Source organism: Maricaulis maris, assembly GCF_036322705.1.
Lineage (GTDB): Bacteria > Pseudomonadota > Alphaproteobacteria > Caulobacterales > Maricaulaceae > Maricaulis > Maricaulis maris_B.
In genome coordinates, this window is sequence record NZ_AP027270.1 from 2,981,917 (window position 1) to 3,038,034 (window position 56,118).

56 protein-coding genes and 1 tRNA gene (2 of these 57 cut by a window edge) are annotated in these 56,118 nt (G+C 63.1%); 35 read left to right on the top strand and 22 right to left on the bottom strand.

The window, feature by feature from the left end:
• The 6 genes from AAA969_RS14245 to AAA969_RS14270 form a co-directional block, all read left to right on the top strand.
• Nucleotides 1-1,174, top strand: the 3' portion of a protein-coding gene (locus tag AAA969_RS14245; RefSeq protein ID WP_338246882.1) for an RsmB/NOP family class I SAM-dependent RNA methyltransferase. 128 nt of this gene lie to the left of the window's left edge; only the last 1,174 of its 1,302 coding nucleotides appear in the window; its start codon lies off the left edge, out of view; its stop codon occupies nt 1,172-1,174.
• A gap of 66 nt (nt 1,175-1,240) precedes the next feature.
• Nucleotides 1,241-1,900: a ribulose-phosphate 3-epimerase gene (rpe, locus tag AAA969_RS14250; protein WP_338246884.1), complete on the top strand. Its 660-nt coding sequence runs from the start codon at nt 1,241-1,243 to the stop codon at nt 1,898-1,900.
• Nucleotides 1,901-1,915: 15 nt separating this feature from the next.
• Entirely contained in the window at nt 1,916-3,751 is a 1,836-nt protein-coding gene (locus tag AAA969_RS14255) for a heparinase II/III family protein (protein WP_338246886.1), read from the top strand.
• Nucleotides 3,748-5,649 carry an SDR family NAD(P)-dependent oxidoreductase gene (locus AAA969_RS14260; protein ID WP_338246888.1) on the top strand — a complete coding sequence of 634 codons (1,902 nt, stop codon included), beginning with the start codon at nt 3,748-3,750 and terminating at the stop codon, nt 5,647-5,649. Before AAA969_RS14255 ends, AAA969_RS14260 begins: the two co-directional genes overlap by 4 nt.
• Before the next feature lie 62 nt (nt 5,650-5,711).
• A complete protein-coding gene (purH, locus tag AAA969_RS14265; protein WP_338246890.1) occupies nt 5,712-7,307 on the top strand; it encodes a bifunctional phosphoribosylaminoimidazolecarboxamide formyltransferase/IMP cyclohydrolase in 1,596 nt (531 codons plus the stop codon).
• Nucleotides 7,308-7,395: 88 nt separating this feature from the next.
• Nucleotides 7,396-8,253: a dienelactone hydrolase family protein gene (locus tag AAA969_RS14270; protein WP_338246892.1), complete on the top strand. Its 858-nt coding sequence runs from the start codon at nt 7,396-7,398 to the stop codon at nt 8,251-8,253.
• On the opposite strand, the gene AAA969_RS14275 is transcribed toward AAA969_RS14270, so the two are convergent.
• From AAA969_RS14275 to AAA969_RS14290, 4 genes are all read right to left on the bottom strand, one after another.
• Entirely contained in the window at nt 8,244-13,169 is a 4,926-nt protein-coding gene (locus AAA969_RS14275) for an NAD-glutamate dehydrogenase (RefSeq protein ID WP_338246894.1), read from the bottom strand. The two genes, AAA969_RS14270 and AAA969_RS14275, sit on opposite strands and share 10 nt — an antisense overlap.
• Before the next feature lie 430 nt (nt 13,170-13,599).
• Entirely contained in the window at nt 13,600-14,142 is a 543-nt protein-coding gene (locus AAA969_RS14280; RefSeq protein WP_338246896.1) for a cysteine hydrolase, read from the bottom strand.
• Nucleotides 14,139-14,747, bottom strand: coding sequence for a GNAT family N-acetyltransferase (locus tag AAA969_RS14285; RefSeq protein ID WP_338246898.1), 609 nt, complete (start codon nt 14,745-14,747; stop codon nt 14,139-14,141). Before AAA969_RS14285 ends, AAA969_RS14280 begins: the two co-directional genes overlap by 4 nt.
• A complete protein-coding gene (locus AAA969_RS14290) occupies nt 14,744-15,298 on the bottom strand; it encodes a hypothetical protein (RefSeq protein ID WP_338246900.1) in 555 nt (184 codons plus the stop codon). Before AAA969_RS14290 ends, AAA969_RS14285 begins: the two co-directional genes overlap by 4 nt.
• Before the next feature lie 173 nt (nt 15,299-15,471).
• Between AAA969_RS14290 and AAA969_RS14295 the strand changes: the two genes are divergently transcribed.
• The 3 genes from AAA969_RS14295 to AAA969_RS14305 all read left to right on the top strand — a co-directional run bounded on the left by AAA969_RS14295 (nt 15,472) and on the right by AAA969_RS14305 (nt 17,208).
• On the top strand, nt 15,472-16,443 hold the full coding sequence (locus AAA969_RS14295; RefSeq protein ID WP_338246902.1) for a LysR family transcriptional regulator: 972 nt from the start codon (nt 15,472-15,474) through the stop codon (nt 16,441-16,443).
• Nucleotides 16,444-16,451: 8 nt separating this feature from the next.
• Nucleotides 16,452-16,838 (top strand): helix-turn-helix domain-containing protein, encoded by a 387-nt coding sequence (locus AAA969_RS14300; RefSeq protein WP_338246904.1) that lies wholly within the window; start codon nt 16,452-16,454, stop codon nt 16,836-16,838.
• Nucleotides 16,839-17,046: 208 nt separating this feature from the next.
• Complete coding sequence (locus tag AAA969_RS14305; RefSeq protein WP_338246907.1) at nt 17,047-17,208, top strand: hypothetical protein; 162 nt, start codon at nt 17,047-17,049, stop codon at nt 17,206-17,208.
• 82 nt (nt 17,209-17,290) lie between these two features.
• Here AAA969_RS14305 and AAA969_RS14310 read toward each other — a convergent pair.
• Nucleotides 17,291-17,365, bottom strand: a tRNA-Gly gene (locus AAA969_RS14310).
• A 120-nt stretch (nt 17,366-17,485) separates the two neighbouring features.
• Between AAA969_RS14310 and AAA969_RS14315 the strand changes: the two genes are divergently transcribed.
• The 5 genes from AAA969_RS14315 to AAA969_RS14335 all read left to right on the top strand — a co-directional run bounded on the left by AAA969_RS14315 (nt 17,486) and on the right by AAA969_RS14335 (nt 20,134).
• Nucleotides 17,486-18,007, top strand: coding sequence for a prolyl-tRNA synthetase associated domain-containing protein (locus tag AAA969_RS14315; protein ID WP_338246909.1), 522 nt, complete (start codon nt 17,486-17,488; stop codon nt 18,005-18,007).
• A 76-nt stretch (nt 18,008-18,083) separates the two neighbouring features.
• Nucleotides 18,084-19,001, top strand: coding sequence for a thioredoxin (gene trxA / locus AAA969_RS14320; RefSeq protein WP_338246911.1), 918 nt, complete (start codon nt 18,084-18,086; stop codon nt 18,999-19,001).
• A gap of 11 nt (nt 19,002-19,012) precedes the next feature.
• A complete protein-coding gene (locus AAA969_RS14325) occupies nt 19,013-19,204 on the top strand; it encodes a Trm112 family protein (protein WP_338246912.1) in 192 nt (63 codons plus the stop codon).
• Between the two features lie 2 nt (nt 19,205-19,206).
• Nucleotides 19,207-19,509, top strand: coding sequence for a DUF971 domain-containing protein (locus AAA969_RS14330; RefSeq protein WP_338246914.1), 303 nt, complete (start codon nt 19,207-19,209; stop codon nt 19,507-19,509).
• Nucleotides 19,510-19,594: 85 nt separating this feature from the next.
• Nucleotides 19,595-20,134, top strand: a complete 540-nt coding sequence (locus tag AAA969_RS14335) for a DsrE family protein (protein WP_338246916.1) — start codon at nt 19,595-19,597, stop codon at nt 20,132-20,134.
• Between the two features lie 19 nt (nt 20,135-20,153).
• Here the strand turns inward: AAA969_RS14335 and AAA969_RS14340 are convergent, their stop codons facing one another.
• Nucleotides 20,154-21,428: a UbiH/UbiF/VisC/COQ6 family ubiquinone biosynthesis hydroxylase gene (locus AAA969_RS14340; protein ID WP_338246918.1), complete on the bottom strand. Its 1,275-nt coding sequence runs from the start codon at nt 21,426-21,428 to the stop codon at nt 20,154-20,156.
• Nucleotides 21,429-21,535: 107 nt separating this feature from the next.
• Here AAA969_RS14340 and AAA969_RS14345 point away from each other — a divergent pair, with 107 nt between their 5' ends.
• The 4 genes from AAA969_RS14345 to xth all read left to right on the top strand — a co-directional run bounded on the left by AAA969_RS14345 (nt 21,536) and on the right by xth (nt 26,495).
• Nucleotides 21,536-23,962 carry a DNA translocase FtsK gene (locus AAA969_RS14345; RefSeq protein WP_338246920.1) on the top strand — a complete coding sequence of 809 codons (2,427 nt, stop codon included), beginning with the start codon at nt 21,536-21,538 and terminating at the stop codon, nt 23,960-23,962.
• A gap of 94 nt (nt 23,963-24,056) precedes the next feature.
• Entirely contained in the window at nt 24,057-24,722 is a 666-nt protein-coding gene (locus AAA969_RS14350) for a LolA family protein (protein WP_338246922.1), read from the top strand.
• A 323-nt stretch (nt 24,723-25,045) separates the two neighbouring features.
• Nucleotides 25,046-25,654: a hypothetical protein gene (locus AAA969_RS14355; protein WP_338246924.1), complete on the top strand. Its 609-nt coding sequence runs from the start codon at nt 25,046-25,048 to the stop codon at nt 25,652-25,654.
• 28 nt (nt 25,655-25,682) lie between these two features.
• Entirely contained in the window at nt 25,683-26,495 is an 813-nt protein-coding gene (gene xth / locus AAA969_RS14360; protein ID WP_338246926.1) for an exodeoxyribonuclease III, read from the top strand.
• 23 nt (nt 26,496-26,518) lie between these two features.
• Here the strand turns inward: xth and AAA969_RS14365 are convergent, their stop codons facing one another.
• Nucleotides 26,519-27,205: a response regulator transcription factor gene (locus tag AAA969_RS14365; protein ID WP_338246928.1), complete on the bottom strand. Its 687-nt coding sequence runs from the start codon at nt 27,203-27,205 to the stop codon at nt 26,519-26,521.
• A 252-nt stretch (nt 27,206-27,457) separates the two neighbouring features.
• On the opposite strand from AAA969_RS14365, the gene AAA969_RS14370 reads away from it, so the two are divergent.
• On the top strand, nt 27,458-27,958 hold the full coding sequence (locus tag AAA969_RS14370; protein WP_338246929.1) for a L,D-transpeptidase family protein: 501 nt from the start codon (nt 27,458-27,460) through the stop codon (nt 27,956-27,958).
• On the opposite strand, the gene AAA969_RS14375 is transcribed toward AAA969_RS14370, so the two are convergent.
• Nucleotides 27,955-28,632: a YggS family pyridoxal phosphate-dependent enzyme gene (locus tag AAA969_RS14375; RefSeq protein ID WP_338246931.1), complete on the bottom strand. Its 678-nt coding sequence runs from the start codon at nt 28,630-28,632 to the stop codon at nt 27,955-27,957. The two genes, AAA969_RS14370 and AAA969_RS14375, sit on opposite strands and share 4 nt — an antisense overlap.
• On the opposite strand from AAA969_RS14375, the gene AAA969_RS14380 reads away from it, so the two are divergent.
• The gene (locus tag AAA969_RS14380) at nt 28,631-29,281 is read left to right on the top strand and encodes a thiamine phosphate synthase (protein WP_338246933.1); all 651 of its coding nucleotides are present in this window, start codon (nt 28,631-28,633) and stop codon (nt 29,279-29,281) included. The two genes, AAA969_RS14375 and AAA969_RS14380, sit on opposite strands and share 2 nt — an antisense overlap.
• Here the strand turns inward: AAA969_RS14380 and AAA969_RS14385 are convergent.
• Both AAA969_RS14385 and AAA969_RS14390 read right to left on the bottom strand, forming a co-directional pair.
• A complete protein-coding gene (locus AAA969_RS14385; protein WP_338246935.1) occupies nt 29,253-29,636 on the bottom strand; it encodes an NtrZ family periplasmic regulatory protein in 384 nt (127 codons plus the stop codon). The genes AAA969_RS14380 and AAA969_RS14385 overlap by 29 nt on opposite strands.
• Nucleotides 29,637-29,788: 152 nt before the next feature.
• The gene (locus AAA969_RS14390; RefSeq protein ID WP_338246937.1) at nt 29,789-31,075 is read right to left on the bottom strand and encodes a hypothetical protein; all 1,287 of its coding nucleotides are present in this window, start codon (nt 31,073-31,075) and stop codon (nt 29,789-29,791) included.
• Nucleotides 31,076-31,174: 99 nt separating this feature from the next.
• Here AAA969_RS14390 and AAA969_RS14395 point away from each other — a divergent pair, with 99 nt between their 5' ends.
• The 4 genes from AAA969_RS14395 to holA are packed head-to-tail and all read left to right on the top strand — an operon-like array spanning nt 31,175 to nt 36,045.
• A complete protein-coding gene (locus AAA969_RS14395; RefSeq protein WP_338246939.1) occupies nt 31,175-31,834 on the top strand; it encodes a DUF3576 domain-containing protein in 660 nt (219 codons plus the stop codon).
• Between the two features lie 55 nt (nt 31,835-31,889).
• Nucleotides 31,890-34,487: a leucine--tRNA ligase gene (leuS, locus tag AAA969_RS14400; RefSeq protein ID WP_338246941.1), complete on the top strand. Its 2,598-nt coding sequence runs from the start codon at nt 31,890-31,892 to the stop codon at nt 34,485-34,487.
• A 5-nt stretch (nt 34,488-34,492) separates the two neighbouring features.
• Nucleotides 34,493-34,996 (top strand): LPS assembly lipoprotein LptE, encoded by a 504-nt coding sequence (gene lptE, locus AAA969_RS14405; RefSeq protein ID WP_338246943.1) that lies wholly within the window; start codon nt 34,493-34,495, stop codon nt 34,994-34,996.
• Nucleotides 34,993-36,045 carry a DNA polymerase III subunit delta gene (gene holA, locus AAA969_RS14410; RefSeq protein ID WP_338246946.1) on the top strand — a complete coding sequence of 351 codons (1,053 nt, stop codon included), beginning with the start codon at nt 34,993-34,995 and terminating at the stop codon, nt 36,043-36,045. The genes lptE and holA overlap by 4 nt, the downstream gene beginning before the upstream one ends.
• 4 nt (nt 36,046-36,049) lie before the next feature.
• On the opposite strand, the gene AAA969_RS14415 is transcribed toward holA, so the two are convergent.
• From AAA969_RS14415 to AAA969_RS14440, 6 genes are all read right to left on the bottom strand, one after another.
• A complete protein-coding gene (locus tag AAA969_RS14415) occupies nt 36,050-36,970 on the bottom strand; it encodes a ParB/RepB/Spo0J family partition protein (RefSeq protein ID WP_338246948.1) in 921 nt (306 codons plus the stop codon).
• Nucleotides 36,967-37,824 (bottom strand): ParA family protein, encoded by an 858-nt coding sequence (locus tag AAA969_RS14420; RefSeq protein WP_425325010.1) that lies wholly within the window; start codon nt 37,822-37,824, stop codon nt 36,967-36,969. Before AAA969_RS14420 ends, AAA969_RS14415 begins: the two co-directional genes overlap by 4 nt.
• Nucleotides 37,802-38,425 (bottom strand): 16S rRNA (guanine(527)-N(7))-methyltransferase RsmG, encoded by a 624-nt coding sequence (gene rsmG / locus AAA969_RS14425; protein ID WP_338246952.1) that lies wholly within the window; start codon nt 38,423-38,425, stop codon nt 37,802-37,804. The genes AAA969_RS14420 and rsmG overlap by 23 nt, the downstream gene beginning before the upstream one ends.
• Nucleotides 38,426-40,285 carry a tRNA uridine-5-carboxymethylaminomethyl(34) synthesis enzyme MnmG gene (gene mnmG, locus AAA969_RS14430; protein ID WP_338246954.1) on the bottom strand — a complete coding sequence of 620 codons (1,860 nt, stop codon included), beginning with the start codon at nt 40,283-40,285 and terminating at the stop codon, nt 38,426-38,428.
• Nucleotides 40,286-40,405: 120 nt separating this feature from the next.
• On the bottom strand, nt 40,406-41,722 hold the full coding sequence (gene mnmE / locus AAA969_RS14435) for a tRNA uridine-5-carboxymethylaminomethyl(34) synthesis GTPase MnmE (RefSeq protein WP_338246955.1): 1,317 nt from the start codon (nt 41,720-41,722) through the stop codon (nt 40,406-40,408).
• A gap of 4 nt (nt 41,723-41,726) precedes the next feature.
• Nucleotides 41,727-41,975 carry a DUF6489 family protein gene (locus AAA969_RS14440; RefSeq protein ID WP_338246957.1) on the bottom strand — a complete coding sequence of 83 codons (249 nt, stop codon included), beginning with the start codon at nt 41,973-41,975 and terminating at the stop codon, nt 41,727-41,729.
• A 48-nt stretch (nt 41,976-42,023) separates the two neighbouring features.
• Here AAA969_RS14440 and AAA969_RS14445 point away from each other — a divergent pair, with 48 nt between their 5' ends.
• Together AAA969_RS14445 and AAA969_RS14450 are read left to right on the top strand one after the other, a co-directional pair.
• Nucleotides 42,024-42,722, top strand: coding sequence for a dienelactone hydrolase family protein (locus AAA969_RS14445; protein ID WP_338246959.1), 699 nt, complete (start codon nt 42,024-42,026; stop codon nt 42,720-42,722).
• Between the two features lie 103 nt (nt 42,723-42,825).
• A complete protein-coding gene (locus AAA969_RS14450) occupies nt 42,826-43,650 on the top strand; it encodes a LytR/AlgR family response regulator transcription factor (protein ID WP_338246961.1) in 825 nt (274 codons plus the stop codon).
• A 138-nt stretch (nt 43,651-43,788) separates the two neighbouring features.
• On the opposite strand, the gene AAA969_RS14455 is transcribed toward AAA969_RS14450, so the two are convergent.
• Nucleotides 43,789-44,421 carry a glutathione S-transferase family protein gene (locus AAA969_RS14455; RefSeq protein ID WP_338246964.1) on the bottom strand — a complete coding sequence of 211 codons (633 nt, stop codon included), beginning with the start codon at nt 44,419-44,421 and terminating at the stop codon, nt 43,789-43,791.
• A gap of 205 nt (nt 44,422-44,626) precedes the next feature.
• On the opposite strand from AAA969_RS14455, the gene AAA969_RS14460 reads away from it, so the two are divergent.
• Both AAA969_RS14460 and AAA969_RS14465 read left to right on the top strand, forming a co-directional pair.
• Nucleotides 44,627-45,496 carry a glycerophosphodiester phosphodiesterase family protein gene (locus AAA969_RS14460; protein WP_338246966.1) on the top strand — a complete coding sequence of 290 codons (870 nt, stop codon included), beginning with the start codon at nt 44,627-44,629 and terminating at the stop codon, nt 45,494-45,496.
• A gap of 59 nt (nt 45,497-45,555) precedes the next feature.
• Complete coding sequence (locus tag AAA969_RS14465) at nt 45,556-46,530, top strand: quinone oxidoreductase family protein (protein ID WP_338246967.1); 975 nt, start codon at nt 45,556-45,558, stop codon at nt 46,528-46,530.
• 13 nt (nt 46,531-46,543) lie between these two features.
• On the opposite strand, the gene rho is transcribed toward AAA969_RS14465, so the two are convergent.
• The 4 genes from rho to hemE all read right to left on the bottom strand — a co-directional run bounded on the left by rho (nt 46,544) and on the right by hemE (nt 50,647).
• Nucleotides 46,544-47,854 (bottom strand): transcription termination factor Rho, encoded by a 1,311-nt coding sequence (rho, locus tag AAA969_RS14470; protein ID WP_425325011.1) that lies wholly within the window; start codon nt 47,852-47,854, stop codon nt 46,544-46,546.
• A 222-nt stretch (nt 47,855-48,076) separates the two neighbouring features.
• A complete protein-coding gene (locus tag AAA969_RS14475) occupies nt 48,077-48,532 on the bottom strand; it encodes a CopD family protein (RefSeq protein ID WP_047158326.1) in 456 nt (151 codons plus the stop codon).
• Between the two features lie 21 nt (nt 48,533-48,553).
• Nucleotides 48,554-49,594, bottom strand: a complete 1,041-nt coding sequence (hemH, locus tag AAA969_RS14480; RefSeq protein ID WP_338246969.1) for a ferrochelatase — start codon at nt 49,592-49,594, stop codon at nt 48,554-48,556.
• Nucleotides 49,595-49,609: 15 nt separating this feature from the next.
• Nucleotides 49,610-50,647: a uroporphyrinogen decarboxylase gene (gene hemE, locus AAA969_RS14485; protein WP_338246971.1), complete on the bottom strand. Its 1,038-nt coding sequence runs from the start codon at nt 50,645-50,647 to the stop codon at nt 49,610-49,612.
• A gap of 444 nt (nt 50,648-51,091) precedes the next feature.
• Here hemE and AAA969_RS14490 point away from each other — a divergent pair, with 444 nt between their 5' ends.
• From AAA969_RS14490 to dnaQ, 5 genes are read left to right on the top strand one after another with little or no spacing between them, the layout of a single operon-like run.
• A complete protein-coding gene (locus AAA969_RS14490) occupies nt 51,092-51,931 on the top strand; it encodes a pyruvate, water dikinase regulatory protein (protein ID WP_338246973.1) in 840 nt (279 codons plus the stop codon).
• Nucleotides 51,928-52,518 (top strand): Maf family protein, encoded by a 591-nt coding sequence (locus tag AAA969_RS14495; protein WP_338246975.1) that lies wholly within the window; start codon nt 51,928-51,930, stop codon nt 52,516-52,518. The genes AAA969_RS14490 and AAA969_RS14495 overlap by 4 nt, the downstream gene beginning before the upstream one ends.
• Entirely contained in the window at nt 52,515-53,357 is an 843-nt protein-coding gene (gene aroE, locus AAA969_RS14500) for a shikimate dehydrogenase (protein WP_338246977.1), read from the top strand. The genes AAA969_RS14495 and aroE overlap by 4 nt, the downstream gene beginning before the upstream one ends.
• The gene (gene coaE / locus AAA969_RS14505; RefSeq protein ID WP_338246979.1) at nt 53,357-53,968 is read left to right on the top strand and encodes a dephospho-CoA kinase; all 612 of its coding nucleotides are present in this window, start codon (nt 53,357-53,359) and stop codon (nt 53,966-53,968) included. Before aroE ends, coaE begins: the two co-directional genes overlap by 1 nt.
• A 17-nt stretch (nt 53,969-53,985) precedes the next feature.
• Nucleotides 53,986-54,678, top strand: coding sequence for a DNA polymerase III subunit epsilon (dnaQ, locus tag AAA969_RS14510; RefSeq protein ID WP_338246981.1), 693 nt, complete (start codon nt 53,986-53,988; stop codon nt 54,676-54,678).
• A 6-nt stretch (nt 54,679-54,684) separates the two neighbouring features.
• Here the strand turns inward: dnaQ and secB are convergent, their stop codons facing one another.
• Nucleotides 54,685-55,203: a protein-export chaperone SecB gene (secB, locus tag AAA969_RS14515; protein ID WP_338246983.1), complete on the bottom strand. Its 519-nt coding sequence runs from the start codon at nt 55,201-55,203 to the stop codon at nt 54,685-54,687.
• 213 nt (nt 55,204-55,416) lie between these two features.
• Here secB and AAA969_RS14520 point away from each other — a divergent pair, with 213 nt between their 5' ends.
• Both AAA969_RS14520 and mltA read left to right on the top strand, forming a co-directional pair.
• Nucleotides 55,417-56,037: a Tim44/TimA family putative adaptor protein gene (locus tag AAA969_RS14520; RefSeq protein ID WP_338246985.1), complete on the top strand. Its 621-nt coding sequence runs from the start codon at nt 55,417-55,419 to the stop codon at nt 56,035-56,037.
• Nucleotides 56,021-56,118 carry the start of a murein transglycosylase A gene (gene mltA, locus AAA969_RS14525; protein WP_338246987.1) on the top strand. It continues 1,156 nt past the right edge of the window, so 98 of the gene's 1,254 nt are visible here — the first part of the coding sequence; it begins with the start codon at nt 56,021-56,023; the stop codon falls past the right edge of the window. Before AAA969_RS14520 ends, mltA begins: the two co-directional genes overlap by 17 nt.

The window sequence follows — 56,118 nt, forward strand, 5'->3', positions numbered from 1 at the left end:
GGCCTTTGCACGTGCCATCACCGCGACGACCTTTCGCCGTCTCGGGCAGACCCGAACAGTCTTGAACGCCCTGCTCTCGCGGCCGCTGCACGAAACCTCCGAAGGGGCCCAGGCCCTGCTGATCACCGGCGCGACCCAGCTGTTGTGGATGGACGGCGCGCCGCACGCCGTCGTGTCCTCGACCGTGGAGCTGGCCCAGGAGCGCGCCGACGCCCGCAAGCTCAAGGGGCTGATCAATGCCGTCCTGCGCCGGGTTGATCGTGAGGGCCGCGAGCCGCTCAAGCAGACCCTCCCGCGCGACAACCTGCCGGACTGGCTGCGTGACAGCTGGCGGGCGGCCTATGGTCCAGGCACGTTGAGCCGGATCGCCAACGCCATTGCCACCACCCCGCCCCTCGACCTGACGGTTCGCAATCCGGACGAGCGTGAGCACTGGGCCGACCAGCTCGAGGCGCAAATCCTGCCAAACGGCTCCCTGCGACGCAGCGTGGTTGGCGACGTCCGGGCCCTGCCGGGCTATCGCGAGGGCGCCTGGTGGGCGCAGGACGCCGCAGCCTCGATTCCGGCCACACTTCTGGACCTGAAACCCGGCAGTCGCGTGATCGACCTGTGCGCCGCTCCCGGCGGCAAGACGCTGCAACTGGCCGCGACAGGAGCCGACGTGACGGCACTCGACCTGTCGGACAAGCGCCTCGACCGCCTCCGCGAGAACCTCGGACGGACGGGACTCTCGGCGACCCTCGTGGCCGGTGATGCCCGGACCTACCAACCGACCCGCCTCGCTGACGCCGTGCTTCTGGATGCGCCCTGCACAGCCACGGGAACGCTGCGGCGGCACCCCGAGGCCGGCTGGATCAAGCGCGAGGACGACACCCTCCGCATGGCCCGGCTGCAGGACGAGATGATCAAGGCCGCCGTCACAATGCTCAGACCCGGCGGGCAGCTTGTGCTATGCACGTGCTCACTGCAGCCTGAAGAGGGCGAGGCGCTGGCCGGACGGGTCCCGGGACGTCACAAATTGCTCAAGGACTCGCCCGTCAAACCGGCCGAAATGCCCGGCCTGGAAGCCGCCATCACGCCGGCCGGCTGGGTCCGCCTGACACCGGCCCTGTGGGCCGACCGAGGCGGCATGGACGGATTTTTCATCGCCCGGTTCGTCAAACGGACCGGGTAGCCTCAAAACCGGCCGCCCCGCCGTGTTCGACTTGCGCGGGTCCGGCCCCACTGTTATCGGATCGATATGGGTGCTCCCGTGATCATTTCCCCGTCCATCCTCTCGGCTGACTTTGCCAAGCTGGCCGAAGAGGTTCGTGCCATCGACGAAGCCGGTGCCGACTGGATCCACATCGATGTGATGGACGGGCATTTCGTGCCCAACCTGACCATCGGCCCGGCGGTGATCAAGGCCTTGCGCCCGCACAGCAAGAAGCCCTTCGACGTCCACCTGATGATCACGCCGGTCGATCCCTACATCCAGGATTTCGCCGATGCGGGGGCCGACATCATTACCGCGCATCCGGAAGCCGGGCCGCATTTTCATCGGACCGTCCAGGCGATCAAAGCGACCGGCGCCAAGGCCGGCGCCGCGCTGAACCCGTCAACGCCGGTGGAAGTGATCGATTACGTTCTCGACGAGCTCGACCTCGTTCTGGTAATGAGCGTCAATCCGGGCTTTGGCGGCCAGAGCTTCATTGCCAGCCAGCTGCGAAAGATCGAAGCCCTGAAAGCCCGGATCGATCAACGCGGCCTTGCCACCAGGATCGAGGTTGATGGTGGGGTGAACCCGCAAACGGCCAAGGACTGCATTGCCGCAGGCGCGTCTGCGCTGGTCGCCGGATCGGCCGTGTTCAAGGGCGGGCCTGACGCCTATCGCGCCAACATTTCAGCGCTGCGTTCGTAAGTCATGGCGGTCAAAGTGCGTCTGTCTGATTATGCTGACGCGCTCGTCGCAACGGCGCGACGGGAGGCGTCCTCGACGCTGCATTCCATCGGCCTGTTCTCCAGCCTGCACGACCTTGGTCCGCTGCCGACCGAAATCGGCCCCTTGCCCGAGGACTTCTACGCCAGCAAGCCGGAGCGCGGAGCGGAAATCCGCGCCGGCCGCTTTCCGCTTGCCGGTGACCTGCTTTCGGTCGATCCCGAGCAGGACAATATCTGGCTGAAGCCCGCACCAACGCGGGCTTTCGCACGCCGCCTGCACGGCTTCGGCTGGCTCCGCGACGTTATCGCTGCGCCCGAGGACGGCGACAGGGAAGATGACGCCAGGGACGCCGACACCGGGGACGATGGCGACAGGGAAACAGACACGACGATGATGGCCGCCGGACCGGAAACGGCCCGCCTTCTGGTCGATAGCTGGATCAAGGCCTTCGGTCGCTGGAACAGCTTTGCCTGGGGACATGGCGTTCTCTCGGCCCGGATCATCAACTGGCTGCGTGCCGGCGACGTCCTGTTCGATGCCCCGGAAGAAGGCCGCAAGAGCCGCAATGCCCGGCTGCGCAGCCTGCTGCGACAGGCCCGCTACCTTCAGCGGACGATACCGCTGGCCCATGACGGCGCAGTGCGACTTCGCTGCGCGATCGCGCTCAGCTTCGCCGGCCTGTCCATTCCCAAACAGGGCGGATTGCAGAAAGCCGGCCTGGCGGCGCTGGAAAAGGAAGTGAAGCGTCAGATCCTGCCGGATGGCGGTCATGTCTCTCGCTCGCCACGAGCAGGGACCGAGGCCCTGATCGACCTCATCGCGCTTCGTGACGTGGCCGAAAAGGCGGGCGTCGAATTTCCGCGCGAGATTGTTCGCGCGATCGACCGCCTGGCGCCGATGTCCCGCTTCTTCCGGATGAGCGATGGTGGACTGGCGAGTTTCCACGGCGGCGGCGAATGCGACCATGGCGCCCTGAAACTGGCGCTCTCGCGCGACGAAACCGGCGCCAAGCCCTTCGGATTCGCGCCGCATTCCGGCTATCACCGCGCCGAAGCCGGAGGCGCGACCATTATCGTCGATGTCGGCAAGGCCCCGCCGGGTGCCCTGAGCACCGGCGCCCATGCCAGCGCCCTGGCCTTTGAGCTATGCACCTCGGGCGGGCGTCTGGTGGTCAATTGCGGATGGCATGACGACCAGCCATCGACGTGGCGCGAGGCCGTACGCGCCACAGCAGCCCACTCAACATTGACGCTCGAGGAGACCTCGTCGGCCCGCCTCTTCCCGCCAGGCTGGCAACGCGACCTGCTCGGACCGCGGCTGACATCGGCCCCCGGCCCGGTCACGGCACGGCGCAATGAAGAGGACATGGGGATCTGGCTCGAGGGGATTCATGAAGGCTATCGCGGCGAATACGGGCTGTCGCACCGCCGCCGCGTTTTCCTGGCCGCCGATGGCGGTGACCTGCGCGGCGAGGACGCCCTGTTTCGACCGGTGTCGGATGGTCCGCCCGACGATGTCGATGTCCGCTACCGCTTCGCGATCCGGTTTCACCTTCATCCCGACGTCCGGGCCTCCCTGTCACGTGACAATATGAGCGCCTTGCTGGTGCAGCCAGACGGCGATGGCTGGCGTTTCCGTACGGATGGCGGCCCGATCCGACTGGAACGATCCGTCTATCTCGCTGCCGGCGCACCTCCACAACGGGCGACACAAATAGTAGTACAGGGGGAAGCCGAGCCGTTCGGGGCCGGTGACAGACCGCCGAACCGTGTACGCTGGGCTTTCCAGCGCCTGGGCCGGGTTGGCGGCACCCAGGGGGAAACCGGATGAGCAAGCCGCCGTCCAGGGCGCGGGGCGCGACGTCGATCCGCAGCCAGATGTCCATGGTGGCGGTCGCCCTCTTCGACCTCACGGCCGGGGCCGTTGCCATGTGGGCCGCGGTCCTGCTGCGCTACCGCTTTGAGCCCACCGCACCGCCGGACGACATCGTGCTGCAGTCGGTGGCGGTCTTTGCGCTGGCCTGCGCGATCATCTTTCCGATCGAGGGCCTGCATCGCGGTTTGTGGCGCTATACCGCGCTGAACGATGCCGCCCGGATTGTCCGGGCAATTGTGCTGGCCAATCTCGTCTTCCTGCCGATCCTCTTTCTCATCAACCGGCTCGATGGTTTCCCGCGCACCTCCATCCTGCTGGAAATGCCGATCCTGCTTTTCATCCTGCTGGCAGCCCGCCTTTCGGTCGCCGCCCTGCGCACGCAAGGCCTTCGCGGGGCCTTGCAGATCGAGGACCGGTCCAAGCCGACTGCAATCCTGGTTGGATCAGCCCTCGAGCTGGATGACGCGCTGAGGGAGCTGGGGCGCCGCAATGGATCGGTCCCGTTTCGGACCAAGGGGCTGGTTGAACCCGGCGCCAGCCTGACCGGACACGCCATCCGTGGCATTCCGGTGCTGGGTGGCCTGGAAGCCCTACCGGCCGCGCTCAAACGACTGGCAGAGGTCGAAAAAGACGCACCGCGCCTCGTTCTCGCCGGCGCACACCCCGATTCCGAAACGGTCAATCAGCTGATCCGGATCGCCTCGCGGACCGGGGCCAAGTTGTCGCGCGCGCGACCGACTGACGGACGGGACGCCTTTTCGCCGGTCGAAGCCGCAGACCTTCTCAACCGCCCGCCGCGGGCACCCAACCTGTCTCCTGCACGCCCCCTGATCGAGGGCCGGCGGGTCTTGATCACCGGTGCCGGTGGGACCATCGGCTCGCAGCTCTCGCGCCTGGCCGCCACATTGGGCCCGGAAAAGCTGATCCTGTTCGATGCGTCAGAGGCCAATCTCTACGAAATCGATCTCGAATTTGCCAAGCGCTATTCCGGGATCGCCTGGCGGGCGGTTCTCGGCGACGTCCGGGATCGTGACCGGCTCGACCAGGTTTTCCGTGAGGAGCGGCCGGACGTGGTGCTGCATGCTGCCGCGCTGAAACATGTCCCGATGAGCGAACGCAATCCGGGCGAGGCAGCCCGCACGAATATCATCGGGACCGTCAATACGATCGAGATGTCGCAGCAGCACGGGGCCAGCGTTGTGGCATTGATTTCGACCGACAAGGCCGTCAATCCCGGCAATGTCATGGGCGCGACCAAGCGGGCGGCAGAGCTTTACGCGCGGGCCGCCGCCCCCCGCTCGCCGGCAACCCGGGTCTGCGTTGTCCGGTTCGGCAATGTCTTGGGCTCCACCGGCTCGGTCGTGCCCCTTTTCGAACGCCAGATCGAGGCCGGCGAACCGGTAACGGTCACGGACGCTGAAGCCACACGCTATTTCATGACGGTCGAAGAGGCGTCCGGCCTGGTACTCGACGCTGCAGCACAGACCGCCGCCGATCCGGCACTCAATGGCGCGCTTTATGTGCTCGACATGGGACGACCGGTGTCGATCATGCGCCTCGCCCGGCAGCTCCTGAGGCTGCGCGGACGCGACCCCGATGCGCCAGGGGCTATCCGGGTAGTCGGCTTGAGGCCAGGCGAGAAACGCCATGAGAACCTGGTCTATGATTTCGAAAGCACAATCGAGACCTCGATTGACGGGGTCTGGGCCGTCACCGGACCGGATCTCGATCCGGCCGCTGTCAGCGCCGGGCTCGATGCCGTTGTCAGCGCTGCCGGCAGCGGCGATGGCGCTGGTGCATCGGCGGCGCTCGAAATGCTTTGCAAGTTGCGTCCCTCAACGTTGGAAGATTGACTTGCCGGCGCGCCGTGGTACCTCGCCGCGGATCAGTCGGGATGAAAAACGGAGACCCTTCCATGTCAGACCATGACCTTGCGCCTGTTCGGCGCGCCCTGATTTCCGTTTCCGACAAGTCCGGCCTGATTGAGCGCGGACGCCAGCTGGCCGATGCCGGCGTGGAAATCCTGTCGACCGGCGGAACACTCCGGGCGCTCAAGGACGGCGGCATCCCGGCCAAGGACGTCTCCGAAGTCACCGAATTCCCCGAAATGATGGATGGCCGCCTGAAGACACTGCATCCGCGGGTCCATGGCGGCCTGCTCGGGCGCCGCGACAACACCGAAGACCGTGCCGCCATGAGCGAACACGGCATCCCCTTCATCGACCTGCTCTATGTCAATCTCTACCCGTTCGAAGAAACCGTCGCCAAGGGCGCGGCGTACGAGGATTGCGTCGAGAATATCGACATCGGCGGACCGGCGATGATCCGCGCTGCTGCAAAGAACCACGCGTGGGTCAATGTGTGCGTCGATGGCGCTGACGTCGACCGGGTCCTCGCCGACATGGCCAAGCATGACGGCCACACCGGCCTTGAGCTACGCAAGGCCCTCGCCGGCAAGGCCTATGGTCGCACCGCGGCCTATGACGCGGCGATCTCGAACTGGTTTTCCGATACGCTGGAAGACCCGGCGCCGGATTACCGCGCCTTTGGCGGCGCGCTCACCCAGGCCCTGCGCTATGGCGAGAACCCGCATCAGAACGCCGCCTTCTACTCCAGCTCGGAAAATCGGGCCGGAATCGCGACTGGTCGCCAGGTGCAGGGCAAGGCGCTGAGCTATAACAATCTGGCCGACGCCGATGCCGCCTTCGAGCTCGCGGCTGAATTCGACCCCCGCGACAAGGCGGCTGTGGTCATCGTCAAGCACGCCAATCCCTGCGGTGTTGCTCTCCATGATGACCTCGCGGCCGCCTATGAAAAGGCGTTTGCGGCCGATCCGATTTCGGCCTTTGGCGGGATTGTCGCCATGAACCGCAAGCTTGACGCCGACACTGCGGGCGAACTGGTCAAGATATTCACCGAGGTCGTGATTGCGCCCGACGCCGATGAGGATGCCCTGTCGGTCCTGTCCGCCAAGTCGAACCTGCGGGTCCTCCTGACCGGCGGCATGCCCGATCCCAAGCAAGCCGGCTGGCTGACCAAGACGGTCGCTGGCGGACTGCTGGTCCAGGAACGTGATATCGGGATGATCAGCCCGGACGACCTCAAGGTCGTGACCCGGCGCGCGCCCACCGACGCCGAACTCGCCGATCTCTTGTTTGGCTGGAAAGTCGTCAAGCACGTCAAGTCGAACGCCATTGTCTATGCCCGTAACGGCTCCACAGCCGGCATCGGCATGGGTCAGACCAGCCGCCTGGAAGCCGCACGCCTCGCCGTGCGCAAGGCCGAGGCGACGGCTCAGGAAAACGGCTGGGACGAGCCGCGAACCAAGGGTTCGGTCTGTGCTTCTGATGCCTTCTTCCCTTTCGCCGACGGTCTACATGCCGCCGTCGAGGCGGGGGCAACGGCGGTGATCCAGCCGGGCGGCTCGATCCGTGACGAGGAAGTCATCGCCGCGGCCGACGAAGCCGGCGTCGCCATGGTCTTCACCGGGATGCGCCATTTCCGTCACTAGCGCTGACGGCGGCCGCTGCATGTGAATCAAGGAAACATTGTCGGGGCGGGTCTGATCACGGCACTATCCCGCCATGAACGGATTTTCCTTGATACGTCGTGCCGGTCTTGGCCTTGCCATCGTGCTGACCGGCCTCGCCGTCAGCGCATCCGGCAACCTGACCGGCTGGACCGTCCCCACCCGCTCGCTTGACGAGCAGACCGCCTTGCTGCGCGACCATGTCGAAATTCGCCTGCCGACCGGTGCGGGCGGACCGGTACCGGCTGTCATCATGCTGCATGGCTGTGGCGGACTGCGGCAAGTCCAGCAAGCCTATGCCGATGACGTGCTCGAGGCCGGGTACGCCGTCGTCATTGTCGATTCCAACGGAGCCCGCGGGATCGGACGCCTGGGCTCGATGATGCAGGTCTGCCTGGCCTTGAGGCTGTGGGGACAGGAACGCGCGGCAGACATTCCGGCGGTCATTGACCGGCTCTCCGCCGAGCCGGCGATCGATGGGGAGCAGCTCGCGCTGATCGGCTGGAGCCATGGTGGCTGGACCGTGCTGGAAGCCCTCGACTTCGCCGGTGAGGGACGAGCTTCGCCGGCGCTGCAACCGCAACCGGACACACCCCTGCACGGGGTCCGGGTGGCGATCACGATGTATCCTTATTGCGGCTTCCCGGTCCGGGCTGACGGTCGCGGCTTCCCGCCGTCAGTTCCGATCCACGCCATTCTCGCCGAACGGGACGTGATCGCGCCGGCTGATGCCTGTGAACGCCTGTTCCGACGCGCTGATGCCGCCGGGATGCCGATCGACTACACCATTTGGCCGGGTCTGACCCACGCCTTCGACGAACCGGATGGTCCGCCCGATCCACGGATTGAATACAATGCGGGCGCGGCCCAAAGAGCCCGCGCCCGCATTCTGGTCTGGCTTGACGGCGCCTTCAGCGATCAGGGCTGAACGACAGACGCCATCTCACCAAGCTGGGTTGAGGCGATCGCCAGTTTGGACAGTGTCCAGGATCCGGACTCATCAAGCTGACGCTGGACCGAGTCGACCCGTCCGGCCTCTTCCTCATTGACCGTGTTCCACGCTTCCACCAGAGCGTCCGCCCACTCCCGCGACGGCTCTTCGACACCGGAGGCCAGCGATCCACCGGCCTGGGCAGCAAAGCGCATCGCCGAGCCGGTAAAGGCTTGCTGGCTTGCATAGAAGTCTTCCATCAGGCGACGCACGGCGAGGCGATCCCAGTGCAGCTCGGAGGACACTTCCTGGCCGAGACCGCGCAAGCGGTCGAACTTAAAGCGCGCGCCGACAGCGTGGTAGATGTAGGCGGTGGACGCCAGCGGCCAATCGGACTCCATCGCCATGTCGATGACATCCGTTGAGGAGGTCAGCGGCCGCATTTCAGCGACGGCGAGGGCGAGCTCCGGCGGCGCCCCGGCTTCGATAAAGCGCTTCTGGCGTGCCTTCACACCGCGCCGTTCATGGGTCGAAATGATCTCGTGAACCATGGAGCGCAGGGTCTGGACGCCGGGCTGATAGGCCTCGATGACATCCGTGATCGCATCCGGCTTCGACGATTTCTGGTTTCGGCCCCGACGCACGAGCCAGTAGGTCTGGCGTCGCAGGAGGCGGATAATCTCTTCGTGGAGCTGGACCTGGACGCTGGCCGGAGCCTTGTTGTCCAGCGCATTGATGGCATCCGTGATCTCGGCAAATCCGAAGATCTGGCGCCCCGCCTCGAAGGCCCGAGCAATTGCGGGCACGGCCGCCGTCGTGGAATCAATCGCGCGGTGAATGAAGGTCGGACCGCCCAGATTGATCATCTCGTTGGCCAGCACCGTCGAGATGATCTCCCGCTTCAGCCGGTGCGACTGCATGGCTTCACCAAAGTCATGAAGGCCCTTGGGGAAATAGTTCACCAGCATCGGCTTGAAGTGCGGATCATCCGGAACGTCGGACGCGACGAGCTGATCAAACAGGGTGATCTTGGCATAGGAGTTGAGCACGGCGAGCTCGGGCCGTGTCAGGCCCTGCTCCCGGGCCTTGAGGCCGCGGACCTGTTCGACCGAGGGCAGTCCCTCGACATCGCGATCAAGCTGGCCGAGCTCCTCAAGCCGCGCCATGAAACGCTCATGGGCGTCGAGATCGGCAGCGGCCGTATGCTCGGCAAGCGACAGGGCGAGGGACTGATCGTAATTGTGACGCAGGACATGGTGCGCGACGTCGGTGGTCATGGACTCGAGCAGCTTGTCACGCGCCTCGCGGGTCATTTCGCCATTGCGCATCATCGGACGCAGGAGGATCTTGATATTGACCTCGTGGTCCGAGCTGTCGACACCGGCGGAATTGTCGATGAAGTCGGCATTGGCGCGGCCACCATGTCGGCCATATTCGATACGCGCGGCCTGGGTGAAGCCGAGATTGGCGCCCTCGCCGATGACCTTTGCCCGCACTTCGTCGGCATTGACGCGCAAGCCGTCATTGGTCTTGTCGCCAACTTCCCAATGCTGTTCGAGCGTCGCCTTGGCATAGGTACCGATGCCACCGAACCAGAGCAGTTCGACATCGGCCTTGAGCAGGGCATTGATCAGTTCAACCGGACTCGCACTGTCCTTGGAAAGCCCCGTGAGGGCCTTCATTTCTGCGCTCAGCGGGATCGACTTCGCGGACCGTGTGAAGACCCCACCGCCTGTTGAAATCAGCGACTTGTCATAGTCCTGCCATGAGGTTCTCGGCAGATCGAACAAGCGCTTGCGTTCGGTCCACATGGTCTCCGGATCGCCTGGATCGGGATCGATGAAGATGTCACGATGGTCGAAGGCCGCGATCAGCCGGATCTGCTTGGACAGCAGCATGCCGTTGCCAAAGACATCGCCGGACATGTCGCCAACACCGATCACGGTGAAGGGCTCGGACTGGATATCCTTGCCCATTTCGCGGAAGTGGCGCTTGACCGATTCCCAGGCCCCGCGGGCCGTTATGCCCATCTTCTTGTGGTCATAGCCCGCCGACCCGCCCGAAGCGAATGCATCACCGAGCCAGAAGTCGAACTCTTCCGTGGCCAGGCCATTGGCGGTGTCCGAGAAGGTCGCCGTGCCCTTATCGGCGGCGACCACCAGATAGGGGTCCTCATCATCCCAGCACTCGGTCGAGCGCGGATGAACAACGGCCTCATCGACAATATTGTCGGTCAGGTCGAGCAGGCCGCGAATGAAGGTCTTGTAGGCCTCGCGTCCGGCTTCGAAAACCTCCTCGCGCGAGCCGTTGCGCGGCAGGGATTTGGGATAAAAACCGCCCTTCGAGCCGACCGGGACGATAACCGCATTCTTGACCTGCTGTGCCTTCACCAGGCCGAGCACTTCGGTGCGGAAATCATCGCGGCGATCGGACCAGCGCAGGCCGCCACGGGCGACCGGGCCGAAGCGCAGGTGGACGCCCTCGACATCGGGCGACCAGACGAAGATTTCACGATAGGGCTTGGGCAGCGGCAGCTCCTCCAGCAACTCGCTCGCGATCTTGATCGCAATGCGGGGCTTGGGCTGACCATCATCACCGTGTTGGTAGAAATTGGTCCGCAGCGTGGCTTCGACGAGATGGAAAATACGACGCAGGGCCCGGTCATGATCGAGACTGGCCACATCATCGAGTTGCTTGCGAAGCGTCTCGGAAACCTCCCAGACCGCATCGGACCGGGTTTTCCTGTCGTCGGCAAACTCGGGATCAAACTTGACCCGGGCCAGTTCAAGAAGGCCGCGGGCGATATCGGGATAGGCAGCCAGCGCTTCTTCCTGGATCGCTTGCGACGGATCCAGACCGGTCTGCTGACGATAGCGCGCGCAGGTCCGCAGGAAGGCGGCTTCACGCCAGGTAACGCCGATTTCGACGATCAGACGGTTGAACCCGTCATCCTCGGCTCGCCGGTCCGCGATGGCGAGCAGGGCGTCTTCGAGATTGGGCGCCAGTTCCTTGAGGTTCCGGCCCTTGAGCGCGTCTGATTTCATTTCGAAATCATGGATATGGGCGCGATCAAACAATTCACCGTCGGCGCCGCGGCGATCGACCGGGAAGCCGGTTTCCTGAACGACGTAGAGGCCCAGGTTTTCCAGCACCGGCATGACACGCGACAGCGAGACCGGCTTGCCGACGCGATAGATCTTGAGACGCAGATCGGCTTCGCCGTCGTCCGCTTCACGATAGACGCGAACCGCAACCTTGTCGGTCCCGCCCAGCGATTCCAGCTTCATGACGTCGGCGAGGGCTTCTTCAGGATCATAAAGCTCCCGATAGCCAGCCTTGAAGGCATCCTGGTACGCCCCCATCCGCAACCGGATGGTCTCGGGCGCATTGCGGCGAACATGGGTTTCCAGATCGTCTTCCCAGGTTCGGGCAAGACGGGCGACCTTGCGCTCGAGTTCAGCGGTATCGGGCTCGGGGTGGTCGAAGGGATTGAGACCAATGATGTAGTGAACCCGGGCGAGGGAACTGTCGCCGAATTGCGGGTAGAAGGCCGAGAGGCGGCCACCGAAGGCTTCGCGGATCAGCTCGCCGGCCTGTTCACGGACTTTCGAGTTGTACCGGTCGCGCGGAACGAAAAGCAGGGCCGACACGAAACGGTCAAACTGGTCACGCCGGATGAAAAGCTTCGTACGGGGACGGTCATGCAGGTGGAGAATGCCGAGACAGATCTCCAGCAGATCGTTCTCGTCAGTCTGGAACAGCTCGTCCCGCGGGAAATTCTCGACCGTGTTGCGCAGCTTCTTCGCCGAGTGGGTGCCAGGCGTCTTGCCCGCCCGCTCGAGGACACGGCGAACCTTGCGCCGGATCAGCGGCACGGCGCTGGCGCTCTGGTCATAGGCCTCGGCCGTAAACAGTCCGACAAAGCGCGCCTCGCCGATCACGGCACCGTCCTCGCGATACCGTTTCACGCCGATATAATCCATGTAGACGCGGCGATGGACGCGCGACTTCATATTGGCTTTGGCCACGATGATCGGGCTGGGTTCGCGAAGGAAGGTCTCGATCGCCGGTGTCAGAACGGCCGGCTCGGAACCCTTGCGCAGGACATGACGGTCCGGGTCACGCAGAACGCCCCGACCGGTCTCTGGCCGGACGCGCGGATGGCGTTGCGCCATCGACCCGTCTTCATCGACCTCGAAATCATAGACGCGGCACCCCAGGAAGGCGAAGTGATCGTCCCGGAGCCAACGCAGGAATTCCATGGCCTCGGCCAGCTCGTCAGGCGCGGCATGGGTGGTCGCGGCGGACAGGTGGGCGATCGCCTCATCCATCTGCGCCCGCATGTCGGTCCAGTCCTCGACAGCGACGCGAACATCATCAAGCGTTGCCGTCACGCCCTCAATGAGGGTCCGGCGTGACAATTCGTCGAGTGGCGGCAGATGCACCTGGATCATTGATTCCGCGAGGCAGCGTCCGCCTTCGGCGACGCGGGCACCGGCATTGTCCCGTCGGACCTGAACAATGGGGTGGAACATCGCAATGATGTCATGGCCCTGGGCACCCACTTCGCCCATCACGGAGTCGACAATGAAGGGCCGGTCACGACCAATAATCTCGAGCACGTCTCGCGGCAGGTCCGATCCATCGGCGCGCGTCGCGGTGCGCATCCTGACGAGAATATCGTCACCGGGACGGTCATCGCCGAACTGCCAGAAGTCGACGCTGAGCGCAGCGAGATCTTTCGGTCCGACCCGTTCAAGGTCTTCCGCTAGCGCGTCATCGTAAATCTGCGAGAAAAACGAGTCCCCGGTATCACCACTTTCGGTGCCGAAAACCTTGAGCCAGCGCGTCCGCGCCGCCTCCATGAAATCTGCGCGACTGTAAGCGTGCGCGACTCCGACGACCGCCCCCATGGTGGCGCTCCCTGGACTGTTGTGTTTATCCGCTGAGCCTATCCCTGTTCGAAATGCAAGCAACCCGCCTACGCCGTTGAAAACGCAAACGAGCCATTCTTTTTCTCAACAGACCGCTTGAAGCGATAGCGGCGCCGCCGGGTAGGGACAGGGGAACCCGGCGGCGCCTGTCAGACCTCATAGGCAGGCTGGGGGGACGCACAGTGAGGCCTGGTCTTCGCGAACGGGGGCCAATCGGGCGGAAATGGGGGGATACCGCACCGGCTGGCCTGCCGCTCACCCTCCCATGTAGAAAGCCCGCTCCGGATTTAAAGACCGGGGTGGGCTGTTTTCGTGCGAATTCGCAGGGGGTGCGTCATTATCACCCGGTTGTGATAGGGCCAGGTCGCTGTTGGTCGGTGGAGTCAGGCGGCCGGATCAAGACACAGGGTCAGGCAACCGGGGCCTCTGCCGGCCAATCCCGGGTCAGGGCTTCCCAGTCCATGACAGGCGACATCCGGGCCACCAGGTCAAAGGCCATGCTGCGTGTCTCGGCTATGTCACGGGGCTCGACGGCAAGCGCACCGACGGCGTCGGGTATGACGGTTATCGCCTTGTCACGGTTGCAGTCGTCGAACACCGTCGCGAGGATCGAGAACGGAGCCGAAAACCCGACCAGGAGTGCCGTCGAACCGGCACTGCGCGCCAGCACCTGATGAAAATAGGGATCAGAGAAGGCCGACAAACCCCGGCGCTGGAACACGGCCTCCTGCGCGGTCGGTCGCAGCCCGTCGATCGGCGCACGACCCGCTTCGGGGCCATCGCTGCGGAACTGACAATGACAGACCCGCCAGCCTGACTGCCGGGCATGGCGCAGCAAGTCACGGATCCGCTCAATCACGACCCGGTTCTCCGGAGCCACGCGTCCATCGGCTCCGGTGACCTGATCGCGCTGGCAATCAAGCAGGATCAGGCAGGGATCGGTGAAGCTCATGCGGCCTCCTCGGGTTTACGAACGGTCTCACGCTCCTGCTCTTGCATCCGCGCGAGCGAAAGGTCAAACGGGCCGGGCCTGTCCCATTCGCCATCAGGCCGGATCACGACCATTGGATCGGTGTCCATCGTAATGGCGTTGGCCGGTGGCACGAGATCGCGCTCGATCTCGACGTACTTGTAATCGGAAAAGCCGAACTCCGGACGCTCGGCGCGCAGGCGGAAGCCGTGGGTGCGCCAGTATTTCACCCGATTGAGCTGGGCATGGCCGAGCATTTTGCGGTAGCCGCGGCGCGCGGAGTAGCGCTGCGCCTCCTGCATCAGGACCCGCATCACCCCGAAGCGTCGGTATTGGCGCAAGACCGCGGCCCGCTCGACCTTCGCGAAGTCCGCGAAGAAACGCAGGCGCAGGACACCGACAGGCTCCTCGCCCTTCCAGGCGATCAGGTGGGCCGCGCCGACGAAGTCGTTGCCATCATACTCTTCGCCATACGGGGCAAACTGCTCACCCAGATAGATAACGCCGCGAAGCGTCATCGCCATCATCACCTGGTCGAGGGAGCGCGCGACTGTCACTTTCAGACTATCGGGTATCGCATTTTTCATGAGCGGCCCTCCCATTGCCCCAGGACCGTCCGCTTCAACAGCAGGTCTCCCAGCTTTTGCGGGAAGCCGGTGCTGCCATAGAGCGGGCTTTCGCCGTCCGGGTAGGCACAAATTTCAAAATTGAGGCGCCGCATCAGTGCTTTGCCTTCGGTCGTCCGGGCGCGGGCATAGACCCGCACATCGGCGTAGAAACCACGCCATCCCACAAGAAGCGCGCGCAAGGCGGCGGCCTGGGCATGCGGCGTCACCCCCGCCAGACCCCATGACAGGAGCGCCGACGCCCGCTGGTCGGGCCCGCAAACCCACTCCCGACGCGCATTCGCGAAACCAAACTCGCCCGCCAGGAGAGCCTCGACACCCAATTCGCTAAGAGGGATTGACGCAACGAAACCGTCAGGCCTGCCATTCCATCGACGCATGTGTAGCGAGGTGCGGGTCCATTGCTGGACACGGCCGATGTCTGATGCGCTCGCAATCTCGCCATCAATCAGGGCGTCGGCGAGGGCGTGAAAATCATCGATCTCGGACAGCTGGACAGGCTTGAATCCCAAGGACCCAAAGGCTTGGTCAAGACGTTCGACCGGGAATCGGAATCCGGTCTCTGTCGCCCCGAGCCGCAGCTCCTCACCCATCATGTCACGCACTCCGCCTTGTGGTTAATTCTTCGTTAACACCGGCGCGGTACCGCTTCTTCTGGAAAGTTGGAATAGGGGGTAGTCAGCGCGTGGATAACGATCTTCGACGGAACGTGTTCGACTGGGACGATCTGCAGATCTTTCATGCCGTCGCGACCACGGGCTCGATGAGCGCCGCAGCGACTGTACTCGGCTGCCAGCAATCCACCGTGTCAAAGCGAATGCGACAGCTTGAAAGCCGTCTGGCATCTCAGCTCATCGAGCGCCGGGCGGACGGCGTCGTGCTGACCAAGGCTGGCAGCGCTGCGCTGGATTATGCCGTCACCATGCAGCGCTCGGCCCAGCGCCTCGAGACCGAACTCGCCGGCATGGATCGGAGCCTTGCGGGACAGGTGTCCCTGCGCGTTCCCGACGGTCTGGCGACCTATTGGCTGGCCCGGCATATACCGGAATTTCAACGCGTAAATCCGGAGATAGCCCTGAAGCTGATCAATGATCGCTCGGCCCCGGCAAGCGATACCGCTGCCGCGCTGAGCCTGACCTTCACGCCGGACAAGTCCATGGACACAGAGGCGCGCGCACTCGGCAGCATTCATTACATGCCCATGGCGTCGCGCGAGTTCATCGCGACCTACGGGGCACCGCGGTCGCTGGAGGACGTTCTGACCCTGCGCTTCCTGCGCCTGGAACAGTACGATCCGTCGCTCCACCTGTGGCAGCGAAAAGCCACGACAACGGATGAGGTTGTAAGATATTCATTCACTGCGGACATTAGTTCGGTGCTATTTGAAACCATACGCCATGGTGGTGGCATTGCCATGGCACCGACCTATCTGGCGTCCTTGTATCCGGGCGAACTTGTCGTGCTTGATTACGACTTTCATCAAGACGTGCGGTTCTGGCTCAAGAACTCACCCGGAAGCCTCGGAATATCACGAATAAAGTGCGTTGCTGACTGGATTGCCGAACTGTTCAACCGTAGACTTCATCCTTGGTTCCGCGAAGAGTTCTGCCATCCAAACGAGTTTTGCGACGTAGAAGTCATCAAACCACAGACGTGAGGACGCAAATGAGTGCTAGAGGCCCGACCAGTATTGATCAGCATGTTGGCGCGCGTCTGCGCTTGCGACGCAGTCTTCTGGAAATGAGTCAGTCCGAGCTCGGTGAAAAGCTCGGCGTGACGTTCCAACAGGTCCAGAAGTACGAGCGTGGCACCAACCGGATCGGTGCAAGCCGTCTGTTCCACGTCGCGAAAGTCATGGAAGTCCCGGTGTCCTACTTCTTCGAAGGCCTCGAAGAAGACGGCTCGTCCGAGCTGAAGGGTCCGGACTCCGATACGCTCTACGACTTCATTGCCAGTCCCGACGGCCTGGCCCTGGCCTCTGCCTTCGCGGGCATCAAGGACCAGACCGTCCGTCGCCGGGTCATCGACCTGTTGCGGTCACTCGCAAGCTGACTGTCTTGCGCCTGGCCTGTCGCAAGGCCGGGCGCAAAACGGCTTGCCCGCGCTTCCCTGCCAGATCACGCCTTGCCAGAAGCCTCCTTGCGAGATGAGCGGCAAATGATCGCCCGGTGAATGCCGGCGCCGGGAAATGGCCTTGAGGCCGCCCCGCCACCGCCCTTCTCCTGCATGACACTGGCCGCTCAAGATCGAGGAGGCCGACATGCAAACACCCCCTGAAAAACCGACCCGCTTGCCGATCACGGCCCCGGCCGCCTTGCGCATCGGCCTGCCGCACCTGCTGGAACGGCAGCACCCTGTCGTTCCGGCCAAGGATGCCCGTCATGCGTCCTATGTCCGTCTGCGTGAACTCGGGATGTCCTGATCCGGCCCGAAATACGACAGGAAACGGCTCCGGAGCGCGGATCACGCACGGGCAGCACTTATTCTTCAGGTTAAGGGAAGAATGGAGCGGGCGATGAGATTCGAACTCACGACATTCACCTTGGCAAGGTGACGCTCTACCCCTGAGCTACGCCCGCTCACGATTTGCGGGGCTTGGCCCCGCCGGGGAGCGGGGTATATCGCGCAAAGCTCGGAAGATTGCAAGCGTCTGTTTCCGTCCTCTTGCACATGGCCAACAGGCGCGCTTCTACTGCGGCATGACAGCCACCCGGACAGACCTCTTCGCGCGCCTCGATGCACTGGGCATCGGACACAAAACCTACGAACACCCGCCGATCTTCACCGTTGCCGAAGGCGAGGGCATGAAGGACGACATGCCGGGCGGCCACACCAAGAACCTCTTCCTGAAAGACAAGAAGAACACCCTGATCCTCGTCTCGGCCCTGGCAGAGACCACGATCCGCATCAATCAGCTGCATCGTGCGCTTGAATGCGGGCGCCTGTCCTTCGGCAAGCCGGACCTGCTTTTCGAGACCCTTGGCGTGAAACCGGGCTCGGTCACGGCCTTTGCCCTGCTCAACGACACCGCTCATCGTGTCCGGTTCGTGCTCGACGCAGCCTTGCTGAACCATCGGATCGTCAATTTTCACCCACTCACCAATGACGCGACCACGGCGATCGACCGGGATGACCTGCTGCGCTTTGCCCGCGATACCGGGCACGAACCACTCATTGTTGACTTTGCAGCGCTCGCCGCTGCCGCCGATGCGGCACAGTGACAGCTTGCAAGACGGGCGCCGAGAGGCCACTTAGACCCTTCACAGAGACCTTCCGGCAAATGACAAGGATAGCGGCATGACCCTGATCACAGGCGCCAACAATCAGGACAACGCGGTCGACGACCTGGTTCGCGACTCCTCGGACCAGACTTTCATGCAGGACGTCGTCGAAGCGTCGCGTGATGTGCCGGTCCTGGTGGACTTCTGGGCACCGTGGTGCGGCCCGTGCCGCCAGCTTGGCCCGATGATCGAGAAGACCGTGCTGGACGCCGGCGGTGCCGTGAAGCTTGTGAAGATCAATATCGACGAGAACCCGGGGATCGCCCAGCAATTGCGGGTTCAGTCCATTCCGGCCGTGTTCGCCTTCAAGAACGGCCAACCGGTCGACGGTTTCACCGGGGCACTGCCGGAAAGCCAGATCAAGGATTTCATCGCCCGGATTTCCGGCAAGGGGCCAAGCGAGGCCGAGATCCGCGCGATTGTCGACCGCGGTCTCGCGGCGATCGAGGGCGGCGATCTCAATGGGGCCTCCCAGGATTTCGCTACCGTTTTGCAGATTGATCCGGGGCACCCGGGCGCGCTGTCGGGCCTGGTCCGGGTCTGGCTGAAAGCCGGCGATGCCGACAAAGCGCGCCAGATCCTGGCGCAGATCCCCGAAGACCGCGCCGATGACCCGGCAGTGGACGGTGCCCGCGCAGCGCTCGAGCTGGCAACCGGCAGGCCCGCAGATGACGGTGCAACAGCGGCCCTGCGCCAGGCCGTCGCGGAGGATGCCAGTAATCTCCAGGCGCGTTACGATCTCGCCGAGGCCCTGGTCGCGGCCGGTGATCACAAGGGCGCTGTTGACCAGTTGATCGCCATCACCGCCCTCGACCGGGAATGGAATGAGCAGGCCGCCCGGACGCTTTTGCTCAAAGTCTTCGAGGCCGCCGGCCCGGTATCCGAAGTCACACGGGATGGGCGCCGCCGTCTGTCCGCCATCCTGTTCTCGTAGGGAGATCCGCAATGAGCGATACCGAAACCCGTGAAGTCGACCCCAAGCTGCTCGAGATCCTGGTTTGTCCGGTGACCCGGGAAACCCTTCACTACGACCGGGAAGCCCGGGAACTGATCTCAAAAGGCGCGGGGCTGGCCTATCCGGTCCGCGACGGCATTCCGATCATGCTGCCGGAAGAAGCCCGGCAGATCGAGGACTGACCATGTCACGCCCCTGGCCCGAAAAGCTCGACTTCTCCAGCGCCGACAAGACGCTCCATGCCCGCTTCGATGATGGCCAGGAATTTTCCATCCCGTTCGAGACCTTGCGCGTGGAAAGCCCCAGCGCCGAGGTCCAGGGCCATGGACCTGGCCAGAAAAAGATCGTCACCGGCAAGCATAATGTCGGCATCACCAAGGCAGAGCCGGTCGGCCGCTATGCGGTCCGCCTGACCTTTGATGATGGCCATGACAGCGGCATTTTCACCTGGGACTATCTGTATGCTCTCGGAGGAGCGGCCCGCTAGCCGTAGACGGGCCGAGCGGCCTTTCTGCGCGGGACAGGATGACGGGCGTTTGATAGCCTGACCGGAGCTGTTTCCGGAGACTGTCATGCAAACTGCCAATCCCGCCCTGATGCTGCGCGCTACCATCCTGGCCTGTGCCGCCTTCACCGCCAGTGCGCCAGCCCTGGCCGGACCGGATGATTTCGGTCCCGGCCCCCTGATCGTCGAATACGGCCAGATCGCGGCTGTGGATTTCGACATGGCGATGCCGCAGGACACCGCTTACCAGGTCGCCTTTGATGTTGCCGCCCGCTCGGAGACGGACGCGCTCAACCGCACCCTGACCAGCGCTGCACGCTTTTTGAACATGCATGCCGCCAATGGTGTCGCCGCCGAGAATCTGCACCTCGCCGTGGTCATTCACGGCGGTGCCATCAACGACGTGACGACCGCGTCGGCGGGTCCGAATGCCGATCTGGTGGCAGCCCTGCTCGATCACGGCGTTCGCCTGATCGTCTGCGGCCAGACCGCCGCCTATTATGATGTCGAGCGGGAGGATCTTCTACCCGGCGTCGAGATGGCGCTCTCGGCGATGACGGCCCATGCCCTGCTTCAGCAGTCAGGCTATACGCTCAACCCGTTCTGATCCGAGGTCAGATCCCCGCTCAGGCGGCGTCCAGTCGCTCGCCTTTCAGGAGGCGGGGCGGGTCACCGGTCTCGCCGCCGGCCTGGCGCATGAAGAAGCGGCGAGCGGGACCGATCTTGTTGACCAGCGACATGCCGAAGCCGCGGATCTGGCGGATCGGCTCGATATCGTTGGAGAACAGCCGGTTGAAAATGTCCGTCCCTGCGGCCAGCGAGGCACTGTCGAACTTGCGCCAGTCCTGGTAGCGACGCAGCGTGATGAGCGCGCCGATGTCCAGCCCGACCCGCTTGGCTTCCCCGGTAACCTCGGCCAAGGCCGCCGCATCGCGAATGCCAAGATTGAACCCCTGTCCGGCAAGCGGGTGGATGCCGCGTGCGGCATCGCCAACAAAGGCTATCCGGTCATCGCAGAAGCGCTCGCTGAAACGCAGCCCCAGCGGATAGCTGAAACGCGGGCCTTCCGGACGCACATCGCCAAGAAAGTCGCCGAAACGGTTCTCCAACTCTTCCTGGAATACCGCTTCCGGCGCGTCCCGCAGGGCGTCGGCAACAGCATCCGGCTCGGTCCACACCAGAGATGACCGATTGTCAGGAAGTGGCAGGATGGCAAACGGCCCGGATGGGAGAAAATACTCATAGGCGACCCCGTTGTGGGGCAGGGCATGACGCACCGTCGCGACCAGGCCTTTCTGGCCGTATTGCCAGCCGGCGGTCCGGATGCGGGCCTGATCACGCAGGCGCGAGAATTTGCCATCGCAGGCGACCAGCAGTTGGGCCGACAACACCCGGCCATCATCGAGATACAGATCCACACCATCGCCGCGGGTTTCGTACCGATCCGCCCGGGCCGGCGCCAGGATGGTAATGCGGGGCCGGGACTTCAGGGTCTGGATCAGGGCGAAGCGGGAATGACGGTTCTCGGCCATCCAGCCAAGCGGCTCACCCTCATCGCCTTCGGAAATCTCGCGCCGATCAAAATGCAGCGTGTGCGGCCCGGGCCCGCCCGGCTTGTTGCCACCATAGGGGCGACCATCACAGACAAGGATGTGCTCGATGCGCTGGGTAAAGGGCTTGAGATGCTCTGCCACGCCGAGCGCCTCGAACATGCGCCAGGACGTATAAGCCAGTGCCGAAGCCCGGCCGTCAAAGGTCGGCGCAAGCTGGTCTTCCATCTCCAGCGCATCAACCAGGGCAACCCTCAGGCCCGCCTGGTCCATCGCCAGCGCGAGGGTCATCCCGGCGAGCCCGCCACCAGCGATCACAACATCGCCATCAAAAAATGCTGTCTTGGTCATGACGCGCAGAATAGGCGGTTTGCTGGCTCTGAAAAGCGGCCAGAGCGTCGCAGCGCTGTTAACCTTTGTTTACCGACCGGGAAGACTTGCAGCGTTAGGAAGAACGGATGAGCCGCAAACCCTCGACCCGCAAAGCCAAGACGCCGAAGTCTGCGCCCAAGCCGACGCCGCAATGGCGCCTGCGTCTGACCGATATCCTGTTCGGCAGCCTGATGCTGGCTGCCGGCGTGTTCCTGATGATCGCACTCTTGACCCACAATGTGCTCGATCCCAGCTGGAATGTCGCGTCCGACGGCGCCATCGGAAACTGGATGGGCCGACCGGGCGCGACCGCCAGTGACGCTCTATTGCAGGCGCTTGGCTGGGCGGCAGGCGGGCCGGGCATTGCGCTCGTTATCTGGGGCGGCATCCTGATCTGGCGGACACCGGAGCGGCGCAACGGATCAATCGCCATCTTCCGGTGGGTATTTGCAGCGCTGGGAACCGCGGGCTTCGCCGCCGCCGTCGCCTCCCTGCCCGTGCCGCAAGCCTGGCCACTCGCTGTGGGCCTGGGCGGGGTTGTCGGCGACACGACGCTGGGTGCACTCGCTTCATTGCCCGCCCGTCTCGATCTGCCGGGTTCAACTGCCATCGCCGCCGGCTTCGCGCTCCTGCTCTCGATCGCCGGCATCTTCTTCACCTTCGGTTTGCGGGCCCGCGACCTGAGCTCGGCCCTCGATGCCGGCGGACTGGCCTGGGCAACGCTGAGGGTCTGGTTTGACCAGCTCCGCGGTCGGCTTGCAGATTGGGGGCCGGGTTCCGAACGGGCGGACGAGGACGCGTTCGATGATGATCGACCGGAGCGCGATGAACCGGTCTTGCGGCGCGCCATGAGGGCGGCCGACCATGAACCAGCACCGGCCACCGCCCGGGCGGCCGAACCGGAAGCGCCCAGTTACAATCCCGCGGTAAAAGTGGCCCCGTCGCGCAAGTCGCGCGACTCCGACCGGGACCTGCGTGAGGCTCAGGGCGCGCTTCCCTTCACCCGCAGTGAGGGCTTCAAACTGCCGCGGCTGGACCTTCTGGCCAGGCCGGACGTCCGCAATGACGCCATTGACGAGATGGCGCTGCGCCAGAATGCCGAGCTTCTTCAGGGCGTGCTGTCCGACTTCGGGGTCAAGGGCGAGATCGTCCAGGTCCGCCCCGGCCCTGTGGTCACGCTCTACGAATTCGAACCGGCCCCGGGCGTCAAATCGTCCCGTGTTATCAATCTGGCTGACGATATCGCGCGCTCCATGAGCACGATGGCGGCCCGCGTTGCCGTTGTGCCCGGGCGCAATGCGATCGGAATCGAGCTGCCCAATCCCAAGCGCGAAACCGTTTTCCTGCGAGCCCTGTTCAATTCCAAGGCCTTCGAGGACGCCAAGGCCGAGCTCCCCTTTGCCCTTGGCGAGACGATTGGCGGTGAACCTTTCGTCGCCGACCTCGCGCGGATGCCGCACCTGCTGATCGCCGGCACCACCGGCTCGGGCAAATCGGTCGGTATCAATGCCATGATCCTGTCCCTGCTCTACCGGCTGCCACCGGAAGACTGCCGGATGATCATGATTGACCCGAAAATGCTCGAACTATCGGTCTATGACGGTATCCCGCACCTGCTCAGCCCGGTCGTGACCGATCCCAAGAAGGCGGTTGTGGCTCTCAAATGGGCGGTTCGCGAGATGGAGAGCCGCTATCTGCGCATGTCCAAGGTCGGCGTGCGCAATGTCGCCGGCTTCAACGAGCGCGTCGCAGAGGCGCTGGCGACCGGCGAGGAACTATCGCGCACGGTCCAGACCGGCTATGACAAGGAAAGCGGCGAACCGGTCTTCGAGACCGAGACCATCTCAGCGGAGAAGATGCCCTACATTGTCGTCGTGATTGATGAGATGGCCGATCTCATGATGGTGGCCGGCAAGGAAATCGAGGGCGCGGTCCAGCGCCTCGCCCAGATGGCCCGCGCCGCCGGCATTCACCTCGTGACAGCGACCCAGCGGCCCTCCGTCGATGTTATTACCGGCACCATCAAGGCCAATTTCCCGACCCGGATTTCCTATTCCGTGACCTCCAAGATCGACAGTCGCACCATCCTCGGCGAGCAGGGAGCCGAACAACTCCTCGGCATGGGCGACCTGCTGTACATGGCATCCGGTGGACGCGTCCGCCGCCTGCATGGTCCGTTTGTGTCCGACAAGGAGGTCGAAGACGTCGCCGCCTTCCTGAAAAAGCAGGGCGCGCCGGAGTATCTTGAAGCCGTCACGGCCGGCGGCGACGATGACGAGACCGACCTGCCCGGCATGGATGACGGCGAGGGCAGCGGCGATGCCCTGTTCGACCAGGCCGTGGCACTTGTTGCCCGCGACCGGAAAGCCTCGACCTCCTATATCCAGCGCCGGCTGCAGATCGGCTATAACCGCGCTGCAACCCTGATCGAACGCATGGAAGAGGAAGGCATGATCGGTCCGTCCGACCATGCCGGTCGCCGTGAGATCTATCTGCCCGAGGGCGAGGGCTGACACGTGCAGCGATTGCACCTGAGGCCTGAAAACGTGAGCCATCCATGAACATCGAGGCCTTGCTCGTGCCGCAATCCCGGGCCAGCTTGGCAGCATGATCACGCTACTTGCCTCCATCGCCCTTCTGCAGGCGACCGACCCCGCGACCGCTCAGGACGAGCCGGTGTCACCGCCAACTGACACCAGCGAGACGGTCACCGCACCGACCCTCGACCCGGAGCGGGCGATCGCCGGGATCAATGCCTATCTCAACGCGGTCGAGACCCTCCGGTCGCGCTTCATCCAGATCGCGCCGGACGGCTCCTTTGCCGAGGGCGACCTGGCCCTGTCGCGTCCCGGCCGGCTGCGGCTCGACTATGACGAGCCCAATCCGCTTCGCATCATCGCAGATGGCACCACGGTTGCGGTCGAGGATCGGGCGCTGGAGACCGTCGACCGCATCCCGCTGCGGTCAACCCCGCTCTGGTGGCTGTTGAAGCCGGAAATCAATATTTCCGAGGATGCGGCCATCGTCTCCATGGAAAGCGAATTCGGCTTTCTTTACCTCACGCTTCGCGACCCGTCCGGTGAGATGGAAGGCGAAATCATGTTTGTTTTTGCCGAACCGAATTATGAATTGCGCGAGTGGTTTGTCACCGACGCGCTGGGCGAGATCACCCGCGTGAGCCTGACCGATGTGCAGCCGGGCGTGAACCTGAACCCGCGCCTGTTTGTGATTCCGGAGCCGGAGAATCGTCGTGATTCGAGGCGTGGCCGATAACTGCCTGCGACATTTTGAACACACGCAATTTCTTTCTCATTTTTTATTTGTAAAACTCTGAGCGCTGTGGCGTTATTGTAACGCTGACTGAGAGGCAATGGATCGGCGTCGTCCCCCCGCTTGCGGATCCTTTCCTCAGTCGCGCCGGAATGATCCCCTCCCGGCGCTGCGCTGTAAAAGACACGCGCATGGCTTTGCGCCCGGTCTCCTCCCCCCTCGAGACCGGGCGCAATTCATTCCGGCCTCCGGTTACCCGCCACTCATTACCACCTCTCGCACCCGGACCCCTGTTGCAGCGGCGCGTTGAGGGTTAAATACGCATCATGCAGTTCCATGATGACCCCGACGACGCGGACATTCCGCGCCTGCTCGAAGAAATCCCGCTCCTCTACAAGGCCAAGGCCTTTGCCGAGAGCCTCAACTCCAATTCCTGGTTCGCGCGCCTGGGCGAACCGCTTGATGCGCGCGAGCTGTTTCTGGCCCGCGCCTATCTTGATGGCCTCGGCTTTCCCGATGCCGAGCCGGCAGTGCTGTCCGACTGGGAGGAGGCGGCTGGCGCGGCCGAGACCCTCGATCGCGACGCAGCCAGCTGGGAAGCGGAGGAAATGCTGCGCACCGGTCTGGTCTCACGCGTGCTGGAGCGGCTCGACGAAGAAGCGGTTCACGCTGCCCTGGCCATGGTCACCGAGAAGACTGGCGACAGCGCCCGGGACATTGTCGAGGATGCCGCGGCCATGGACGATGTCGAGGACATGGCCCTGGTGAACGCGGCGGCCGGAGCGCTGGCCCAGGCGGCCAATGGCGCGGCCCTGGTCATTCTGGCCGAAGCCGAAGACGATCAGCCTCCGCACCCCTTCCTGGCCCGCTGGCGCCTGTTCGCGCGCGGGCGCTGGCCGGTCGGCCTCGCCGGCGCGACCTACAACATTCTTTGACGCATCAGACAGATTCCGGACACCCCTCATGACCCTGACCCTTGCCAGCTGGAACATCAATTCCGTGCGCTTGCGCGCGATACCCCTTGTCGCAGACTGGGTCCGCGAGGCCGATCCGGACGTGCTCTGCCTGCAGGAGATCAAGTGTCTGAGCGAGCAGTTCCCGGAAGACGCCTTCCGCGAAATGGGATTCCGGCACTTCCACGTCCGGGGCCAGAAGGGCATGCATGGCGTGGCGATTGCTTCGAAATACCCGCTCGAGGACCTCGGCGATTGTGATTTGTGCCCGCGCGGGGAGGCCCGCCACCAGCGCGTTGGCGTCGAAGGCATCGAGCTGCACAATTTCTACATTCCCGCCGGCGGTGACGAGCCGGATCCGGCGATCAATCCGCGCTTTGCCCACAAGCTGGAGTTTCTCGCCCGGATCGAACGCTATTTCGCCGAGCGGGCCGCCGAGAACGCCCCCCTCGTTCTGGTTGGTGATTTCAACATCGCGCCCTATGAGCATGATGTCTGGTCACACAAGCAATTGCTCAAAGTGGTGTCGCACACACCGGTCGAAGTCGAAGCCCTGGAGCGGATCCGCCAGGCGGGACAGTTCTCCGACGTGGCCCGCGAGCTGATCCCGATGGACGAGAAAATCTACACCTGGTGGAGCTACCGGGCGAAAGACTGGCGCGCCGCCAATCGCGGTCGACGGCTGGACCATATCTGGGCCGCCCCCGCGGCACGCGATCGGGCGCTCGCCGGTGGCCGCGACGCCTTCAGGATATGGGAAGACGAGCGCAGCCGCGAGAAGCCATCAGACCACGCGCCGGTTGTCCTCACGCTCGGCAGCTAACGCCGACCGACCCGAGGGCAGCGTCAGTTCTGGAGCCGGTAGCCACCGCTCTCGGTGACGAGCAAGCGCGCGTGCGCTGGTTCCGGCTCGATTTTCTGGCGCAGCCGGTAGATGTGAGTCTCCAGCGTGTGGGTCGTGACCGCCGGATTATACCCCCAGACCTCGTGCAGGAGTTCGTCCCGCGGCACCGGCTTGCCGCCGGCCCGATAGAGATATTTGAGAATATTCGTCTCTTTCTCGGTCAACCGGATCTTCTTTTCATCCGTGGTCAGCAGCACCTTCATCGACGGACGAAACTCATAGGGACCGACCTGGAAAACAGCATCCTCGCTCTGCTCATGGCTGCGAAGATGGGCCCGGACCCGGGCCAGCAGGACGGAGAACTTGAACGGCTTGGTGACATAGTCATTTGCACCGGACTCCAGACCAAGGATCTGGTCGGCATCGGTGTCCTGGCCCGTGAGCATGACGATCGGAGCCGTAATGCCGTTCTTGCGCATCAGGCGGCACGCGTCGCGCCCGTCCATGTCGGGCAATTCAACATCGAGAAGGATGAGATCGGCACGCTCACTTCGGGCTGTGGCCATGCCGCCGCCGGCGGTCTCGGCGGACAGGGTGCGGAATTCCTCGTGCAGGGCAAACTGCTCGACAAGGGCTTCACGGAGGTCTTCGTCATCATCGACGATCAGGATGGTTTTTTGCGCGTTCATGCGTTGATCATGCCCATTTCGTTGCACAAGGCAATTCCTGCCGCGTGGCAGAATTTGCCCGGCAGGTTTTGCTGGTCTGGTCAGTTTTTCCCAGCCGTTACTGGGTGGTGATCTGGTCCCGAATTTGCTTGGTTAACGACAGGTCCGGCTGCCCGGACAAACCTCCGTGGTGGGGGAGGCGAAGCGGATGCCGATACGGTCACGTGCCGGACGTCCCTCGCCGACCACCGCATTCCTTGAAAGGCTCGCGACATGGAATGGCAGGTCAGCCAGAACGGAAGCCTTGCCCTTGAGGCAGACACCGTACCCGCAGCCCTCGGCCGTGCCGGAGTCACAAAGGCGTCAGACAAGCGTGAGGGCGACGGTGCGACCCCGCTCGGATGCTATCGCCTGCGTCGGGTTCTGTATCGGGCCGACCGGATCGCGCGGCCGGTGACCGTCCTGCCCTGCCGGGCCATCCGCGAGGATGACGGCTGGTGTGATGCACCCGGAGACCCGGCTTATAACCGGCCCGTCCGGCTGCCCTACCCGGCATCTCATGAGGCCTTGTGGCGCGAAGACGGCCTCTACGACATCATCCTCGTGCTAGGCCACAATGATGACCCGCCGATTGCCGGGTCCGGGTCGGCGATCTTCCTGCATTGCAAACGGGGTGACTATGAGCCGACCGAGGGCTGTGTGGCTCTGGCTCCGGAGCATGTCCGGACCCTTCTGGCCGCCGCCAGACCGGGCGACGGCCTGCGGATCAGCTAGTCCGGACGCGAGCCGAAAAAGCCTGTTCCGACGCGGATCGAAGTCGCACCCAGTCCGATCGCTACCGGATAGTCGGCGCTCATCCCCATCGACAGCTCGGCAATATTGTTTTGTGCCGCCAGTTTGGCGAGCAGGGCAAAATGCAGGCCTGCCGGCTCCTCGACGGGCGGAATACACATCAGGCCGCTGACCGAGAAACCGTAATGGCCGCGCATGCGAGCTAGGAAATCCGCCAGCTCGGCCGGCGCGATCCCGGCCTTCTGGACCTCTTCGCCTGTATTGACCTGGACATAGAGACCCGGTGCCCGTCCCTGCCGGTCCATTTCTTTGCGCAGCGCGCCCGCCAGCTTTTCGCGATCGAGCGTTTCGATCACGTCAAACAGGGCCACCGCCTCGGCCGCCTTGTTGGACTGCAGCGGGCCAATCAGGCGCAGTTCCAGATCCGGGTAGCTTTCGCGACGGTCGGCCCAGTGGGCCTGGGCCTCCTGGACCCGGTTTTCGCCAAACACCCGCTGGCCGGCTGCCAAAGCCTCGGCCAACCGCTCTTCGGGCTGGCGTTTGGAGACAGCGACCAGTTTGATGGACTGCGGGCTGCGACCGATATCGGAAGCAAGCGTTGTGATTTCAGCGAGCAGGGCCTCGCGGCGGGCGGCAATATCGGAGGGATTGATCATGAAGTCGGCCTACGATGCAGCAGCGCGCATGGCAAGCGCGGCCGCCCGTCTGACGGGTGATCGGCCGCACGTCCTGCCCCCGCTGCTGGCCCTGACGGATCCGCTCAGGCAGCCTGATCCGGTCGCCCTGATCGCCAACCTCGCACCGGGTTCGGGTGTCATCTACCGGCATTTCGGTGCTGCCGACCGGCTGGAGACGGCTCGCCGCGCTGTGACCCTGGCCAACAGGAAAGGCGTCACGATATTGGTCTCTTCCGATCCAGACCTTGCCCGCCGGAGCGGGGCTCACGGGATACACTGGCCGGAGCAGCATATCGCACAGGCCGGACGGATGCGGGCACGAGGCAGCACGCTGATCTTCACCGCGTCGGCCCACTCTGTGAAGGCTCTGGCCCGGGCCCGCCTCGCCGGGATCGATGCCACGCTCGTATCGACGGTTTTTCCGAGCGCCAGCCCGAGTGCCGGGCGGCCAATGGGACCGTTGGCCCTTGCCGCCTGGGCGCAGCACAGCGACATGCCGATCTACGCGCTCGGCGGCGTCAATCCGCGCACGATCAGGCGTCTGGAAAGCTTGCAAATCTCAGGAGTAGCTGTGGTCGGTGCGCTGGAAGTCGGCGCGATCAGAACCGCAGGGCCGACTCAAACTTGATTTCCGGCTGACGGGCTTCGTCTTCGCTGTTGCGGACAAAGAAGCTTTCATCCGGCGACGCAAAACGAACCTGGCCGCCGAGGCGAATACGGTCACCAAAGGTCACGAAGGCTCCGGCGCTCAGGTCGTCGTTGAGACGCGAGTCGCTACGGTCCTGAATGCCCAGAGAGACGCCCCAGCGCTCGCCCAGTTCAAGATCGAACGTCGTGATTTCGTCGAGTTCCGGCGTCGGGGATTCGGCCATGGACAGGGTGAAAGCCTCGTACCAAGGCGCAACCGCCTCGGCTTCAGCGGTCACATCCTGGGCCATTGCGGCCGGTGCGCACAGGAAAACCGCCAGGGCAGCAGCTGCCATGGTCGATTTTGTTCCAATGATTTCAAACGGATTTCCCCGCCCACTCATTGTACTTCTCCCTCACGCCCAACCGTTGTAGCGCAGCCAAGCCTGCCAGCCCAAATAGAATCTACGGCCGGGGTGAAAGAAGTCTGAGGCCTGTTGCGGAATTGTCAGTATCGCCAGCCGAGCTCAAGAAAGGCGGTGAATGCGTCCACCTCCCGCTGGACACGGCCCGGACCGGAGCTCTCCGGAAAGCTGGTCTCGGCGGCCTGGAGTCCGAAGGCCACGAGCCCGTGATCACCGACGAGACGCGAGCTGGCAATTTGCCAGATTTCGCTGTCGCTGTGGACAAAGTCATCGCTGGACGCGGCAAACTCCAGCGTCGTCAGCCAGTCGCCGCTCTCCCATCCGATGGAGCTGGCCCAGGCCTCGTAATCACCAGATCCTGAAACCGCATTATTGCTTCGGCGCCAGCGGCCCCCGGCACGCCAGTCCTGCCAGCGCCAGGACAGGCCCGCATCGACACCCGAGACAGGCTCAAAGCCCGGCCCGCCCTCCACCCGCCCAGCCTGGCTGGCCGACAGGCTCGCTGCCCATTCATGCTCGCCGCGACGGACTTGGTAGGTCAGGGCCAGTTCGGCGACGTCACGATTGATCGCGCCAACCTGCCCGCCCGGCCCTGTGCCGCGCGGGCAGTAGTCGACGCCGCATTGGCTGACTTCGGGCGTGAACGAGACCGCCGCCCTGACCGTGCCCACGGTTGTTTCCTGACCCAGAGCGACCGATCGAAACACGAATTTTGGGTCCTGCCCGGAATGGGGCGCTTCGGTTCGAACCGCTGTAACGGAACTGGCGCGCAGATGCCCGCCATCGGCGCGCACCAGGCGAGCGGTTGCAGGTCCGCCCACCGGATCGAGTCGGGCCGCGCCGGCGCCATAGCCCAAACGTACTTCGCCCCAGCCAGTATCGGTGAAGAGATAGGCTTCGGAGATCGCCGCTCGGGAGCGATCGCCACCGAAAGCGCCGTCGCTGAACAGGCCGCTGTCAGACGCGATGGGGGTTTGAGGCGCCGCGACGGTCCCGACCCGTGCGCAATCGCCAATTGCCGCCGGACAACTCCCGACACGGCCACCATGCGCCGCGCCGGGCAGGTCACGCTCGGCATGGCCGGTCAGGACCAAGCCCCAGCGGCGGCCGAGATCGGTGAAGCTTTCGAAGTCCAGGCCCAACTCGAGATCAGCCAGCATCTCGATGCTGTCGTCTGGCGTATCACCGCCCAACAAGACAAGGCCGGCATCCCCACGCCAGGTCAGGCTATGGACGGATTCAAGTTCGAAAGGATCGCGGGATTGCGGCGCCGGATTCTGCGGGAAAGCGGGGTCCTGCGGGAATGCCGGCGGGGCCGCAAGTGTCCCGGACAGAGCAGCGAAAAGTATCGCGCTTGAAGTCCGTTTCATCGCTCGCGGTCCCGCCGATCGGCCCCGTCCCCCCGGACGTCGCGCCTTACAGGAGGTTAGCGCGCGCGTCCGGTCAAGCGTCCGGAAAGTGTTGAATGCGTGTTCACCAAAATATGTTGCAGGTTTGTCACGCCTGACTGGGTGCCTTTCGCCGCTGGCGCGCGCGATTTCGCGTGTTATACAAAGCCTTCAAAATCTGAAGCGCGTTTGCGTCTTTCAGTTTATCGCGCGTTTTCGCCGTTTGTTTCGAAGGAGTCACGGCACATGTCGGACCGTCGGATTCTTGGATTGATCCTTTCTGCCGCCATCCTCGCCCTGCCGGCTTGCGCATCGCGCAACGCCGACACTGCGGACTCATCGTCGGAGTCTTCCGGATTCCGCCTGCCCTCGCTGCCGAATCCGCTGGCCAACAACCGTCCGGTTGAGGCCGAAGGCATCGGGGTGAACGGCTTCCTGTGGCGAGCGAGCCTCGACACGATCAGCTTCATGCCGCTGGCGGAAGTCGACCCGTTTGGTGGCGTGATCGTCACCGACTGGTACGCCAATCCGCAAATGGCGAACGAGCGCTTCAAACTGACGGTTTACATCCTCGATACGCGTCTGCGTGCCGATGCGCTGGCTGTCAGTGCCTTCCGTCAGGTCCGCAGTGAGACGGGCGAGTGGATCGATGCCGAAACGGGCGCTCAAACCGCCTACGACATTGAAAACGCGATCCTGACCCGCGCGCGGCAACTGCGCATTTCACAGCTGGAAAACTAGTCCGGCTGCCAAGCCTGATCGATTACCGGGGGCGCGGCGCGGCCGCGGGCCAGACATGACACGATACAATCCTCGCGAGGCCGAACCCAAGTGGCAGTCGGCCTGGGATGCCTGTGATGCATTCAAGGCCCAAGGGCCGATCGCATCGGGCGGCAAGCCGAAATACTATGTGCTCGAGATGTTTCCCTACCCGTCGGGTCGGATTCATGTCGGCCACTCCCGGAATTACACGATGGGTGACGTCGTGGCGCGCTACAAGCGCGCGCGCGGCTTCGACGTGCTTCACCCGATGGGCTGGGATGCCTTCGGTCTTCCGGCCGAGAATGCCGCCCGAGATCGCGGCGTGCATCCCGGCGCTTGGACCTACGACAATATTGACGCCATGCGGGGCCAGCTGCAGCGTCTGGGGCTGGCGCTCGACTGGAGCCGCGAGTTCGCAACCTGCGATCCCGCCTATTACCGCCATCAGCAGGCGATCTTCATCAAGTTGATGGAGCAGGGCCTGGTCTATCGCAAGACCGCCAAGGTCAATTGGGACCCGGTGGACCAGACCGTTCTGGCCAATGAACAAGTCATCGACGGTCGGGGCTGGCGCTCTGGCGCGCTCGTCGTCCAGCGTGAGCTGGACCAGTGGTTTTTCAAGATCACCGATTATGCAGACGAGCTCACCGACGCCCTCGACGAACTGGATCGCTGGCCGGACAAGGTCCGGACCATGCAATCCAACTGGATTGGCCGGTCACGCGGTGCAGAAGTCAGCTTTCCGCTGACCGACGCGGATCTGTCTGCCGAGTTCGGCGCGACGATCGACGTTTTCACAACGCGCCCGGACACGCTCTTCGGCGCCAGTTTCCTGGCGCTCGCGCCGGATCATCCGATAGTCAAAGCGCTCGCCGCTGATGATCCGGAGATCGACCGTTTCATGCGCGAATGCGCGCGCATGGGCACGACCGCGGAAGAAATCGAGAAGGCGCCGAAGCGGGGCGTCGACCTCGGCATCACGGTACGCCACCCCTTTGATGAAACTTGGGAATTGCCGGTCTGGTCGGCCAATTTCGTACTCTCCGGCTACGGCACTGGCGCCATTTTCGGGTCGCCAGCCGGCGATCAGCGCGATCTCGACTTCGCCCGCAAATACGGCCTGCCTGTCAATCCGGTGGTCCTGCCGCCGAACGCCGATGCCGCGAGCCATGTGATCACAGACGAGGCCTATACCGGCCCGGGTACGATCTATAATTCACGCTTCCTGGACGGTCTCTCGACAACGGACGCCATCGAGCGCGCCATCGCCGAGCTCGAGAGCCTGAAGCTGGGCAAGGGTGCAACCAGCTATCGCCTGCGCGACTGGCTGGTCTCTCGCCAGCGCTATTGGGGTTGCCCGATTCCGGTGGTTCACTGCGGTGATTGCGGTGTGGTGCCGGTCCCGCAGGACCAGCTTCCGGTCAAGTTGCCCGACGATGTCACCTTCGATCATCCGAGCAATCCGCTCGAGCGTCATCCGACCTGGAAGAACACGGACTGCCCGTCCTGTGGCAAGCCGGCACGGCGCGAAACCGATACGCTGGACACCTTCGTCTGCTCGTCCTGGTATTTCCTGCGCTTCACCTCGCCTTGGGCAGAGGACACACCCTTCCTGGCCAGCGACGCCGAGCACTGGATGCCGGTCGACCAGTATGTCGGCGGTATCGAGCACGCCATCCTGCACCTTCTTTATGCCCGCTTCTTCACGCGGGCCCTGAATGATGCCGGCCTGATGAACATGTCGTCCGGTGAGCCTTTCGCCGGCCTGTTCACCCAGGGCATGGTGACCCACGAGACCTACAAGTCCGCCGAAGGCAAATGGCTGTCTCCAGAGGAGGTCGACCAAGGCGAGAACGGGATGGTCGAGATTGCCACGGGCAAGCCGGTGACGGTGGGCTCGATCGAGAAAATGTCCAAGTCGAAGAAGAATGTGGTCGATCTGGACGCCTTTATCGAAAGCTATGGCGCTGATGCCGTCCGCTGGTTTGTCCTCTCGGATTCGCCGCCGGAACGCGACGTCGAATACACCGATAGTGGTGTTGAGGGTGTCTGGCGGTTTATCCAGCGCCTGTGGAGCACGATAAACTCCCTTCCGGAAGGTGCACCGGGACCGCTGACCGTCGCTGAAGACGCCACCGGCGAGGCACTCGACATCCGCCGCGCCGCCCACAAGGCCTTGCAGTCGGTCACCGAGTCGATCGAGGGCTTCCGCTTCAATTCCGCAGTGGCGCAGGTCCATGACCTGGTCAATGTGCTGCGCAAGTTCGAACCGGCAGACGCCGGCGGGATCGCGGCCAAGGCAGAGGCGCTGGGGATCCTGGTCCGGATCATCGCGCCTTTCGTCCCGCACCTGGCCGAAGAATGCTGGGCCCTGCTCGGCGGAGACGGTCTGGTCATTGATGCGGCCTGGCCCGAGGCAAACGCCGCGCTTCTTGTCGCCGACAGCGTCGTCCTGCCCGTTCAGGTCAATGGCAAGCGGCGGACTGAGATCGAGGCTCCCAAGGGCGCCGCCCAGGATGTCGTTGAAGCAATGGCAATGGCGGACGAAACCGTCCAGCGCGCGCTGGAAGGGCTTACTGTCCGCAAGGTTATCGTGGTACCTGATCGTATCGTGAATATCGTCGCAGGATAGAAACCATGGGTTCCAGCCGCCGCGCCCTCTTGATCATGATCGCCGCGTCGGCAGGTGTCGCCCTGTCAGGCTGTGGTTTCTCGCCGATGTATGGCGAATCCGGCGTCAGCGCGGCGCTGTCCGATATCCGAGTGGAGACCGGCCGGGAACAGGTCGACTTCCATCTCCAGGAAGCGCTGCTCGACCGGATGGGAGCGCGCCACGCCTCGGGTCCCTACATCTTGCGCACCGAGAGTGACACAACCCGCTCACCGCTCGGCGTTGGCGCTGACGCCGCGATCTCCCGCTATGCGATCGGCCTGACTGTTGATTATGGCCTCTTCCGCGACGGGGATGTCGATCCGGTCGTATCCGGAACAGTCCGCTCGGAAGCCTCCTACAATGTCCCGCTCTCGGTCTATGCCTCGGTTTCGGCCGAACGCGACGCGACGGAGCGGGCCGCTCAGCTGGCTGCGGAACGAATCGCCAGTCAGCTCGTGCGGGCGTTGCAGGACGCCAACACGCAGTGAAGGCCACCGCGCGGGATGCCGATGCCCGGGTCAGCAAACCCGACCCGTCAATCCGCGCCTACCTGATCTACGGACCGGATCGTGGCCTCACCCATGAACGGGCCCAGACGCTCGTCCGCGCCATCCTCGAAGATCCTGACGATCCCTTCGCGCTCACCCAGCTGACAGAAGAAGATCTCAAATCCGATCCGGCCGGCCTGGCCGATGCGATGGCGGCCATGTCGCTCACCGGCGGCAAACGCCTGGTCCGGGTCCGGCTCACGGGTGAAACCGGGAGCGGACCGATTATCGACCTGATCAAGGACCTCGAGAGCGGCTCTCTCGCGGCGGAAGCGGTGCTGCTGGTCGAATCAGGAGATCTAACGCCGCGAGGGAAGCTCCGAAAAACCTTTGAACCGGCAAAAAGTGCAATAGCAATAGCATGTTATGCTGATAGTGCTCATTCACTCGAATCGCTCTGTGAAGATATGCTCAAGGTTGAAGGGCTCATTCTTGATCGCGATGCGCGTGATGCATGGCTGCCCCGGCTGGAAGGCGACCGTGCGCTGGCCCGTGGCGAGATTGAAAAGCTCATCCTCTACAAGGGGCTCCGCTCACAACGCTTGGAGGGCGAGGACACGGTCACGCGCTCAGACATCGAAGCGATCGCGGCTGACCAGGGTGAGGCCCAACTTGACGCCGTACTGGCACCGGCTTTGCTCGGACTGATGACGAAGGCCGACAGTGCCTACCATCGCTCGATCAGTGCCGGTGGCTCGGCGGTCGGAATTCTGCGCGCCCTGCAACGCCGGCTCGATCAGCTCGGTGCCGTCCATGCTGCTGGCGGAAATGAGACCGCGATGGCAAGAAGCGGCGCGCCACGCTTTGGACCCCAGGCCGACGCCTTCAAGCGACAGCTTTCAATGTGGCGGGGTCGGCGGCTGGATCACGCGCGCCAACTCGCCTTTGATGCGGAACGCGCCGTCAAGCGCTCCGGGGCTCCGGCAGAGGCCCTGGTCGGCGATCTGCTCCTGCGCTTGGCGCGCGGTGCTGCACAGATGGGGCGTTAGGCGCCTACCCGCGGCTCACGTCAGCACTCAAGCGACGGCAGACATCATCGAGTTGCTCGAGGGTCTTGTACTGGACCCGCAGCTCACCGCCCTTGGCGCCATGGCGAATATCGACAGCCAGACCCAGACGGGCGGTGATATCCGCTTCAAGCGAGCGTGTGTCCGCGTCCTTGGAATCATGGCTTCGAGGAGCCGCCTTGGTCTCGGGTGCAGCGGGATTGTGCGCTTCCCGGGCCAGCTTTTCGGCATCCCGGACCGACAAACCCTTTGCAATGATCAGGTCGGCCAACGCCGCCGGATCGGGAGCGTTGGCGATCGCTCGCGCATGCCCGGCTGAAATCTGCCCGTCTGCCAACAAGTTGAGCACGGAGTCAGGAAGTGACAGGAGGCGCATCATGTTGGCGACATGACTACGGCTCTTGGAGACCGCGTGGGCGACGTCTTCCTGGGTATGACCGAAGCGATCGATCAGCTGACGATAGGCCTGCGCCTCTTCGACCGGGTTCAGATCCGCGCGCTGGACGTTCTCGACGATACCGATTTCCAGTGTCTCTCGGTCGGTGAGCTCGCGTACAAGCGCCGGCACTTCATGCAGGCGGGCCCGCTGAGCCGCGCGCCAGCGGCGCTCGCCGGCGACAATCTGGAAGCGCTCGCCGTCATCAACCGGCCGAACCAGGATCGGCTGGACAATCCCCTTGTCCGAGATCGATTCAGCGAGAGCATTGAGTTCTGGCTCGGAGATCGACTTGCGTGGCTGTTCTGGATTGGGCGCGATCAACTCGATCGGGATCATCCGCACACCATCACGCGACGGTTTGGCACGCTCGGTCGGCGCTTCCGGAGCGCTATAGCCTTCGGTATCGGTCTCGCCGAGCAAGGCCGACAAACCTCGACCCAGTCGCTTGTTCTTGTCGCTGGCGCTCATGCCACTTCACCCTGTTCTTCACGTCGACGCTTGCGTTCCTGCTGAACGATTTCCTTGGCCAGGCTGATATAGGCCTGGGACCCGCTGCAGTGCAGGTCATAGAGCAGGACAGGCTTGCCCACAGATGGCGCTTCGGAGACCCGCACATTGCGCGGGATGACGGTCTTGTAGACCTTGTCGCCGAAATGCTCCCTGACATCTGCCGCCACTTCCGCCGACAGGTTGTTGCGGCTGTCATACATGGTCAGAACGACGCCCTGTATGTCCAATCGGGAGTTCAGATGGCCTCGCACCCGCTCCACCGTCTTGAGCAGCTGTGACAGTCCCTCAAGGGCGAAGAACTCGCACTGCAGCGGCACCAGGATGGCGTCGGCCGCGGTCAGAGAATTGACGGTCAACACGTTCAGAGAGGGTGGGCAGTCAATCAGGATATAGTCGAGCGCCGCAGCATCCGGTCCGAGCGCATCAAGGCTTTGATCGATGGCACGCTTGAGGCGGTAGGAGCGGCGCTGATCATCGGCCAGTTCCAGCTCTGCTCCTGACAACATGACATCGGAGGGGACGATGCTGAGACCCGGCACCACCGTTGGCACCAGAGCGGATTTGAGCGAGTCCCCGCCTACCAAGACGTCATAGGATGTCAGGGTGCGCATGTTTGGCGGAACGCCGAGCCCGGTCGAGGCATTGCCCTGCGGGTCGAGATCGATGATGGCGACCCGCTGCTTGATCGCAGCGAGGGCTGTCCCGAGATTGATGGCCGTCGTGGTCTTTCCGACGCCGCCCTTTTGATTGGCAACAGCAATAACACGGGGCGCCTTGGCGCGCTGGACGTCATTTGACACGTTCCACCTCATGAATGCGCAGGATCACACCGTCACTGGTACGACTGGGTATGACTTCGTGATCGAATGTCCAGTGTTTAGCCGCCTCGGTCAATTCATCACGGTAGTTTTGCCCTTTGAAGAAAAGGCCTTGAGCGTTGTTTTTCAACAAGGGCGCGACATAGCCCAATAATTTATTCAAAGGGGCAAACGCCCGCGCGGTGATGAGATCGAACCCTTCGGCAGGGTCCAGGGTTTCGACTCGCACGGATCGCGCGTCCGCATCCAGGCCCAACGCACCAATGGTTTTGCGAAGAAAGGCGACTTTCTTGCCAACGGAGTCGACCATGGTGACGTGAGCCGCCTGGCCGCGATCGCGAAAGCCCAGGGCGAGCGCTATGCCGGGAAAGCCGGCACCGGCTCCCAGATCCGCGACCTTCATCACGCTTGGCGGGATGTGCTCGAGAAGCTGGTAGCTATCCATCGCATGACGCGCCCAGAATTGGTCAAGCGTCGAGCGCCCGACCAGATTAGTGTGGGCATTCGTTTCGACCAGCAGGGCCCGCCATTGCTCAAAGCCATCGAGTGTTTCACGTGAAACACCGGTTTCCCGGCCAAACGCGTCCCGGTCCATCTAGCTGGCCTCCTGCGCACGCCGTTTCACGTGCGCCAAAACAGCCGTGAGGGCGCCCGGCGTCACGCCTTCAATACGGGAGGCCTGTCCCAGCGTTTCGGGACGGGCGAGTTCAAGCTTTTCCCGAGCCTCATTCGACAGACCGCCGATCCGGCCATAATCAAGATCCCGCGGCAGGCGAACCGACTCGTCGCGACGGAAGGCGAGAATGTCCGCTTGCTGTCGATCAATATAGCCGGCGTAGAGCGCATCGATCTCGATCTGCTCAGCCACGCTGGCGCTGACCTGGGCCAGTTCTGGCCAAATCTCGCTCACCCGAGACCAGTCCACACCGGGATAGGCCAGCAGTTCCGAGACATCCCGACGCTTTCCGTCAGCATTCACCGATAGGCCCTTTGACCGGGCCTCATTCGGGGTCAACGACAGGCTCTTGGCCAATGACCGCGTCGCGGCAAGCTCAGACAATTTACCATCAAACCGGTCCGCTCGCGTCTTTCCGACGAGGCCAAGCGAAACACCGGTCGGGGTCAGGCGCTGGTCAGCATTGTCGGCCCGGAGTGACAGACGATACTCGGCCCGTGATGTGAACATGCGATAGGGCTCACTCACACCCCGCGTGATCAGGTCGTCGATCATCACGCCAATATAAGCCTCGGATCGGCTGAGAACGAAGGGCGCCCGGCCGGTCGCGGCCAGTGCGGCATTGGCACCGGCCATCAGGCCCTGGGCCGCCGCCTCTTCATAACCCGTCGTGCCATTGATCTGTCCAGCCAGCCAGAGTCCCGCGCGCTTGCGCATCTGCAGGGTCGCGTCGAGCTCTCGCGGGTCAACATAGTCATACTCGATCGCGTAGCCGTAGCGCTTCACCTCGACCTGTTCGAGGCCCGGGATCGTTTCCAGGAAGCGCTGCTGCACATCGTCGGGAAGCGAGGTCGAGATACCATTTGGATAAACGGTATCGTCCTCCAACCCCTCCGGCTCCAGGAAGACCTGATGCTGAGACCGGTCGGCGAAACGGACCACCTTGTCCTCGATCGACGGACAATAGCGCGGGCCCCGACCCGCAATGGCGCCGGAATAGACCGCAGACTGGCCGAGATTATCGGCGATGATCTGATGGGTCGCGTCAGTCGTCCGGGTGATCGCACAGGTAATCTGCGGGACCGTGATCCGATCGGTCAGGAAGGAAAACGGCACCGGCTCGTCATCGGCAGCCTGCTGTTCCAGGGACTCCCAATCGATTGACGACTTGCGCAGCCGCGCCGGCGTCCCGGTTTTGAGCCTGCCCATGCGGAGATCGAGACCGTAGAGCGTATCAGACAAGCCGATGGACGGCGCCTCGCCGGCCCGTCCGGCGGGTATACGCTCGCTGCCGCGATGGATGAGGCCCCGCAGAAAAGTCCCGGTCGTGAGGACGACAGCCTTGGCATGGTAAGCCTGTCCGGAGGCATCAACAGCCCCGACGCAACGCTCACCGTCGAACATCAGATCCTCGACCGCTGCCGCCAGGATTTCGAGGTTATCGGTCGCCGCCAGTTCAGCCTGCATCCCGGCCCTGTAGAGCGCGCGATCCGACTGTGTCCGCGGTCCACGGACTGCCGGGCCCTTTGAGCGGTTCAAGAGTCGAAACTGGATTCCGGACGAATCCGCGACCCGGCCCATCACACCGTCCAGCGCATCAATCTCACGAACAAGATGGCCCTTGCCCAGACCACCAATGGCGGGATTGCAAGACATCTCGCCGATGGTCTCCAGCTTGTGGGTCATCAGCAGCGTGCGTGCGCCCAGCCGAGCGGAAGCCGCCGCGGCATCGCAGCCGGCATGGCCGCCACCAATGACAATCACATCCCAAGTCTGCATGGGTTTCGTCCGTCCGGTCCGAGCTCGAAAAGAGGTTGGCTTACATAGGGCCTTCACCGGGCCGAGTCGAGATCAAGCGGGGATGTTTCACGTGAAACACAAGTGAGGCTTAACCCGACCCTATTTGCCGATACAAAATTGCGAAAACACACGGTCCAACACGTCTTCGACGTCGACCCGACCGGTGAGACTCTCGAGGGCTCTCACAGCGAGACGCGCGTCCTCGCCCGCCAGTTCGGGCGCCAAGGCCAGATTGTCCCGACAGCGTGCCAGCGCTTCAAGCGCAGCCTCGACCGAGCGCCGGTGGCGGACCCGACTCAGGGCCGGCATCTCACGGGCAGAAAGCCGATCACGAACGATCGATTCAATGCGGCCCTCAAGTGCTGCAACGCCCTCGCCGGATTTCGCACTCAGGCGATAGGCGCCCTCGCTGCCTGAACCAGGCGCAAGATCCTGCTTGTTGAGCACCAGCAAGTCACCTTCCATCAGACGCCCTTTGAGGTCCTGCAACTCCTCTTGCGACCGGGCATCGGCGACCCCGATCCGGAGATCCGCATGCTCGGCCCGATCCAGCGCGCGCCGAACCCCCTCCGCTTCGATCGCATCGACCGCTTCACGCAAACCGGCGGTATCCGAAATCACGACCGGGAAGCCAGCCAGGGTCAGCTGAACCTCGACGATATCGCGCGTCGTTCCCGGAATATCCGTGACAATCGCTGCATCACGCCGCGCCAAACGGTTCAGCAAGCTCGATTTGCCCGCATTCGGCGCCCCGATCAGCGCGATCGAGAAACCGGTCCGGATCCGTTCGCCACGACGACCGTCATCCAGATGTGCGAGCATGGAGGCGATCAACGCACTCAAGGGCTCATGGGCCGTATGAGACAGCGCGTCGGGAACATCGTCCTCGTCGGGGAAATCAATCTCACCTTCGATGGACGCCATGGCGGTGATCAGGCGCTCACGCCATCCCTCATAGAGGCGCCGCAAGGAGCCCGACATCTGGGCCAGCGCCTGGGCCCTCTGGCCTTCGGTCTCGGCTTCAATCAGATCGGCGAGGCCCTCAGCTTCAGTCAGGTCAATTTTCTCGTTCTCGAACGCCCGGCGGGTGAACTCGCCCGCCTCTGCCGGATGCCCACCGGCCTCGTCGATCGCCGCCAGCATCGCCTCGATCACGGCGGGTCCGCCGTGCAGGTGAAACTCGACGCAATCCTCGCCGGTAAAACTCGCCGGTCCCGGAAACCAGAGAACCAGCCCACGGTCCAGCACGCGCCCACGCGAGTCCCACAGCACCCGTAGCGCCGCCTGTCGCGGCTCTGGACGCGGCAGGCCGGCGATCGCATCAAGCATTCCGCCGGCCCCGCTGCCCGACAGGCGTATCACGGCTACACCGGACCGGCCCGCCGGCGTGGCGAGCGCGTAAACAGTTGTATTCAAATGACTAACTGCCCTTCCCCGATCCCGGGGTGGTCCCAGCCTGACGCATCATCTCCATGAATTGATTGGTCATTTGGCCACCAATGGAGGACCATTGACGCATCAAGGCTTCCGGCTCCATGGATTCCAGATTAGCCTCGGTGCGACGAACCACTTCATCGACCATCGCCTCATTGATGCGTGAGACATCCGGCAAGCCGAGAAAGCTTCTTGCTTCATCCGGCGTGCAATCAATATCGATCTTGACCTTCATTCCGGCCTCCCGTGTACGGGTTGAAGGAGCACTCAACAGGAGCCCCCCATGAACGGTCAATATATCCCGATCACCGGACGTGATGGAGAATTTTCCGCTTATCGCGCCGTCCCCGCATCCGGCACAGGCCCGGGCGTCCTCGTCCTGCAGGAAATCTTCGGTGTGAACCACAACATGCGTGACATCTGCGACGGCCTTGCCGAAGCGGGTTTTGTGGCCCTGTGCCCGGATCTTTTCTGGCGTATCAAGCCGGGAATCGAACTGGACGATCATGTTGACGCCGATCTGCAGCGTGCCTTCCAACTATTTGGTGAATTCGATGTCGAGGCCGGCATGACCGATATCGCGGTCGCCCTCGCCCACCTCCGCAAGGATCCCGCCTGCACCGGCAAGGCCGGAGCGATCGGCTACTGCCTCGGTGGTCTGCTGGCTTACCTCACAGCCTGTCGCACCGATAGCGATGCGACCGTTGGCTATTATGGTGTTGGCATCGAGGGGCGTCTGGCTGAAGCCGATGCCCTTGACCGTCCCCTCCTGCTGCACATTGCCGGCAAGGACCAGTTCGTGCCCGCCGAAGCACAGGCCAGAATTCATGCCGCCTTCGACGAGCATGCCATGATCCGGCTCGAGGACTATCCCGACGAGGACCACGCCTTTGCGCGCCCGGACGGCGATCATTATGGCGAGCAGAGCGCCGGCGTCGCCAACGCCCTGACCCTGCAATTCCTGAAACAGGGGCTCACCTGACCCTCAACGCGCTCTGCTCGCGCAATTGTTAGAGCGTTGTCACTTGTCGACGGGGTGTCAGGTGGGCAGTAATTGACGTCTGGATCAGACCCGGTATCGATCATTGGCTTTCGTAGACGACATCCGCGACGTTCGCCTTGCAGGCTTTCCCCTGCGCCTGCCCTTCCTGGCCTTGACGACGCTGGGCTGGCTCGGATGCCTGCTGGTTTTCGCGACCGCAGCCTGGATCGACGCAGTCCGGGCCAACCCGCAGGTCACATACAGCATGATCCTACTGGCCTGGGGACGCGGGCTCATCCCCTGGCTCGTTCTCTTCCCACTGGTGTTCAAGCTCGGCGCCCGGCACGCGAATTCCGGACTGAGAGAAACCCTGGTGTCGGCGTTGACCGCCGGCACGATCGCGATGATCGCGGTGCTGGCCTATGCCAGCATCACCTTCTCGATCGGTACGGACCGCTCTCCGCTGGACACCATTGCCGCTTTCGGGATGCGCGCCTTCCTGTGGGACATTGTGCTGTTCGTCCTGACCTTCCTGCTTGGCCGACAGATGCGGCCAATCTTCGATCCCAGCACATTCGGAACACCGGATTATGGTTCTCTCGCGGTCAAGTCGAGCGGTCGCGTCGAATACATCCCGGTCCGCGATATTCTCGGCGCGACGGCCCAGGGCAATTACATCGCCCTGCACCTCGCCGAACGGGATGTGCTCCACCGTACCACCATGGCCCAGCTTGAATCCGCCCTGTCGGAGGCCGGCTTTGTCCGCATCCACCGCTCGCACCTGGTCAATCCGTCACGCATCAGTGTGGCGCGCTCGCGCGGAGAAAGCTTCCGGATAGTCGAGCTGACCAACGGCACCCAGCTGCCGGTATCGGACCGCTATCGGGCCGAGGTCCGCGATCAGCTCGACCAGCGCGTCCGCGGCTAGGGCTGCGTCGTCACACCGAGCTTGTGACACCACACGCACGCCACCGGTTTCAGCCCTACAGGCCAGACAACAAGTTCCGCAGGCAGCCGAGACACCCCCAGTGGGACCGCCCGGTGCCCGACCCTGTCGCCCTTCAGCCTAGTCGAGTGAGCTGGCGACAGCCCAGCTCGGGCGTCCGGTCATCCGCTCGAAATAAGCCTTCACCGCGTCCGGCGCGTCATCCAGCTGTTTGATCAACTTCAGCAGGAACAGCATGTAGACCACCGAGATGTCGGCAGCGGTGAACCGGTTCGCCACCAGAAAGTCGCGGTTTTTCAGACCGTGCTCAGCGAGCATGGCCAGGGCTTTCTGGGTATCCGACTTGGCGGACTTAGCGATGCCCGGATTCCGCGCCTTCTCCGGCAGCAGCATGGTGTGGGCGAGCAGCAGGGAGACCGGCATGATCATGCCGCTTTCACCGAAATGCAGCCATTGCAGATAGAGATGATAGTCAGCTTCGTCAGGCCTCACATCGAGGTCGGTCGGGCCATAACGACCCATGATGTATTGCATGATCGCGACGGACTCGAACATCACCCGGCCGTCATCATCAAGCGCCGGCACCTTGCGGAGCGGATGAATGTCGGCATAGGCCTCATCCCCCGCCGGCCGCTGGGCAAAGGCCACCGCTTCGAGCGTATAGGGCAGACCCATCTCCTCCAGCAGCCAGCGAACCCGGATCGAGCGGGTTCTCGGTGCGTGATAGAGACGCAGCTTCGGTGTATCGACCATGGTGGTACTCCCCGTTATTCAACGTCCGGCATTGATGCGCCGGATCATCGGTTCTTCAATCGTCCGGCCATTGAAACCATACCCGCGCCAATCAGCTATCCGAAATGTCGCATGATCGCGATACAGTCCTTCAATAACCGTTGGACAGACAGCCCCTGCAACAGCCCGGAAACCGGGCCACCACAGCCTACTCGAGGACCTCCCCATGCGCCGATCCGTCTTAGCTATCCTGGTCCTGATCGCGTCCTGTGCTCCCGAGCCGGTGGGTCTGGAGGACCGGCCGGCCCTGCCGGCCGCAGCCCTGACCTGCTTTCGCGCGGAGGGCTTCTCGATGCTCGCGGCACACCGCGGGGGCCCGGCCCCGGGCTATCCGGAAAATGCCCTCTCCAGCCTGCAGCGGCTCTCCGAGATCGGCGTCCTCTATGCCGAAATCGATGTCCGCCGGTCCAGCGATGGCGTTCTGTTTCTGCTTCATGACGACACGCTCGACCGGACAACGACCGGCACCGGCTCCGTGACCGGCCAGCCCTGGAGAGCGCTCTCGGACTTGCAGCTCGAAGACAATAACGGCCAAATCACCGCGGACCACATACCCACCCTCTCAGACGCCATTGCGCTGGCACAGACGGCCGGGCTGGTCCTCAATCTCGATCTCAAATCCGTGGCGCCGGAAGAGATTGTCCAGACCATCCAGACCACCAATGCCCGCGATCACGTCGCGATCATCGCCTACTCCGTCGAGGACGCGGCTGCCATCCACGCGCTGGATCCCGGCCTCGTCCTCTCGGTTCCCAATGACCTGCCCGGACTGGCGTCTGTCGGCGTCAATCTGGAGACAAGCTATATCTGGCTTGGTACCGGGCCGCTGGATGCCGAGATGGACGCGACGCTCGCCAGCCGCGGGCTGGAGACGTCAGCGGGTCTTTTCCGCCGTGAAGACGGGACTGATACACCCTATCTGGAGGCCCGCGCGGCCGGTATCGAGCTCCTTTCAATCGATGATGTCGATACCGCGGTTCGCGCGCTCGGTGGTGCGCAGACCCTGCGTGGGCAGATTGCCGCCTGCACGCCCTAGCCGGCAACTTACGAACCGGATCATACTGGCAGCTCGACCCAACTGCGCAGGTGATCTTGATGACGAAGGCGATCCGAATCCACCAGACCGGTGGACCGTCCGTGATGCACGTGGAGACCGTCGAAACGCGCGACCCCGGCCCCGGCGAACTGCGCATCCGGCATGCCGCCATCGGCATCAACTTCATCGATACCTATCACCGTTCGGGGCTTTACCCCGTGCCCCTGCCCGCCGGTATCGGATTGGAAGCCTCCGGCACCGTCGACGCCATCGGCACTGAGGTGAGCGGGTTTCAGCCCGGCGACCGCGTCGCCTATGGCGGCGGACCGCTTGGCGCCTATGCAGAGGTCAATATCGTCCCCGCGGGACGCGTCGCCCACCTGCCGGACGCGGTATCCTTTGACCAAGCGGCCGCCATCATGCTCAAGGGCATGACCGCGCGCTATCTCCTCAAGGAGACCTATGCCGTCAAACCCGGCGACACGATCCTGTTCCACGCAGCCGCGGGTGGAGTCGGTCTCCTGGTTTGCCAATGGGCCCGCGAGCTGGGAGCGACCGTGATCGGTACCGCCGGCAGTGAGGAAAAATGTGCCCTCGCGCGCGCAATGGGCGCGACCCACATGATCAACTATTCGAGCGAGAATGTCGTCTCCCGCGTCCATGAGATCACGGACGGAAAAGGCGTGCCCGTTGTCTATGACGGTGTCGGCAAGGATACTTTTGAGATGTCGCTGGATTGCCTGCAGCCGAGGGGTCTTCTGGCCAGCTTCGGTAATGCCTCCGGTCCGGTCACAGGGGTCGATCTCGGCATCCTGACCCAGAAGGGCTCGCTCTATGTCACCCGCCCGTCACTTGCCCATTATACGGCAAGCGAAGCTGCCCTTGCGGCCAATACGGCCGATGTCTTCGACGCCGTCGCACGGGGCATCCTGACGATCAGCGTCAATCAGCGCTTCGGCCTCGATGACGCCGTTCAGGCGCATGAAGCGCTGGAAGGCCGGCGGACGACAGGGGCCAGCATTCTGGTCCCCTGATCGCCCGACCCGGTCAGGTGTTCATGGAGTCGAAGAACTCGTCATTGGTCTTGGTCTGACGGAGCTTGTCGAGCAGGAACTCGATCGCATCCTGGGCACCCATCGGGTTGAGGATACGGCGCAACACATACATTTTCTGGAGCTGGCCGCGATCCACGAGGAGTTCCTCTTTCCGCGTTCCGGATTTGAGGATGTCGATGGCCGGGAAGACGCGTTTATCGGCAACCTTGCGGTCGAGAACCACTTCCGAGTTACCCGTACCCTTGAATTCCTCGAAGATGACTTCGTCCATCCGCGAGCCGGTATCGATCAGTGCGGTCGCAATGATGGTCAGCGAGCCGCCATTCTCGATATTCCGGGCAGCACCGAAGAAGCGTTTCGGACGCTGCAGGGCATTCGCGTCGACACCACCGGTGAGGACCTTGCCCGAGGACGGCACCACGGTGTTGTAGGCGCGGCCAAGACGGGTGATCGAGTCCAGCAGGATCACGACATCGCGCCCGTGCTCGACCAGGCGCTTTGCCTTTTCAATAACCATTTCGGCAACTTGGACATGACGCGTTGCCGGTTCGTCAAAGGTCGAAGCAATCACCTCGCCCTTCACCGTACGCTGCATGTCCGTCACTTCTTCCGGGCGCTCATCGATCAGCAGCACCATCAAGTAGCAATCCGGATGATTGCTTTCTATGGCGTGGGCGATGTTCTGCAGGAGGACGGTCTTACCGGTCCGGGGCGGCGCGACGATCAGGCCACGCTGGCCCTTGCCGAGCGGTGCCACAATATCGATGACGCGGCCCGAGCGATCCTTCACGGTGGGATCGGCAAGTTCCATGTTGAACCGGCTCTCGGGATAGAGCGGGGTAAGATTGTCGAAGTGGACCTTGTGACGGGCTGACTCCGGGTCCTGGAAATTGATCGTCGAGACCTTCAGAAGCGCGAAATATCGTTCGCCATCCCGCGGGCTCCTGATTTCACCCTCAACCGTGTCACCGGTTCGCAGGCCGAATTTCCGGATCTGGGTCGGCGAGACATAGATGTCATCCGGTCCGGCCAGGTAGTTCGATTCCGGTGCTCGCAGGAACCCGAACCCATCCTGCAAGACCTCGAGAACACCGCCGCCATGAATCTCGACATCCCGCTCGGCCAGGGCCTTGAGAATCGCGAACATCATGCCCTGCTTTCGCAGGGAGGATGCATTCTCGATTTCAAGCGCTTCGGCGAATTCGAGAAGCTCGGTCGGTTTCTTTTCCTTCAGTCCCTGGAGCGACATGTGCTCCAGGCCTTCAAGAAGAGCCGGTACAGGTAGGGAGGTTTCGTCAGTCATGATGATACTTCAGCTCAAGCACAAGAGCGTGGCCGCCAAAGGGCCTTACGCGATCAAGCAAGTCGGGTGCCGTCAAAGCGGAGGGTACCCGTGAATTGAGGAGCAGACGGGCGCGCTGAAAATCACGCGTCTCACGTCACGAAAGAAAGGATCCCGAAAAGGAGTCACGAAACCCTTGCCATGCAGGTCGCCCATCGTCAAGCGCCCACATATTTGTTCCTGCTATTTCAGGGCAACAACAGCAATCAGGACTATGGCGATCGCGAGAACAAACGGGACTTCATTGAGCATGCGATAGCGCTTGTCAGACCAGTCATTCGTTCCGTTCTGGAAGCGCTTGAACCGGGCCGAGAAAACCATGTGCAGACCGGTCATGAGGATGACCAGGACGAATTTGGCCGTCCAGGCCCAGCCCTGGAACACAGCCCAGCCGCCAGCCCGTTCCATGTTCGACCAGATCAGCGCTAGTCCCAGGATCCAGACCACGATCATGGCCGGGTTCATGATGATCTTGAGAAGACGCTGTTCCTGAAGTTTCAGGGTCTCGTCAAGCTCTCCGCCGGGCGTTGCGGCACAATGATAAACATAGAGCCGTGGCAAATAGAGCAGCCCGGCCATCCAGGCGATGACCGCGAGAATGTGGAAGGCGCGGAGCCAGTCGTAGGCGGCGAGCATCATGATGGGTCTATCCCTGAGCGATCAGGCAGCAGTCTTGCACGGACATCCCTTGCAGTCAGCCGGGCAAATCCGTTTGCCGTCATCGGGAAACAGGCCCGGTTCACGGCGCAGGGCATTGCCCACAACATTGGCCAGGCTCTCGATGAACACGCGATCAAGACCCAGCGCCGGCACCCGGACATAGGTCTTGATACCCAGTTCCTCGGCGATCTCGGCATATTCCTCATCAAGCTCGACGAGGGTCTCGATATGCTCGGACACAAAGGCGATCGGCGTCAAAAGAATGGATTTCCCATCCTCGGCCGCCTGATGAATGGCCTTGTCGGTTGAGGGCCCGATCCATTCGAGGGGACCGACGCGGCTTTGGTAACAGATCTGATAATCGGGAAATTCCGGCAATTGCTTCGCCACAGCCGCAACTGTCTGCTCGACCTGCCACTGATAGGGATCACCGGCATCGACGATCTTCTTGGGAAGACCGTGCGCCGAGAACAGCAACCGCACGTTTTCAGGCCGACCGGCCTTCTCCCAGGCCTTGCGGATCATGGCCGCATGGGCATCAAGGAAAGCAGCCTCGGTCGGATAACAGCAAATCGCCCGCGTTTCGGGACCGCCCGCATCGCGCCAGGCCTTGAGCGAAGACCCTGTCGTCGTCGTGGACAGTTGCGGATAGAGCGGCAGCAGCACGGTCTCGTCCGGCTGCCAGGCCTTCACTTCCTCGGCCACATCATGGGTGAACGGATGCCAGTAGCGCATGGCCGGCCAGATCCGGATCTCATAATCCGGCCATTGCGGGGCAAGATGATCAGCGAGCGCGTTGGCCTGACGGATGGTCTCGGGCAATAGCGGCGATCCGCCACCCATCTTGGCATAATTGGCTCGCGCCTCCTTGGCCCGAACCGTCGAGATGAACAGCGCCAACGCTTCCCGGATCAAACCCGGGGCCTGGATGATAGCCGGATCACGAAACAGGTTGCGCAAGAAGGGGCGCACCGAGTCCGGACCATCAGGACCACCCAGATTGAACAGGACAACTGCCAGTTTCTTGCGCGCGTCGCTCACTATCCGCTCCCTGGATCAGGCGCGACCGCGAATGCGCGCCAGTAATTGCTCGACATGGGCCACCGGCACATCGGGCGTAATCCCGTGTCCGAGATTGAAGATATGGGGCCGCCCGGCCCAACTATCCAGCAAGCGATCCACCTCGCCATCCAGCGCCGCCCCACCGGCCCTCAAGGCGGCCGGATCGAGATGACCCTGAACCGGCATGCCCTCGGGCAGGACCGACTGGATCCAGGCCGGATCGACAGCGGTATCAATGGCAATCGCCGTCACACCCGTCTCACGGGCATAACGCGGATAGAGCGTGCCCGCCCCGCGCGGAAAGCCGATGATCGGCACATCGATGCCCTTGGCCCGCACTGCGTCGATGATCCGCTTGGTCGGCCGGATAATGACGCGTTCAAACAGCGGCTCGGGCAGACCTTCCGCCCAGCTGTCGAACAATTTCAGCACTTCAGCGCCGCAATTGGCCTGCATGACCAGATACTCAGCCGTGACATCAGCGATCCGGTCCATCATTGCGTCAAAGGCTTCCGGATGCTCCCAGGCCGCGACCCGGGCCTTGAACCGGTCCTTCGACCCGCCACCCTCGATCATGTAGGTCGCTACGGTCCACGGCGATCCCGCAAAGCCGATCATCGTCGTCGTGTCCGGCAGCTGAGGAACGACGCGTTTGAGCGTCTCCCCGATCGGTGCCAGCACGGCCTCGGTCTGATCGAGCCGGAGTTCCTCGAAATTCAGCGGATCGAACGGTTCCAGCTTGGGGCCTTCACCCGTGACGAACCAGACTTTCCGGCCAAGCGCGATCGGCACCAGCAGGATGTCGGCAAACAGGATCGAAGCATCGAAGCCAAAACGACGAATGGGCTGCAGAGTCACTTCTGCCGCCAGATCCGGAGAGAAACAGAAATCGATGAAGTTCTTCGCCCGGGAGCGAACCTCACGATACTCGGCGAGATAGCGACCAGCCTGGCGCATCAGCCAGACGGGCGGTGGCGAGACAGTTTCTCCAGCGAGAACCTGAAGGAGCGGTTTCTTGATCGTGTCTTTCATCGGTCCTGCTTAGGCATCTCTTCCCACAGGATCAATCTGTCCCTTTCATCTCTCTAAAAGAATTAAAAGGATTGTAGATGGTAGTGGGGGCGTGGATGACGTGGAATATCCCGGTTCTACCCGTTTTTCACGGTCCTGAAGGTCAAATTTTTCCTTCCACACAATCAATCAGCGGGCGCACGTTGAAAAGAAAATCAGTGATATTTCTCAATAATTTCCCTCGGGAATAAAATGTGGAATGACAGTGGAAAACGAGCGCGGAACGGGTGCCGGACTGGAACGTCATCCACAGGGCTTTCCCCGGAGCGGGTGCATGTGGATAGTGCTGTGGGTTGCTCGCGGTAAGACCGGGTACTACTCACACCTGCCGTGGCCTGATTGCCGGGCTGGGGAAAACAGACCAACTTATTAACAAATGGTAAACGCTAGACCGGTGACCGGCTCATGCCCCCCCAGAACTCAGCCTTCAATACCTGCTTTCACATCCACATGGTGTCCGATTCCACGGGCGAGACCCTGATGGAAGTGATGCGGGCCTCGGTCGCCCAGTTCGAGGGCACCAGTCCGCTGGAACATCTCTATGCCCTGGTGCGATCATCGAAGCAGCTTGATCGGGTTCTCGATGAGGTCGCTGCCTATCCCGGCGTGGTCATGTACACGATGGTGAATGCCGATTTGCGGCGTGAGCTGGAAACACGCTGCGTGGAGCTGGGCGTTCCTGCGATTGCTATTCTTGACCCGATGCTGGCCACGCTCAGTGCCTATCTCGGACGCCAGGTCGCGAGCCGGGCGGGTGCCCAGCGGTCGCTGGATGCCGATTATTACCGCCGGATCGATGCCCTGAATTATGCGATGGCCCATGATGACGGTCAGGGCGATGATTTCGAGGGTGCTGACATTGTGCTGCTCGGGGTCAGCCGCACATCCAAGACGCCGACCAGCGTCTACCTGGCGCATCGCGGTTTTCGCGCCGCCAATATCCCGCTCGTGAAGGACGTCCCCTTGCCACCGGCCATTTTCAGCCTGCGCAATCCACTCGTGGTCGGGTTGACGGCGTCGCCCGAGCGCATTGTCCAGATCCGTCGCAACCGTCTGCTCAGTCTGAATGAGGACCGGGACACGAATTACATTGATGATTTCGCGGTCCGCGAAGAGATCCTTTACGCCAAACGCCTTTACGCCAAACACAAATGGCCGACGATCGATGTCACGCGTCGCTCGATCGAGGAGACGGCGGCCAAGATCATCAATCTTCTTATGGAAAAGCGGAACCTGACGGTATGACCCGGTTTATCCTGGCTTCCGGAAGCCGAATCCGGGCCGACATTCTCACACAAGCGCATATCCCGTTCGAGATTATCAAATCCGATGTGGATGAAAGCGTGATCAAGTCCGAGCGCACAGACCTCAATCCGCGCGACATGGCCCTGTGTCTGGCAGAAGCGAAGGCGGCGCCGGTGTCGCTGGCTCATCCGGACGCGCTGGTTCTTGGGGCCGACCAGACCATGGAACTGGATGAGACGCTGCTCGACAAGCTGCCGGATCCGACCCTGGCACGGGAACGCCTGCAACGCATGCGCGGTCGGCCGCATTATCTTCATGCCGGCCTTGCCTTGCTGCAGGCCGGACAGCCGGTCTGGACCTTCCAGCAAACCTCGACGATTTACGTCCGGGAGTTCTCGGACGCCTTTCTGGACTCCTATCTTGAACGCGCCGGCGACGCCCTGACAGCCAGTGTCGGGGCCTATGCCTATGAGGGCCTGGGCGCGCAATTGTTTGAGCGTGTCGAAGGCGATTACTACGCCATTCTGGGCCTGCCGCTTCTGCCGCTGGCGGCCGAGCTGCGGGCCCGCGGGGTGCTGGCGCCATGATTCCAACCGGTGCAGCTCGATTTGCCGGCGTCGCGGGTCATCCGGTGGCCCATTCCCTGTCGCCGGTTCTGATGCAGCACTGGATCGATGCGGCTGACCTCGACGCCCTCTATGTCCCCTTCCCGGTCGCGCCGGAAGATTTTGACAGGGTTGTGGCAGGACTGGCGCGTGCTGGGTGTGCCGGTCTCAATGTCACGCTGCCCCACAAGGAAGCGGCGCTCGAGCTTGCCGATACGGCATCGGCCTCGGCGCGGGCGGTCGGAGCTGCCAATCTCCTGACATTTTCGGCCTCGGGCATTCATGCTGACAATACTGACATTGCCGGGTTTCTCTATGCGTTGGCACCGGCATCGATTGATTATAGCAAGACCCGGGCGCTGGTTTTCGGAGCCGGAGGCGCTGCACGGGCACTGGTTTATGGCCTCCTGACAGCAGGTGTCACCAAACTCGCTATCTGCAATCGCAATCTGACCCGGGCGGAAGGTCTGGCCCGCGACATTGCCCCTGATGCCAGCCTGGTCCCGTGGGAAGCCCGTGATGATGCCCTGGACGGTTCTACCCTCATCATCAATGCCACCTCGCTCGGCCTGGGTGGTCGCGACGACCTTGACCTGGACTGGCAGCGTGTCGCATCCGGCAGTGTCGCCTTTGATAGCGTCTACACGCCGTTGAAGACGGGATTTTTGGCCGCCGCTGCGGACCGGGGCCTGACCGCGATTGACGGGCTGGACATGCTGATCGGGCAGGCCCGGCCCAGCTTTCAGGCCTTCTTCGGGCGCCCGGTGCCGGATCTACCCGCCATCCGCCACCGACTGATCCACCAGTTGGAGGCGCAGTGATGCTGACGGTCGGATTGACGGGGTCCATCGGCATGGGCAAATCGGCAACCGCGCAGATCCTGCGCGACGCTGATATCCCGGTCTTTGATTCCGATGCTGCCGTTCATGCGCTGTACGCGCCGGGCGGTGCCGCGGTCGAGCCGGTCGGTCGCGCCTTTCCCGGCGTGGTTGTCGACGGGGCGATTGACCGTTCCCGACTGTCCGATGCGCTGAAGGCCGACCCGGATGGGTTCGAAATCCTCGAAGAAATCGTTCACCCACTCGTCAGTGCTGCGCGCGAGGCCTTCGTCCGGGAAAACCGGGCCGCCGGCCATGACATCCTTGTCTTCGACGTCCCGCTCTTGTTTGAAACCGGCGGTGAGGCGCGGGTCGACGCGGTCATTGTCGTCCATGCGCCGGATGCCGTGCGCCGCGCCCGCGTGATGCAGCGTCCGGGCATGACCGAAGCCAAGCTGGAGGCCATAATCGCCCGGCAGCTTGACGATTCGAGCAAGTTGTCGCGGGCGGATTTCGTTGTGGAGACGTCCGGTGGGCTGGACGATGCGCGGCGACAGGTTGCTGATATCATTGACGCACTGAAACAGCGCCTGGCCAATGACGGCGCGCGTTAGAGGATCAAGGCAGAGCCATGCGTGAAATCGTCTTCGATACCGAAACCACGGGACTCGATCCCAATAGCGGCGACCGCATCACCGAACTGGGTTGCGTCGAGATCATTGATTTCATTCCAACCGGCAAGACCTTCCACGCCTATGTGAATCCACAGCGCTCCATCCCCAAGGAAGTTGTCGACATTACCGGGCTGACCACTGAATTCCTGGCCGACAAGCCGCTCTTTGACGAGGTCGGGCCCGGGTTCGTCGAGTTCGTCGGCGATGCGACCATGGTCGCCCACAACGCATCCTTCGATCGCGGTTTCATCAATATGGAGCTGGCGCGGCTGGGGCTTGCGACCTATCCGGAGGACCGCTTCAAGGACACGGCGCGCATCGCCCGGGCCAAGTTTCCCGGCTCCTATGTCTCGCTTGATGCCCTTTGCAAACGCTTTGATATCTCGCTCGATACCCGTGACAAGCACGGCGCGCTGATCGACTCCCTGCTTCTGGCCGAAGTCTATCTCGAGCTGATGGGGGGGCGGACGCGAGCGCTCGACCTGTCAGGGCAGGGCAGTGGCACGGGTGGTCGGGCGGAGTTTCCGGCCCGTGCACCACGCGCCACCCCGCTTGGCGCTCGCCAGACAGACGCAGAGCGCGCCGCCCATGCCGCCTTTGTTGACGAGATGGGCGAGAACGCGCTCTGGAAAAAACTGACGATTCAGTAAGTTCGCTTAATTAGCTGCGGCCGGATCGCCATTGCCGTTGCTCTCCGAACCCGGAGCCGCCGCGGCGCGCTTGGCGATCTGGGCGCGATACAAGCCGGCGAAATCGACCGGATCCAGCATCAGCGGCGGGAAATTCCCGTCACGGGTCGCATCAGCCAGCACGCGGCGGGCGAACGGGAAAATCAGGCGCGGGCACTCGATCAGCAGGAAAGGTTCGCGATCCATCTCGCCGACATTGGCAAGCTGGAACAGGCCGGCATAGGACAGCTCGGCGATGAAAACGACGGTCTCGTCGCGCGAGGCCTTTGCGTTCACCGTCAGCACGACTTCGAAGGTGTCTTCACCAACGCCGCGCGCCTGGACATCAATGCCCAGATCGATCGCCGGGGTCGGCTGACCCGGGCGCAGCGTGTCCGGAGCACCGGGGTTTTCGAAGGAGAGATCCTTCACGTATTGCGCAAGAACGCGCAGCTGAGGCTGTTGGTCGGCAGCCGGTGCGGCGGGCGTGGTCGGTGCGTCGGTCATGGAACTCCCCGGATGGGTCTGTAAACGGCTGGCCGTGAGTGGCCATGTCAAGGCGAGCGCGCCCGTTACCATGCCGGCCGGTGACCGGCAAGAAGGCAAGACCACAGCGAAAAGGCTGACGCGGGCCCAAATAGAGCCTATATCTAAGGGTACAACGGGTCGGCGATCCGATGCGCCGCCCTCTGTCAGCTTAACAAAGGTATGACTCTCCCCATGGATATCTGGACGCTTATTGGTGGCATTGCTGCGATTTTCTTCGCCTATCGCCTCTATACGGTGCTCGGTCGACGCGAGGGCCATATGGAAGCCCCCACGCCTGGCAACAAACCGGCGGTCAGTACCGATCCGGACAAGACGCCTCACCTGCGTCCGGCTTTCGTGGGTCCGGCTGCTGCCGGCCTTGAGGCCATTGCCGGTGCCGATAACCGCTTTGATCCGGACACCTTTCTGACCGGTGCCCGCAGCGCCTACGAGATGATTGTGCACGCCTTTGCCGCGGGCGACCGTAAGGCGCTCGAGCCTCTGCTCGCCCCCAACGTGCTCGACCGCTATACCGCCGCCATCGATCAACGCGCGGATCGCGGCGAAACCGTCCGCACCGAAATCGACCGGATCAAGACGGCCGAGATCACCGAAGCGAGCCACACCGATAGCACGGCCCGGATCAAGGTTCGTTTTGTCGCCGAGATCGCGACCGAGACACGGGACAGCGATGATGTCGTGATCGCTGGCGATCTGGGCCGGCTGACACCCGTCACCGAGGATTGGGTTTTCGAGCGTCGTACCGATACGGGCAATCCGAACTGGGTGTTGACCCGTGTTGCGGCGGTTTGACCGCCTCCTGCTGATCGGCGTCGTTTTCCTCGCCGCCTGTCAGCCGCGTGCACCCGAACCGGAGCCTGCGCCTGAACCGGA

Bases quoted from the DNA above. Each gene is read 5' to 3' on its own strand.
- rpe (WP_338246884.1), top strand. From the start codon at position 1,241: ATGGGTGCTCCCGTGATCATTTCCCCGTCCATCCTCTCGGCTGACTTT.
- AAA969_RS14260 (WP_338246888.1), top strand. From the start codon at position 3,748: ATGAGCAAGCCGCCGTCCAGGGCGCGGGGCGCGACGTCGATCCGCAGC.
- purH (WP_338246890.1), top strand. From the start codon at position 5,712: ATGTCAGACCATGACCTTGCGCCTGTTCGGCGCGCCCTGATTTCCGTT.
- AAA969_RS14275 (WP_338246894.1), bottom strand. From the start codon at position 13,169: ATGGGGGCGGTCGTCGGAGTCGCGCACGCTTACAGTCGCGCAGATTTC.
- AAA969_RS14280 (WP_338246896.1), bottom strand. From the start codon at position 14,142: ATGAGCTTCACCGATCCCTGCCTGATCCTGCTTGATTGCCAGCGCGAT.
- AAA969_RS14285 (WP_338246898.1), bottom strand. From the start codon at position 14,747: ATGAAAAATGCGATACCCGATAGTCTGAAAGTGACAGTCGCGCGCTCC.
- AAA969_RS14300 (WP_338246904.1), top strand. From the start codon at position 16,452: ATGAGTGCTAGAGGCCCGACCAGTATTGATCAGCATGTTGGCGCGCGT.
- AAA969_RS14305 (WP_338246907.1), top strand. From the start codon at position 17,047: ATGCAAACACCCCCTGAAAAACCGACCCGCTTGCCGATCACGGCCCCG.
- AAA969_RS14315 (WP_338246909.1), top strand. From the start codon at position 17,486: ATGACAGCCACCCGGACAGACCTCTTCGCGCGCCTCGATGCACTGGGC.
- trxA (WP_338246911.1), top strand. From the start codon at position 18,084: ATGACCCTGATCACAGGCGCCAACAATCAGGACAACGCGGTCGACGAC.
- AAA969_RS14325 (WP_338246912.1), top strand. From the start codon at position 19,013: ATGAGCGATACCGAAACCCGTGAAGTCGACCCCAAGCTGCTCGAGATC.
- AAA969_RS14330 (WP_338246914.1), top strand. From the start codon at position 19,207: ATGTCACGCCCCTGGCCCGAAAAGCTCGACTTCTCCAGCGCCGACAAG.
- AAA969_RS14335 (WP_338246916.1), top strand. From the start codon at position 19,595: ATGCAAACTGCCAATCCCGCCCTGATGCTGCGCGCTACCATCCTGGCC.
- AAA969_RS14340 (WP_338246918.1), bottom strand. From the start codon at position 21,428: ATGACCAAGACAGCATTTTTTGATGGCGATGTTGTGATCGCTGGTGGC.
- AAA969_RS14345 (WP_338246920.1), top strand. From the start codon at position 21,536: ATGAGCCGCAAACCCTCGACCCGCAAAGCCAAGACGCCGAAGTCTGCG.
- AAA969_RS14350 (WP_338246922.1), top strand. From the start codon at position 24,057: ATGATCACGCTACTTGCCTCCATCGCCCTTCTGCAGGCGACCGACCCC.
- AAA969_RS14355 (WP_338246924.1), top strand. From the start codon at position 25,046: ATGCAGTTCCATGATGACCCCGACGACGCGGACATTCCGCGCCTGCTC.
- xth (WP_338246926.1), top strand. From the start codon at position 25,683: ATGACCCTGACCCTTGCCAGCTGGAACATCAATTCCGTGCGCTTGCGC.
- AAA969_RS14365 (WP_338246928.1), bottom strand. From the start codon at position 27,205: ATGAACGCGCAAAAAACCATCCTGATCGTCGATGATGACGAAGACCTC.
- AAA969_RS14370 (WP_338246929.1), top strand. From the start codon at position 27,458: ATGGAATGGCAGGTCAGCCAGAACGGAAGCCTTGCCCTTGAGGCAGAC.
- AAA969_RS14380 (WP_338246933.1), top strand. From the start codon at position 28,631: ATGAAGTCGGCCTACGATGCAGCAGCGCGCATGGCAAGCGCGGCCGCC.
- AAA969_RS14375 (WP_338246931.1), bottom strand. From the start codon at position 28,632: ATGATCAATCCCTCCGATATTGCCGCCCGCCGCGAGGCCCTGCTCGCT.
- AAA969_RS14385 (WP_338246935.1), bottom strand. From the start codon at position 29,636: ATGGCAGCTGCTGCCCTGGCGGTTTTCCTGTGCGCACCGGCCGCAATG.
- AAA969_RS14390 (WP_338246937.1), bottom strand. From the start codon at position 31,075: ATGAAACGGACTTCAAGCGCGATACTTTTCGCTGCTCTGTCCGGGACA.
- leuS (WP_338246941.1), top strand. From the start codon at position 31,890: ATGACACGATACAATCCTCGCGAGGCCGAACCCAAGTGGCAGTCGGCC.
- lptE (WP_338246943.1), top strand. From the start codon at position 34,493: ATGGGTTCCAGCCGCCGCGCCCTCTTGATCATGATCGCCGCGTCGGCA.
- AAA969_RS14415 (WP_338246948.1), bottom strand. From the start codon at position 36,970: ATGAGCGCCAGCGACAAGAACAAGCGACTGGGTCGAGGTTTGTCGGCC.
- AAA969_RS14420 (WP_425325010.1), bottom strand. From the start codon at position 37,824: ATGAGGTGGAACGTGTCAAATGACGTCCAGCGCGCCAAGGCGCCCCGT.
- rsmG (WP_338246952.1), bottom strand. From the start codon at position 38,425: ATGGACCGGGACGCGTTTGGCCGGGAAACCGGTGTTTCACGTGAAACA.
- mnmG (WP_338246954.1), bottom strand. From the start codon at position 40,285: ATGCAGACTTGGGATGTGATTGTCATTGGTGGCGGCCATGCCGGCTGC.
- AAA969_RS14440 (WP_338246957.1), bottom strand. From the start codon at position 41,975: ATGAAGGTCAAGATCGATATTGATTGCACGCCGGATGAAGCAAGAAGC.
- AAA969_RS14445 (WP_338246959.1), top strand. From the start codon at position 42,024: ATGAACGGTCAATATATCCCGATCACCGGACGTGATGGAGAATTTTCC.
- AAA969_RS14455 (WP_338246964.1), bottom strand. From the start codon at position 44,421: ATGGTCGATACACCGAAGCTGCGTCTCTATCACGCACCGAGAACCCGC.
- AAA969_RS14460 (WP_338246966.1), top strand. From the start codon at position 44,627: ATGCGCCGATCCGTCTTAGCTATCCTGGTCCTGATCGCGTCCTGTGCT.
- AAA969_RS14465 (WP_338246967.1), top strand. From the start codon at position 45,556: ATGACGAAGGCGATCCGAATCCACCAGACCGGTGGACCGTCCGTGATG.
- rho (WP_425325011.1), bottom strand. From the start codon at position 47,854: ATGACTGACGAAACCTCCCTACCTGTACCGGCTCTTCTTGAAGGCCTG.
- AAA969_RS14475 (WP_047158326.1), bottom strand. From the start codon at position 48,532: ATGATGCTCGCCGCCTACGACTGGCTCCGCGCCTTCCACATTCTCGCG.
- hemE (WP_338246971.1), bottom strand. From the start codon at position 50,647: ATGAAAGACACGATCAAGAAACCGCTCCTTCAGGTTCTCGCTGGAGAA.
- AAA969_RS14490 (WP_338246973.1), top strand. From the start codon at position 51,092: ATGCCCCCCCAGAACTCAGCCTTCAATACCTGCTTTCACATCCACATG.
- AAA969_RS14495 (WP_338246975.1), top strand. From the start codon at position 51,928: ATGACCCGGTTTATCCTGGCTTCCGGAAGCCGAATCCGGGCCGACATT.
- aroE (WP_338246977.1), top strand. From the start codon at position 52,515: ATGATTCCAACCGGTGCAGCTCGATTTGCCGGCGTCGCGGGTCATCCG.
- coaE (WP_338246979.1), top strand. From the start codon at position 53,357: ATGCTGACGGTCGGATTGACGGGGTCCATCGGCATGGGCAAATCGGCA.
- dnaQ (WP_338246981.1), top strand. From the start codon at position 53,986: ATGCGTGAAATCGTCTTCGATACCGAAACCACGGGACTCGATCCCAAT.
- secB (WP_338246983.1), bottom strand. From the start codon at position 55,203: ATGACCGACGCACCGACCACGCCCGCCGCACCGGCTGCCGACCAACAG.
- AAA969_RS14520 (WP_338246985.1), top strand. From the start codon at position 55,417: ATGGATATCTGGACGCTTATTGGTGGCATTGCTGCGATTTTCTTCGCC.